The sequence below is a fragment of the Nocardia grenadensis NBRC 108939 genome (assembly GCF_001613445.1).
Taxonomy (GTDB): domain Bacteria; phylum Actinomycetota; class Actinomycetes; order Mycobacteriales; family Mycobacteriaceae; genus Nocardia; species Nocardia grenadensis.
Map to the genome: position 1 here is coordinate 57,672 of NZ_BDCJ01000004.1, position 57,671 is coordinate 115,342.

The following is a 57,671-nucleotide window of genomic DNA, read 5'->3' on the forward strand; positions in this document are numbered from 1 at the left end:
TGATAGCACCCACCGAGGTGAGCGCGATCGGCACTGCGGCCCGCGCATTCCGCCATCGGAATCCCTCCTCCGGCCGGGCCGATGCACCCTTCCCCGACGTGCGGCCGTTGCGCCACCGGCGCCCCAGCGCACCCAGGGTGATCAGCAATGTCGCTACCAGCATCCCGGCCTCCTCACACCCCGGCCGCCGGCACCCGGCGCCCACTCGGACCGAATCCGGCCCGCCCGGGTCCGGCACGCCCCGCTACCCGCGCGGCCGGCGAAGCCGCCTTCGGCGTACTGGCCGCCACGGTCGAGGACTGCGTGACCGCCGATGCACTACCGCCGGAGCGCGCCGAACCGACCACCCTCACACTCTGGGCGCTCGGACACGGTCTGGCGTCGTTGTGGCTCGACGGCCAGTTGGACAAGCGCGGCACCCTGTTCGGTACGACCGCAGCGGCCCTGGTCGATTCGGTGGTCGACGGCATTCCCGGATTCCTCGGCGCCGACCCCGGAGCACCGCCCGTCCCCCGCCGCAGTGACCCGGCCCGAGCCGGTCGACCGCGGTCCAACCGGCGGGATCCACAGCGACCGCGTCCTCGCCGCTTACCCGCCGCGTTGGCGGGTAAGCCCGGCATAGAGTGAAGTGGACCCGGGTCCGCACCGCGCGCGACCCGAGCCGACCAGGAGGATTGTTGTCGATGAACACCACGAAAGCCCGCACGGGCCTGCTGATCGCGGTCGCCGTGCTCACACTGGCCGGCTGTACCGAAATCGAACGGGCCATGAACAAGGGCGGCGATACCCCGTGCCGCGAGTACGTGGAGCAGGACCAGAAGACCCAGCGCGTCACCATCACCAAGGCGCTCGAGGAACAGCAGGGCGCGGAACCGAGCGGCACGAACGTGGATCTGTCCATGGCGGCGGTCAACGCGCTCTGCGGTGTGCAGGCCAACGCCGACACCCCGATCGAACGGGCCGATATCGCGGGAATCTTCATCCGCAAATGAGCTGGGCCGCATCGGTTTCCGAGATATCGGAGCGGGCCCGCCCGGGCGACCCTGCCGCATAGTCGTGCCGAGCCTACGAGCACAGAGGGTTATACCACAAGCGTTTTCGGACGAACAGGGACACCCGCTCGCCCCGGCGACTGCAATACGCAAGAATGTGTTCGCAAAAGTGCCGGCCGCGATGAGCCGGTATCTCGGACGGCGGGTGTATCGAATCCCCGGACCGTCCGATCCGGGGACGGCGACGATGCACAAGGGAGCGAGATGTTCTATCGGACCGATTCGTTAACGCCACCGCGGTGCCACGGCACGGCACGGAACTGCTGATGGCGTATCGCAGCGACCGGGTCGCAGTCACCGATCGGGCCCGCAACGCGTTACGCGAGTTGATCGAACAGCACGGGCCCATCCTGCTGTATCTCCCGCACCGCGATTCCACCGATCCACGACCGGATTGGCTACCGATACGCGATTTCCGCGCCGCCGAGGGCGATACTCTGTTCGGCCGCCTCGCCTGGCACACCGAACTGTGGATGAGCGCGGAGGCGTACACACGTTTCGAGCGCGAACATCTCACCGTGGACGTTCCCGCCGACGCCGGTCCGGCTCCGAGCGGTGACCCGGACGGCGGATCGCCGCCGGAGGAGGCCGCGATCTTCCTACTCCGCGCCCGCCGGCTCAGTGCCGCGGAAGCCGCCGCGCTCGACGGTCGAAAACGCGGCGGCCACGGCGGCGCGACCTGACCGCGCCTCAGCGGCCGGGCAGAAACCGCAGCGACCGGGCGAACGTCATCAGCACCCGCTGCCACAGGTCCCGGGGGACCAGTGGCGGCGGGTCGAGGTTCAGGAAGCGGGTCGAGACCACCGATTGCGGTTCGGTGTATTTGAGCAGTCCCTCGGGCCCGTGCCGACGGCCCACACCGGAGATCCCGGTCCCGCCCATCGGCGCCGCGGTCGTCCCCCAGGCCGGCGCGTATCCCTCGTTCACACAGACGGTGCCGGTCTTCAACAACCGCGCGATCCGCTCACCTTCGGCGAGACCGCCGGCCCAGACGCTCGCGTGCAACCCATATTCGGTGTCATCGGCCGCTGCCACCGCCTCGGCCACGGAATCGACCGGATAGATCGAGACCAACGGCCCGAAGGTTTCCTCGCGCGCGCAGACCATCTCCTCGGTGACCCCGGTGAGGACCGTCGGTTCGAAGAACAGTGGGCCGATATCGGGTCGCGCCTCACCTCCGACGCGTACTTCGGCGCCCTTGGCCACGGCGTCGGCGAGATGGTCGGTCACGGTGCGCAACTGTGTCGCGGAGATGAGCGAGCCGATATCCATCGAGTTGTCGTAGGCGGCACCGAGCCGTGCGGCCGATACGGCGGCCGTGAACTTCGCGGTGAACTCCTCGGCCACCGCGCGCTGTACGTAGATCCGTTCGATGGAGATGCACAACTGGCCGGCATTGGAGAAACACGCGCGGACGGCCGCCCGCGCCGCACGGTCGATATCGGCATCTTCGGTGACGATCATCGGATTCTTACCGCCCAGTTCGGCGGAGAACCCGATGAGCCGCGCGCCACATCGCTGGGCAAGCGTCCGCCCGGTGGCCGAGGAACCGGTGAACATCAGATAGTCACAGCAGTCCACCATCGCCTCGCCGACTACCGGGCCGGGGCCGGTGACCACCGCGAGTAGATCCCGGGGCAGCCCGGCACGGTAGAGCAGTTCGGCGCCGGCGAGCGCGGAGAACGGCGTCGAACTGTCGGGTTTGAGGACCACCGCGTTGCCCGCCAGCAGCGCCGGAATCGCATCGCCCAGGGAGAGCACCAGCGGATAATTCCAGGGCGCGATCACCGCGACGACCCCCTTGGGCCGGACATCGACGAAGGCGCGGTTCAGCACCGGGAAGGCACCGGGCACCCGCCGCTGATCCAGTAGTGCGGGCGCCACGCGCGCGAAATATCGCGCGGCGAACATCAGCCCCATGACCTCTTCCTGCGCCGCCCAGCGCGCCTTACCCGTCTCCGCCTGGATCACATCCATCAGCGCCGTCCGCTGCGCCACGACCAGGGACCGGTAGCGGTGAAGCACCCGGGCGCGTTCCCGCGCCGGGCGGGCCGCCCAGTGGGACTGCGCCACGCGGGCGCGGGCGACGGCCGCGGCGACATCCTCGGCCGTGCCGACCGGCACCGAGCCCAGCGATTTGCCGGTGAAGACCTCGTCGATCGTCCGAGGTGGGCGGGCTGCGGCAGCGTCGATCGCGACCAGAGTGCGCAACCGGTCGAAGACTTCGGGTTCCGGTACGGGCATCACGCCTCCTACCTGTCGGTATTCGCGAGGTGAAGACAAATCTACCCACCGTGTCCCGGTCGGCGGCGCCGCCGCCACGCCGCATATGCCGGGTTCGGTGTCAAAGTGAGTCCTGTTCAATGGGATTCGATGTGCAGGAAACCGGTCGAACGGTTAACTTGTGGCGATGTTCAGAGCGAGGCTCGGTGTCCGCGCCCGGATCCTGGCCATCGCGCTCATCCCGAGTCTGACCCTGTTGGTGGCCGGTGTGGGTGCGACGGGCTATCTGATCGACCAGGGACAACACAACCGGCAGGTGACCGAGGCGTTACGGGAGGTATCGGGTCCCACTCGCAATGTATACGAGGTGGTCCAGAACGAGCGCCGCCTCACGCTTGCACATCTCGCCGGAGATCCCACCGCGGCCGCCGCCCTCGCCGCCGTCCGGCCCGACACCGAACAGGCCCTCCGCGATCTGGTCGCCGGAGCGCAGCGGATCCGGGAACTGCAGCCGGCGGAGATCACCGACGATGTCGGCTCGTTCACCACGCTTACCCAGCAGCTCGGCAATATCCGCACCGCGGTCGACTCCCGCGCGGTGCCGACCGGTGACGCCTATACCTTCTACGTCCGCGTTCTCGACGCCTTCAACACCGGCGCCCAGCTGTCGCACACCTTCGAGCAGGACCCGGAAGCGGTCACCCAGCTGGGACTGGTGTCGCGCATCATGCACGCGCTGGAAGCGGCTTCGCGTAGCCACGCCCTGGCCGGCGCGGCGCTGCGCACCGGCAACCCGGTCGCGCTGCCCGACGAATTCGTCCAGCAGACGGGCTTCTACCACACCGAAACCGCCCTGCTGGCCACCCAGCTGGATCCGGAGATCGGCGAGCGGGTGCGCACCCTGATGGACAGTGCGGAATGGCGACTGCTGGCCCGCACCGAGAACACACTCATCGCCCGCAGCGTCGGCGGGGCCGAGGGCACCGCAGCCGCGCTCTCTCCCGGGCAGCTGACGGCCTGGCAGGCGGCAGCCGACCACGTCAACCAGGAGATGCTGGATCTCTGGGACGGCCAGAACCAGCTGATGCAGGAGTTGTCGCTGGACGCGGCGGCCCGCACCACCAATCAGTCACTGTTGATCGGCCTGGCGGTCCTGGTGGTGTCCGCGGCGGCGTTCGGGGTTTCGCTGGTCCTGGCCAATCGGTTCATCCACCGCCTGGTGCGGTTGCGCGACCATACGCTGGCCCTCGCCGACGAACGCCTGCCCGATATGCTCGAACGCCTGCGCGCCGGGGAGGACGTCGACGAAACCGCGGCCGCCGCGAAGCTCGACTTCGGCCGGGACGAACTCGGCGCGGTGGCCACTGCCTTCGAACACGCGCATGCCGTGGCGGTCAATGCCGCGATCACCGAGGCACGCACCCAGGAGGGTGTGAAGGCGATCTTCCTCAACATCGCCCACCGCAGCCAGATCGTGGTCCACAAACAACTGGAGATCCTCGACGACGCCGAACGGCGCGAAGAAGACCCGGCCATGCTGGACATCCTGTTCAAACTCGACCATCTGGCCACCCGGGAACGCCGCAACGCCGAGAACCTCACCATCCTCGGTGGCGGGAAACCGGGCCGCCAGTGGCGAGCCCCCGTACCGCTGGTAGACCTGGTACGCAGCGCGGTGGGGGAAACCCAGGACTACACCCGGGTACGGCTGGCCCGGCTCCCCGAACTCCGGATCGCCGGTAACGCCGTCGGCGACCTCATCCATCTGCTCGCCGAACTCGTCGACAACGCCACCTCGTTCTCCCCGCCGCAGTCGCGGGTGCAGGTCACCGGTTCGGTGATCGGCAAGGGTGTGGCCGTGGAGATCACCGATCAGGGCATGGGCATCTCGGCGGAGGATCGAGACCGCCTCAACGAACTCCTGGAGAACCCACCGAACTTCGAGGTCGCGTCCCTGCAGAAGGATTCGCGGCTGGGTATCTTCGTCGTCGCGCAGCTGGCGGCCCGCCACGGTGTCGCGGTGCGGCTGTGGGAATCCGAATACGGCGGTGTCCGGGCGGTGGTCATCGTGCCCGCGACGCTGCTGACCGATCCCGCCGAGGAGACCACACCGCTGACCGGGCTGCCCCGTGCCCCGGCTGCGGGGCCCGAGGCCGGCACGGAGACCCACACCGGCCCCCTCCCCGAGAGTTCCACCATCGCGACACTGCTCGCCGACCGGCCCCACCACACCGAGCAGGCCGCCGAGCAGGCCGGCGCCGCGGCGACCGGTACACCCGACACGGTGCCGGTCGCCCGCCCCGAAGCCACGGAGACCACCGCCGAACCGACCCTGCTGGCCGACGGTCGTCCGGCTTTACCCCGCCGTAGCAGGCAGGCTAAAGTCGCACCGCGACCGGAAGTTTCGGACGCCGATCGGACGGTCGCAACGGCGCGGCCACGCTCGGCCGAACAGGCCAGGGATCTGATGTCGGCGATCGAAAACGGCACCCGGCAGGGCCGCAAGCCATTGCCCGCCGCAGAAGCCGCCGCCGGGAACCCGACGGCGGATGGCGCATCCCCGGATGAACAGGAAGGCTAAGTGTCCACTTCCACACAAGGTGACCTGAACTGGCTGCTCGACGACCTGGTCGAGCGACTCGCGGGAGTCCGCCTCGCGGTCGTACTGTCCACCGACGGCATGCTGCTGGGCCACTCCTCGAAAATGGATCGCACCGAGGCCGAGCATTTCGCCGCGATGTCGTCCACCCTGCACGGCCTGGCCCGCAGCGCCGGCGCGCGATTCGACGGTGGTGCCGTACGGCAGGCGGTGATCGAACTCGATCGCGCCGTACTGTTCGTCACCTCGGCCGGTGACAACGCATGCATCGCCGTACAGGCCGCCGCGGACGCGAACCTCGGCATGGTGGCCTACGAGATGAACCTCACCGTCCAGCGGGTCGGCAGCCATCTGTCGACCGGCTCCCGCGGCGGGACCGGGGCCGAGCCTCGGTAACCGCGGAAACAGCAACGGCGCCATGACGGGTATGCGGGTATGACCGGGCCACGAGAACCCTGGTTCGACGACGACGCCGGACCTCTGGTGCGGCCGTACGCCATCACCAAGGGTCGCACTGTGGGCGCGGGACACGATCTGGATATGCTCACCGTCGTGGTCAAAGCTCGTGGTGCCCCGCCGTTGCGCCGGATCGAACCCGAGTACACCGATATCGTGCACCTGTGCACGGAAGCACAAACCGTGGCGGAGGTGGCAGCCGCCTTGAAACTGCCGCTGGCGGTGACCAAGATTCTCGTCGGAGATCTGATCGGTGACGGCCATCTGATCTTCCGGGCTCCAGTGCAGATGGAGTCCGGTCCCGGCGACTTCAACATATTGCGAGCGGTACTGGATGGAATCCGAAAAATTTGACCCTGCCCGGATGGACCCCGGGGCTCCGGCTCTTGCTGCGTCGGTGAAGGTCCTCATCGCCGGTGGCTTCGGCGTCGGCAAGACCACGATGGTGGCCTCGATCAGCGAGATCCCGCCGCTACGCACCGAGGAGATGATCACCGAACTCAGTACCGGCATCGATGATCTGTCCGGTGTCGAGTCCAAGACCACTACGACGGTGGCATTGGACTTCGGCCGGATCACCATCGACAAGGACCTGGTGCTCTACTTGTTCGGCACCCCGGGCCAGGATCGCTTCTGGTTCCTGTGGGACGAACTCGCTCGGGGCGCGCTGGGCGCGGTGGTCCTTGCGGATACCCGCCGGTTGGGGAATTCCTTCGCCGCCATCGACTATTTCGAGCGGCGCGGCCTGCCCTTCCTGATCGCGGTGAACTGTTTCGACGGGGCGCCGCGGTACACGATCGACGAGGTCCGCGACGCGCTCGATCTCGACCCGTCCATCCCGGTCATGCTGTGCGACGCGCGCGACCGCGTCTCGGCGAAGAATGTGCTGCTCAGTCTGATCGAGCATCTCATCGAACGGGCCACCCGCCCGAATCTCACCACCAAGTAGGCCGGCCCGGGCGGGACCACACCGGTTCCGCCCGCCGGGTCAGGCTGCCAGGTGGCCCGCCGCGTGAAGCTCATCGAACAGCAGCTGGTCCACCGGCGGCACCCGCGACCGGTCGCCGAAGCCGAACCACGCGAGTTCGGTGATCTCACTGCTCGCGGTGAGTGTTCCGCGATAGTCCGCCCGATAACAGCTCATCCGGACCCGCGCGCCGCCGTCGACCGCTTCGTAGACCCCCACCGGCTCGACCGTCTGCGGTACCAGCGCGACGGTGAGTTCCTCGGTGACCTCGCGCAGCAACGTCTGCTCGTCGGATTCGCCGGCTTCCCGTTTTCCGCCCGGAATATAGAACACGTCCTTACCGCGCGGACGTGCGCACAGTATCCGCCCGTCCACGATGAGGACCCAGGCGACCGTATCGATGAGTTCCCCGACCAGCTCGTCCGTCACCGGAGCATCCTATCTGGGCCAAGCTGCCACGCATCCCGTGGTCGCGGACGTACCATGCGAACGTGGCCGATGCGAATCCTCCCGCCGTGCTGCGGGTCCTGGTCTACAGCAACGACGCCGACACCCGGGGTCAGGTGATGCTGGCGCTCGGCCGCCGGCCGCATCCGGATCTACCGCCGCTGGAGTACCTCGAGGTGGCCACGGCCCCGGTGGTATTGGAGCGGATGGATGCCGGCGCGGCCGATCTCGCCGTCCTGGACGGGGAATCCGCGCCGGTGGGCGGGATGGGCCTGGCCAAACAGCTCAAGGACGAGATCCGCGGCTGCCCGCCGCTGGTCGTGCTCGCCGGGCGCGCCGACGATGCCTGGCTGGCGAACTGGTCACGGGCCGAAGCCGTCGCCACCCATCCGATCGACCCACTGCGGCTCACCGAGATCGTGGTCGATCTGTTGCGCCGGCGCCCGGCTGCCTGAGCGCTGATTAGGTTCATTCGCTCATAAATCTCAGTCGCGAATTCGATCAAAGCCATCTCCGAATCCGCGTTCGTCCTGCCACGACAGTTGTAGGCTGTGCTTTAGCTCACATGAGCGCGGGAGATGACATATAACCCGCGTCGACTGATCCTCCCCCACCCCTGTGTCGATTCCGGGGACGATCCGGCGGCGTGGGGAATACCCATCGACCGCCGACCCCGTTCGCGGAACCCGGTGGCACCACCGCGGGGTTCCAGTTCGCAAGGAGGGGAAGCGCAGTCGTGAACACCGAACTGCCGATACTGGTCCTCGGCGCGGTCGCCGCCGCCTTCGCGGTGATCTCGATCCTGATCGCCGGCCTCATCGGCCCCAAACGCTACAACCGCGCCAAGTTACAGGCCTACGAATGCGGTATCGAACCCACCCCGCATGCGACGGCCGGAGGCGCGGGAAATGTCACCGGCCAACGTTTTCCGGTGAAGTACTACCTCACCGCGATGCTGTTCATCATCTTCGATATCGAGATCGTGTTCCTCTACCCGTGGGCGGTCCATATCGATGCGCTCGGGGTGTTCGGACTGGCCGCGATGGCACTGTTCATCGTCAATGTCTCGGTCGCCTACGCCTACGAATGGCGGCGCGGCGGCCTCAGCTGGGACTGAGCCGCGAACCTCCGATCAGCCGCACCGCGCCCGGCGCGGGCCGATATCCAGGGAGTAGTCGGACATGGGTTTGGAAGAGAAACTGCCCAGTGGTTTCGTGCTCAGCACGGTCGAAGCCATGGCGGGATACATGCGCAAGGGGTCGGTGTGGCCGGCCACCTTCGGCCTGGCCTGCTGCGCGATCGAGATGATGGCCACCGGCGGTGGCAGATTCGATTCGGCGCGTTTCGGTATGGAGGTCTTCCGTGCCTCACCGCGGCAGGCCGATCTGATGATCGTGGCCGGGCGGGTGAGTCAGAAGATGGCGCCGGTACTCCGTCAGGTCTACGACCAGATGACCGAACCGAAATGGGTACTGGCGATGGGGGTGTGCGCCTCCTCCGGTGGCATGTTCAACAACTACGCCATCGTGCAGGGCGTGGATCATGTGGTCCCCGTCGATATCTACCTACCGGGCTGTCCGCCGCGGCCGGAGATGCTGCTCAATGCCATCCTCGCGTTGCACGAGAAAATCCAGGCGACCCCGATGGGGGTGAACCGGGACGAGGCGATCCGCGCCGCCGAGGCGGCGGCGCTGGCGGCCACCCCGACCATCCGGATGGAAGGGCTGCTGCGATGAGCACCGAGGGCCCGGGCTCCACCGACAGCCGCGCTGCGGAACCCGAACAGCCGACCGGCCCCGAGGACGAGGTCATCGGGGTGCGCCGGGGTATGTTCGGCATCTCCGGCAGCGGTGACACCTCCGGCTATGGGCGCCTTGTCCACCGGGTCGCGCTTCCGGGCGGCAGCGCACCGCCCTACGGGAGCTATTTCGACACCGTGGTCGACCTGCTGCGCGCGGCCCTGGCGTCCGGCCCCGCGTTCGATACCGCGATCGAGAAGGTCGTGGTGGACCGTGGCGAGCTCACCCTGCACGTCGACCGCGACCAGCTGGTCGCGGTGGCGCGGGTGCTGCGCGACGATCCCGGGCTGCGGTTCGAACTGTGCCTCGGGGTGAACGGGGTGCACTACCCGGACGAATCCGGCCGGGAACTCCGCGCGGTCTATCACCTGAATTCGATCACGCACGGCCGCCGGCTGCGGCTCGAGGTGTCCGCACCGGACACCGATCCACATATCCCGTCGCTGTACCGGGTGTATCCGACCTGCGACTGGCACGAACGGGAGACCTACGACTTCTTCGGCATCTTGTTCGACGGGCATCCCTCACTGACCCGCATCACCATGCCCGACGACTGGCGCGGTCACCCGCAGCGCAAGGACTACCCGCTGGGCGGGATACCGGTCGAGTACAAGGGCGCGCGCATACCGCCGCCCGATGAGCGGAGGGCATACAGCTGATGAGCGAGATCGATTACCGGCCCGGAGTATCCGGCGGGCCGGACAACGACGACTCCGGCACCGCCCCGACGGCGGCCGGCCGCAGTGGCGCGGACCCGGCCGAACAGGTACTGACGGTCGCCGGCCAGGACTGGGACGAGGTCGCCGATGCCCTGCGCGGCGCGGGTGAGGAACGCATCGTCGTCAATATGGGCCCGCAGCATCCGTCCACGCACGGGGTTTTGCGGCTCATCCTGGAGATCGAGGGTGAAACGGTCGTCGAGGCCCGGTGCGGTATCGGCTACCTGCACACCGGCATCGAGAAGAATCTCGAATTCCGCGCCTGGGCCCAGGGCGTCACCTTCGTCACCCGGATGGACTACCTGTCCCCCTTCTTCAACGAGACCGCCTTCTGCCTCGGGGTGGAGCGGCTGCTGGGTATCACCGACGACATCCCCGAGCGCGCCACCGTGATCCGGGTGCTGCTGATGGAGCTCAACCGCATCTCCTCGCATCTGGTGGCGCTGGCGACCGGGGGAATGGAACTGGGCGCGCTGACCCCGATGCTGTTCGGCTTCCGGGAACGCGAGCTGATCCTCGACGTCTTCGAGAACATCACCGGCCTGCGGATGAACCACGCGTACATCCGGCCCGGGGGTATCGCCCAGGACCTGCCCGGCGACGCGGTCGGCAAGGTGCGCGACCTGCTGGCGCTGATGCCGAAACGATTGCGGGATATGGAGCACCTGCTCACCCACAACCCGATCTTCAAGGCACGCACCCAGAACATCGGCTACCTCGATCTGACCGGTTGTATCGCGCTCGGCGTCACCGGCCCGGTCCTGCGCTCCACCGGTCTGCCGCACGATCTGCGCAAGGCCATGCCCTACTGCGGGTACGACACCTATGAATTCACCGTCCCCACCACCGACACCTGCGACTGCTACGGCCGCTACCTCATCCGGATCGAGGAGATGAAGCAGTCCCTGGCGATCGTCGAACAGTGCCTGGACCGCTTGCGGCCGGGACCGGTGATGGTGGCGGACAAGAAGATCGCCTGGCCCGCGGATCTGAAGCTGGGCGCGGACGGTCTGGGCAATTCGCCACAGCACATCGGCAAGATCATGGGAACGTCGATGGAGGGGCTCATCCACCACTTCAAGCTGGTCACCGAGGGCATCCGGGTGCCGCCGGGGCAGGTCTACGAGGCGGTGGAGTCGCCACGCGGCGAACTCGGTGTCCATATGGTCAGCGACGGCGGTACACGGCCCTACCGCGTGCACTATCGCGATCCCTCCTTCACCAACCTCCAGGCCGTGGCGGCGATGTGTGAGGGCGGCATGGTCGCCGATGTGATCGCGGCCGTCGCCAGTATCGATCCGGTGATGGGCGGTGTGGACCGATGAGGGGCGATATCGCCGCCACCGAACGGCTTCTGCCGGCTCGGAGGGAGCTCCCATGAGGCGAGACCTCCGCCCCCGCCGTGGACCGCACGCACCGGCTTCGAAGGAGAAGCGATGAGCGAGATCCTGTTGCGCCTGAGTGTTCGGCCGCAGCCCTACCCCGACGATGTCCGCGCCCGGCTCGAACCGGACGCGAAGGAGATCATCGCACGGTACCCGCAGCCCCGCTCGGCGCTGCTACCGCTACTCCACCTGGTGCAGTCGGAAGAGGGCTATGTCAGCAGTACCGGAATCGAGTTCTGCGCGGAGTTGCTCGGGCTCACCGGTGCCGAGGTGACCGCCGTCGCCACCTTCTACTCCATGTACCGGCGCACCCCCACCGGCGACTACCACGTGGGCGTCTGCACCAACACCCTGTGCGCGGTCCTCGGGGGCGATGCCATCCTCGCGGAACTGCGCGAACACCTGGGGATCGCGCACGGCGAGACCACCGACGACGGAGCGATCACCCTCGAGCACATCGAATGCAACGCGGCCTGCGATTACGCGCCGGTGATCATGGTGAACTGGGAGTTCTTCGACAACCAGACCCCGGGATCGGCCCGTGAACTGGTGGACGCACTCCGCGCGGGCCGTACTGTCACCCCGACCCGCGGCGCGCCGCTGTGTACCTTCCGGGACACCGCGCGGATACTCGCCGGATTTCCGGACACCCGGCCCGGCGTACTCGACGGAGAGCCGGGCGCCCCGACGCTCACCGGCCTGGAAACCGCGCGCGAGCAGGGTATGCGGGCCCCGGAGGTACCGGACGAAGAGGGTGCCCGATGACCCTGACGCCCGTCCTCAGCAAGTACTGGAATCTGCCGAATTCCTGGACCCTCGACACCTACCGGGCCCACCGGGGATACGAAGCGCTGCCGATCGCGCTCGGCATGACGCCGGACCAGGTGATCACCACGGTCAAGGACGCCGGGCTGCGCGGCCGCGGCGGGGCCGGGTTCCCGACCGGTATGAAATGGGGTTTCATACCGCAGGGCCCCGAACCCGACGGCTCGACGAAACCGCACTACCTGGTGGTGAACGCGGACGAGTCCGAACCGGGCACCTGCAAGGACATCCCGCTCATGCTCGCGGCGCCGCATTCGCTCATCGAGGGGGTGATCATCGCCGCCTATGCCATTCGCGCCGCGCACGCCTTCATCTATCTGCGCGGTGAGGTGGTGCCGGTACTGCGCCGGCTGCAGGCCGCGGTCGCCGACGCCTACGCCGCCGGGCTGCTGGGCCGCGATATCCTCGGCTCCGGCTACGATCTGGAGCTCACCGTGCATGCCGGCGCCGGCGCCTACATCTGCGGTGAGGAGACCGCCCTGCTGGATTCGCTGGAGGGCCGGCGCGGACAGCCCCGGTTACGCCCGCCGTTCCCGGCGGTCGCGGGTCTGTACGCCAGCCCGACCGTGGTGAACAATGTCGAATCCATCGCCAGTGTGCCGCCGATAATCCGCAACGGCCCCGCCTGGTTCCGCTCCATGGGCAGCGAGAAATCACCCGGTTTCACGCTGTACTCGCTGTCCGGGCATATCGCGAGGCCCGGCCAGTACGAGGCGCCGCTCGGCATCACGCTGCGCGAACTGCTCGGGTACGCGGGCGGGGTCCGCGCGGGGCGGGAGCTGAAGTTCTGGACGCCCGGCGGTTCCTCGACCCCGCTGTTCACCGCCGAACATCTCGATGTGCCCTTGGATTACGAGAATGTGATGGCGCAGGGATCGATGCTGGGTACCAAGGCACTGCAGATCTTCGACGACACCACCTGCGTGGTCCGTGCGGTACTGCGCTGGACCGAGTTCTACGCCCACGAATCCTGCGGTAAGTGCACCCCGTGCCGGGAGGGTACGTACTGGCTGGTCCAACTACTGACCCGGCTCGAATCGGGCCAGGGCACACCCACCGACCTGGACAAACTTCTGGATATCGCCGACAACATCAACGGCAAGTCCTTCTGCGCGCTCGGCGACGGCGCGGCCAGCCCCATCATGTCCTCGCTGAAGTACTTCCGCGACGAATACCTCGCGCATATGACACACGGCGGCTGCCCGTTCGATCCGGCCCGCACGACCGCCTGGGCCGGATCCGCGGCCGGAGAGGGGATCCGATGACCGCCACCGTCCGTTCCGATTCCGCCGATCTACAGCCGGCCGACCTGGTCACCGTCACGATCGACGGCATCACCGTCGCCGTCCCGGCCGGCACCCTGCTCATTCGCGCCGCCGAACTGATCGGTATCCAGATCCCCCGGTTCTGCGATCATCCGCTACTCGCCCCGGTCGGTGCCTGCCGGCAGTGCCTGGTGGAGGTCGAAGGTCAGCGAAAACCTGTGGCCTCCTGCACCATGACGGTCACCGAGGGCATGGTGGCGCACACCCAGCTCGATTCCGCGGCCGCGGAGAAAGCGCAGCAGGGTGTGATGGAACTGCTGCTGATCAACCATCCGCTCGACTGCCCGGTCTGCGACAAAGGTGGGGAGTGCCCGCTGCAGAATCAGGCCATGTCCACCGGACGGGCGGAGACCCGCTTCGACGGGGAGAAGCGCAAGTACCCGAAACCGATTCCACTGTCGACCGCGGTCCTGCTCGATCGTGAACGGTGCGTGCTGTGCGCGCGCTGTACCCGTTTCTCCCAGCAGATCGCCGGGGACCCGTTCATCGAGCTACTCGATCGCGGCGCGCTACAGCAGGTCGGGACCGCCGCGCACGAGCCGCTCGATTCGTACTTCTCCGGTAACACCGTGCAGATCTGCCCGGTCGGTGCCCTCACCGGTACCAGCTACCGGTTCCGGGCCCGCCCGTTCGACCTGGTTTCCAGCCCGAATGTCTGCGAGCACTGCGCCTCCGGTTGCGCCCAGCGCACCGACCACCGACGCGGAAAGGTCCTACGCCGACTGGCCGGCGACGATCCCGAGGTCAACGAGGAATGGAACTGCGACAAGGGACGCTGGGCATTCGCCTACACCGGTGAACGCGATCGGATCACCGACCCGCTGCTGCGCGGCGCCGACGGGGCGCTGACACCGTGCTCGTGGTCCGAGGCGCTCGCGGCCGCCGCGCGCGGTCTGCGCGCCGGCGTGGGTAACGCGGCGGTGCTGCCCGGCGGCCGGATCACCGAGGAGGAGGCGTACGCGTACGCCAAATTCGCGCGGACGGTACTGGGCACCAACAATATCGACTTCCGAGCCCGGGCCCAGACGGCGGAGGAAGCGGAATTCCTGGGCGCTTGGGTCGCCGGGCACACCGGCACCGTCACCTACGACAGTCTGGAGAAGGCACCGGTCGTGCTCCTGGCGGGGTTCGAACCGGAGGAGGAATCGCCCATCGTCTACCTGCGGCTGCGTAAAGCGGCCCGGACCGGCGGGGTGCCGGTGTTCTCGATCGCCGCCCACGCGTCGCGCGGGCTGGAACGGATGTCCGGCACTCTGGTCCCGGCGGTCCCCGGCAGCGAGGCCCGGATCCTCACCGAGCTGATCGAACCCGGCGCCGAACCCGGCCCGGCGCGGTTGCTGCGGGAACCCGGCGCGGTGATCCTGGTCGGCGAACGGCTGGCGACCGCCCCCGGTGCGCTGTCGGCGGCGATCCGGCTCGCCGCCGATACCGGCGCCGCGCTCGCCTGGGTGCCGCGGCGGGCCGGCGAACGCGGCGCGGTGGAGGCCGGCGCGCTACCCGGTCTGCTCCCGGGGGGCCGGCCCGTCACCGACCCCGACGCCCGGCAGCAGGTGGCCGAGATCTGGGGTGTCACCGATCTGCCCGATTCTCCCGGCCGGGATACCGCTTCGGTTCTCGACGGCACCGCGACGGTGGGCACGCTGGTGGTCGGCGGTATCGAACTCGCCGACCTGCCCGATCCCACCGCGGCGCGGGCCACCCTGCGGGCCGCCGATTTCGTGATCTCGCTGGAACAGCGGCACAGTGAAGTCACCGCATACGCCGACGTCGTGTTCCCGGTGGCCACGGCGATGGAGAAATCCGGCACATTCCGCACCTGGGAGGGCCGCCCACGTCCGTTCGCCGCGGCGCTGACCGCCAGCACGGTGCGCCGCACCGCCGCACCGCTGTCCGATCTGCGGGTGCTGCACAGTCTGGCGGCGGAAGTGGGAGTAACGCTCGGTCTTCCCGATACCGCCGCCGCACGGGCCGAACTCGACCGTCTCGGTCCCTGGACCGGCGCCACGGTCGCACCCCCCGGACGGCCGGCCGCGCCGCCCGTCCGCCCCGAACCCGGTACCGCGGTGCTGGCGAGCTGGCGGATGCTGCTGGACCGGGGCCGGATGCAGGACGGCGAAGCGAATCTGGCCGGTATCGCGCGCCTGCCGGTGGCCAGGTTGTCGGCGGCGACCGCGGCGGAGGCGGGGGCGGCCGAGGGTGATCCGATCACCGTCACCACCCCGCACGGCGCCGTGACTCTGCCGCTGGTCGTCACCGACATGCCGGACCGGGTGGTATGGCTTCCCATGAACTCACCCGGATGCTCGATCCACACCGATCTCGGCGCCCGACCGGGCGACGTCGTGACCCTACGACGCGCCGACCAGCGGACGGAGGTATCCGACCATGACTGATCTGTCCCTCTTCGGTCACGACCCGCTGTGGCTGGTCGCCGCAAAAGCCGTCGCCATTTTCGTATTCCTGCTGCTGACCGTGCTGTTCGGGGTGCTGATCGAACGCAAGGTCGTGGCCTGGATGCAGATGCGGGTCGGACCCAACCGCGTGGGCCCCAAGGGATTGCTGCAGAGCGCCGCCGACGGCGTGAAGATGGCGTTCAAGGAAGATATCGTCCCCGCGATCGTGGACAAACCCATCTTCGTGCTCGCGCCGATCATCTCGGTCGTCTCGGCCGTCCTGGCCTTCGCCGTGATCCCGTTCGGACCGGAGGTCTCGATCCTGGGGCAGCGAACCGCCCTGCAGCTCACCGATCTACACGTCGGTGTTCTCTATATCCTCGCGGTCACCTCGATCGGTGTGTACGGGATCGTGCTGGCCGGCTGGGCCTCGGGCTCCACCTATCCCCTGCTGGGCGGGCTACGCTCCACCGCGCAGGTGATCTCCTACGAGATCTCCATGGCGCTCTGCTTCGGGGCGGTGTTCCTGCTCGGTGGCACCATGGCGACCTCCGGCATCATCGCCGCCCAGCAGCCCACCTGGTATGTATTCCTGCTGTTGCCGTCGTTCCTCATCTACTGCATCTCCATGGTCGGGGAGACCAACCGGGCGCCGTTCGACCTGCCCGAGGCCGAGGGCGAGCTCGTCGGCGGGTTCCACACCGAGTACTCCTCGCTGAAGTTCGCGATGTTCATGCTCGCCGAGTACGTGAACATGGCGACGGTCTCGGCGCTGGCGACCACCATGTTCCTCGGCGGCTGGCGGGCCCCGTTCCCCGTCAACCTGTGGGAGGGCGCGAATTCGGGCTGGTGGCCGCTGCTGTGGTTCACCGCCAAGGTCTGGATGTTCCTGTTCGTGTTCATCTGGCTGCGCGGGACGCTGCCGCGGCTGCGCTACGACCAGTTCATGAGCCTGGGCTGGAAACTGCTCATCCCGACCTCGCTGGCCTGGGTGATGGTGGTGGCCACCGCGCGGGTTCTCGATCTCGAGGGATACCCCGTGCGCACCCCGATTCTGGTGATCGGTGGCCTGCTGCTCACCGGGCTCCTGATCGGGCTGTTCCTGCGGGCCGGAAACGCACCGGCCACCGCGCCCGAGTTCGGTCCCGAGGACGATCTACCGGTGGGGAGCGCTGTACCGGGTACCCCGGGGGGAAACCAGGTGTTCCTGGGATTCCCGACCCCGCCGTTGCCGGAGCGGACCTCGACCATCACCTCGTCCCCCGGGCTCTTCGAACCGCTGGCGGGTTTCGCGGTCACCGCGCTCACCATGTTCAAGAAGCCCAATACCGAGTTCTATCCCGAGGAGAAGGTCCCCACCGCGCCGCGCTACCACGGACGCCACCAGCTCAACCGGCATCCCGACGGCCTGGAGAAATGCATCGGCTGTGAGCTGTGCGCCTGGGCCTGCCCAGCGGACGCGATCTACGTCGAAGGCGCCGACAATACCGACGAGGAGCGCTTCTCCCCCGGTGAACGCTATGGGCGGGTATATCAGATCAACTATCTGCGCTGTATCGGTTGCGGCCTGTGCATCGAGGCATGCCCGACCCGGGCGCTGACGATGACCAACGAGTACGAACTCACCGACGACAACCGCGCCGATCTCATCTACGAGAAGGACCGGTTACTCGCCCCGCTGGAGCCGGAGATGCAGGCCCCGCCGCACGAGATGCAGCCGGGTAGCACGGAAGCCGACTACTACCTCGGCCGGGTGGGCCCCGTGACACAGCGGCCCACCGCCGAGACCGCGCCGGGAGGCAAGCGATGACCGGCACCGAAACAGCCCTGCTGGCCGCCGCCCCGCTGACCGCGGCCGGCACGGGTGAAACGGTCCAGTTCTGGATCCTCGCACCGCTGGCGGTGCTCGGCGCGCTCGGTATGGTCTTCGCGGCCAAGGCCGTGCACTCGGCGATCTGTCTGGCGGCCACCATGATCACGCTGGCGGTGTTCTACATCGCTCAGGACGCGCTGTTCCTCGGAGTCGTGCAGATCGTGGTGTACACCGGCGCGGTGATGATGCTGTTCCTGTTCGTCCTGATGCTGGTGGGCGTCGATTCGGCGGAATCGCTGCGGGAGACGCTGCGCGGGCAGCGGATCGCCGCCGGAGTGGTCGGCGTCGGCTTCGGGATCCTGCTGTGCACGGGTATCGCGCACGGCGTCCGCAATTCCGGTATCGAATTCCCCGCCACCGGTTTCCCCGGTCGTGACGTGATCGGCGCGTTGGCCGAACTGATCTTCGTCCGCTACGTCTGGGCCTTCGAACTCACCGGCGCCCTGTTGATCGCCGCCACCATCGGTGCCATGTTGCTGGCGCATCGGGAGAAGTTCGGTCCGAAACTCGGCCAGCGGGAACTGTCGCGCCGGCGGTTCCGCGACGCCGGGCACCGGCCCACCCCGCTGCCCACTCCCGGTGTCTACGCCCGGCACAACGCGGTGGACATCCCGGCGCGGCTCCCGGACGGATCCTTCGAGGAGCTGTCGGTGTCGACCATTCTGCGACACCGCCGCACCCAGGCACTCACCGATGCGGCGGTGCTCTCGGTCGGCTCCGCGTCCACCCCCGGACCCGACGACGCCCGCGCCACCCGCCCGGCCGACGAGGAAGGTATCCGGTGAATCCCGAGAACTATCTGTTCCTGTCCGCGCTACTGTTCACCATCGGCGCCGCGGGCGTGCTGCTGCGACGTAACGCGATCATCGTCTTCATGTGCATCGAGCTCATGCTCAATGCGGTGAACCTCGCGTTCGTCACCTTCGCGCGGATGCACGCGAATCTCGACGGCCAGGTCTTCGCCTTCTTCACCATGGTGGTCGCCGCGGCCGAGGTCGTGGTCGGTCTGGCCATCATCGTCACCATCTTCCGTGCCCGCCGCTCGACCTCGGTCGACGACGCCAACCTGCTGAAGTTCTGACGTGCTCGGGTCAAACACGGAGACGGTAGCGCAGCGTCACCACGCAGCGCTCCCGAACATGCCGAAAGGACCTGACATGTTCGGGTCAAGCGCGGAGGAGGCAGCGCAGCGTCACCACGCAGCGCTCCCGAACATGTCGAGAGGACACTGACGTGGATACCGCAACACTGTGGTTGCTGCCCGCCCTGCCGCTGGCCGGCGCCGCCGTACTGCTGCTGACCGGGCGTCGCTCCGACGCATGGGGTCATCTGCTCGCCACCATGACCGCACTGGCCTCGTTCGTGGTGGCGGTGCTCGCCTTCCTCGGGATGCTCGGCCGTTCCGGCGCCGATCGCGCGGTGGCACTGGATCTGTTCAGCTGGGTCCCGATAGCCGGGCTGCGCGTCGACTTCGCGCTCGCACTGGACCAGCTGTCCATCTGTTTCGCCCTGCTCATCACCGGCGTCGGCTCGCTCATCCACATCTACTCCGTCGGATACATGAGCCACGATCCCGGCCGCCGCCGGTTCTTCGCCTACCTGAACCTGTTCCTCGCGGCCATGCTGCTGCTGGTACTGGCGAACAACTACCTGGTGCTGTATCTGGGCTGGGAGGGCGTCGGTCTGGCCTCATATCTGCTGATCGGATTCTGGTACCACAAACCGACGGCGGCCACGGCCGCCAAGAAGGCATTCGTGGTCAACCGGGTCGGCGATATGGGCCTGGCGATCGCCATGATGATCATGTTCGCCACCTTCGGATCCCTCGATTTCGGTGCGGTGTTCGCCGCCGCCCCGGGGGCGAGCGACGCCATACTGACCGCCGTCGGCCTGTTCCTGCTGCTGGCCGCCTGCGGTAAATCCGCCCAGGTACCACTGCAATCGTGGCTCGGGGACGCCATGGAGGGCCCCACCCCGGTGTCGGCGCTCATCCATGCCGCCACCATGGTCACCGCGGGTGTGTACCTGATCGCCCGCTCGAATCCGCTCTACGATCTCGCGCCCACCGCCCGGGTCGCGGTGGTGGTGGTCGGTGCGGTGACCCTGTTGTTCGGCGCGATCATCGGTTGTGCCAAAGACGACATCAAGAAGGCGCTGGCCGCCTCCACCATGAGCCAGATCGGCTACATGGTGCTGGCCGTCGGCCTCGGTCCCGCGGGCTACGCGGTGGCCATCATGCATCTGCTGACCCACGGCTTCTTCAAGGCCGGCCTGTTCCTCGGAGCGGGTTCGGTCATGCACGCCATGAACGACGAAACCGATATGCGGCGCTACGGCGGGTTGCGCACCCTGCTGCCGATCACCTACATCACTTTCGGTCTCGGATATCTCGCCATCATCGGTGTGCCGCCGTTCGCCGGGTTCTTCTCCAAGGACCGCATCATCGAAGCGGCCTTCGCCGCCGAAGGCGCCGCCGGTCCGATCCTGGGCACCGTCACGCTGCTCGGCGCTGGACTCACCGCCTTCTATATGACGCGGGTGATGCTGCTGACCTTCTTCGGCGCACGCCGCTGGAAGCCCGATACCCACCCGCACGAATCCCCCGCCGTGATGACGGGTCCGATGATCCTGCTGGCACTCGGATCCATCGGCGCCGGAGCGGTTTTCGTCTGGGGATCCTCGCTGCAGAACTGGCTGGCACCGGTCGTCGGCGAGCACCACGGTGAACCGATGCTTCCGGTACCGGTGATCACCGGGCTCGCCCTCGCGGTGGTGGCGGTGGGCGTAGCGGTCGCCTACCGGCAGTACGGGCGCAGCGCGGTGCCCGACACCGCACCGCGGGAGGTGACCGCGCTGACCGTGGCCGCGCGCCGCGATCTCTACGGAGACACCGTCAACGAGGCCGCCTTCATGCGGCCCGGCCGCCACCTGACCCGCGCCCTGGTCTTCCTCGACAACCGCGGGATCGACGGGCTCGTCAACGGCACCGCCGCCGTCATCGGCGGTCTGTCCGCACGGGCCCGCCGGATCCAGACCGGTTTCGTCCGTTCGTATGCCCTGTCCATGTTCGCCGGCGCGGCCCTGGTGGCCGCAGCCCTGCTGGCCGTGAGGATCTGGTGAGCGCCGTGCCCTGGTTGTCCGTGCTCTGGCTGTTGCCCGTGGTGGGCGCGGCGGTCGTACTCTCGCTGCCGGCCGCGCAGCGACTACTGGCCCGCTGGGTCGGGCTGCTGTTCACCGTGGCCACGTTCGGTGTGGCGCTGGGGGTGGCAGCGGCCTTCCAACCCGGCGGCGAGCAGTTCCAGTTCGTCGAATCCCACACCTGGATACCGGCGTTCGGCGCCGGGTACACCCTCGGCGTGGACGGGATCGCGCTGGTCCTGGTGCTGCTCACGGCGGGTCTGGTCCCGCTGCTGGTCATCGCCGGCTGGCACGACGACCGCGAGGTCGGCACCGGGAAACGGGTGGCACACACCTATATCGCGCTCACCCTCCTGGTGGAGGCGATGGTGCTGGTGTCGTTCCTGTCCCTGGACATCCTGCTGTTCTACGTCTTCTTCGAGGCAATGCTGATCCCGATGTACTTCCTCATCGGCGGTTTCGGGCCACGTACCGACGATGCCCAGGTCCGGCAGCAGCGTTCCCGCGCCGCGGTCAAATTCCTCCTCTACAACCTCTTCGGCGGCCTGATCATGCTCGCCGCGGTGATCGGCCTCTATGTCCTCACCGTCCAGCAGGATCTCGGCGCGGACGGCGCCGGCACCTTCGACCTGCGCACGGTCGTCGCGGCCGCCAACTCCGGACAGCTCGGCGCCGGGCCGGCGGTGCTCAACGCCCTGTTCCTCGGTTTCATGTTCGCGTTCGCGGTCAAGGCGCCGCTGTGGCCGCTGCACACCTGGCTGCCGGACGCCGCCGTCTCGGCGACCCCGGCGAGCGCGGTGCTGATGATGGCGGTGGTCGACAAGGTCGGCACCTTCGGGATGCTGCGTTACTGTCTGCTGTTGTTCCCCACCGCGGTCGACACCTACGCGCCGCTGGTGATCACGCTGGCCGTGATCGGCATCCTCTACGGTGCGCTGCTGGCCATCGGCCAGACCGATGTGATGCGCCTTATCGCCTACACTTCCATCTCGCATTTCGGTTTCATCGTGCTCGGTATCTTCGCCATGACCAGTCAGGCCCAGACCGGCGCGACCCTCTACATGGTCAATCACGGCCTGTCCACGGCGGCGCTGTTCCTGGTGGCCGGTTTCCTGGTCTCGCGGCGCGGCAGCCGGCTGATCGCCGACTACGGCGGAGTGCAGAAAGTGGCGCCGGTACTGGCCGGCACGTTCTTCATCGCCGGTCTGGCCACCCTCTCCCTGCCCGGACTCGCCCCGTTCGTCAGCGAATTCCTGGTTCTGATCGGCACATTCAGCAGGTATCGGGTGGCCGCGGTGATCGCCGCCGCCGCGCTGGTCCTGGCGGCGATCTATGTGCTGTGGCTGTACCAGCGGATGATGACGGGGCCGGTACGCGAGGGCAGCGAACGTATCCGTGATTTGGTGCCGCGCGAACTCGTGGTCGTGGTGCCGTTACTCGGTGCCCTGATCTTCTTCGGCGTCTATCCGAAGCCGGTACTGGATTTCATCGACCCGGCGGTGACCCAGACCCTCACCACGGTCGGCAGTGTCGATCCCGCACCGCCGGTCCCGGCCCGGCCGGAGGCGGCGAACCCCGGAGGTGTGCATCATGAGCGCTGAGTTGTCCGCCGGCGCGGTCCTGGCCGCGACCGTACCGGCGCCGAGTATCGAATACCACGTGCTGGCGCCGATCCTCATCGTGTTCGGCGCGGCCGTGGTGGGTGTACTGGTGGACGCGTTCTTCCCGCGCCCGTGGCGGTATCCCGTACAGCTGGTCCTGACCTTGGCGGCCCTGGGGGCCGCCCTGGTCGCTGTACTTCTGCTGTCCGGGACCGCGACGACGGCCGCGGTCGGCGCGGTCGCGGTCGACGGGGTCACTCTTTTCCTGCAGGGCACTCTGCTGATCGTCGGCATCCTGTCGGTACTGTTCGTCGCCGAACGCGGGCCGCTGCCCCGGCCGCGCTCCGGTCCAGGGACCTGGAGCCGCGCCGCCGCGACCCCCGACTATGGAATGGACGCCTTCACCCCGCAGGCCTCCGCCGTCCCGGGCAGCGGGGCCGAGCGGTCGGCCGCGACCGCGGGCATCACACCCACCGAGGTCTTCCCGCTGCTGATGCTGGCGCTGGGCGGTCTGCTGCTGTTCCCGGCCGCCAACGATCTGCTCACCATGTTCGTCGCGCTCGAGGTGCTGTCTTTGCCGCTGTACCTGCTGTGCGGTCTGGCCCGGCGGCGCCGGCTGCTCTCCCAGGAAGCGGCGCTCAAGTACTTCCTGCTGGGCGCGTTCTCCTCGGCGTTCTTCCTGTACGGGGTCGCGTTGCTCTACGGCCAGACCGGCACGGTCCGGCTTGCCGGAATCGCCGACGCGCTCGCCGCCGAGACCGGCACGCCGACCCTGGCGCTGCTGGGTGTGGCCATGCTGGCCGTGGGTCTGCTGTTCAAGGTCGGCGCGGTGCCGTTCCAGGCATGGGTGCCCGATGTGTACCAGGGCGCACCGACGCCGATCACCGCGTTCATGGCGGCGGCGACCAAGATCGCCGCGCTGGGCGCCCTGCTGCGTGTGCTGTCCGTCGGTGTGGCGGATATCGCCGACGACTGGCGGCCGGTACTGGCGGCCGTCGCGGTGGCCACCATGGTGGTCGGCGCGATCCTGGCGATCACGCAGACCGATATGAAGCGGATGCTCGCCTACTCGTCCATCGCGCATACCGGGTTCCTGCTCACCGCGCTGGTCGCCGCCGACGCCCGCGGCATCGCCGCGACTCTGTTCTATCTGTTCGTCTACGGCCTGGGCACCCTGGGCGCCTTCGCGATCGTGAGCATGGTGCGCGACGCCGACGGGACGGAGGCGACGGCGCTGGCGCGCTGGGCCGGGCTGGGCCGCCGGGCCCCGTGGCTAGCCACCATGTTCGCGCTCCTGCTCCTGTCGTTCGCGGGTATCCCGATCACGGCGGGATTCGTCGCGAAGTTCGCGGTATTCCAGGCCGCGGCCGGCAGTGACGCCGGTCTGCTGGTGATCGTCGGTGTCCTGGCCAGTGCGGTCGCCGCGTTCTTCTATGTCCGGGTGATCGTGTTGATGTTCTTCACCGATCCGCCGGCCGACCCACCCGTGGTCGCCGGTCCACCCGCGGCGACCACGGTGGCGGGAATCGCGGCGCTGGCCACGCTGATCTTCGGCATCCTTCCGCAACCACTGCTGGATCTCGCCGGCCGTGCCGGGGAATTCGTGCGGTAGACCGAAGTCCTCCGCCTCCGGTTTCCGGATCGCCGCGCTCGGCCGGGAGGATCCTGCCGACCACGCGGCGACTTCGGCTCCGGGCGGATCCGGTCCAGCACCCGGCGGCAGCTCCCCACTGACGCGTGGCTCGCCGACCACAGACGGCGGTAGGCGACCGGCGCCGTCGCGGTATCGCATCGCGCAGCCCGCGCCGCCGCGGCATGTCGTATGAACCCGCGGTCAGACAGCGGCGCCGGCGGACGGGAGGGCCACGGTCTGCGGGGCACTGGCGCGGCAGACCGCGTGACTGCCCGAAACCACGGAGTCATATCACGTAGAGCCGCCGACCGCGGATCGAACCACAGGGTCACGATGGGCCGTACGCGGTGAATGACGGCGGAACTCGGGCGTGTACTTCGCCCAAGCGCGCGTTGTCCCCGATCCATATGTGGGCACGCGCACACCTTCTATTTGTTGATTAGCACAAGCAACAAACTTATAGTTGATTAGCGCAAGCAACTAATAAGGTCTGGAGCACGCATGGGAGTTCCCCCCGACACCGCACAGGGCATCCTCGACGAACTGTTCCTCATCAGTCGAGCGCTCCGCCGATCCCTCGCGCAACCCGAGGAAGGCCGGCTGCTGCCGGGCGGGATCAGCGTCCTGGTCAACCTGGAATCGGCCGGCCCGTGCCGGCAGGTCGACCTGGCCACCCAGATAGGTATCAGCGCCTCGGCCATGAGCCGGCACATCACCGAACTGGTCGCCGACGGTTACGTCCTGCGCAATACCGATCCCAGCGACGGACGAGCCATCCGCGTCGAGGTCTCCCCCGCCGGCCACGAACTACTGGCCCGGATCCGGGAATCACGGGTCCGGGGCCTGCAGGAGGTCTTGGCCGATTGGACCGTGGACGACGCCGAACACGCCCACCAGATCCTGCACATTCTCCGGAGCCGACTCATCGCCCGGGACAGTCGCGACGCCGCGACCGACAACCAGAAACTTCCGCACAGCTCATCGTCGGCGGATACGCAGCGCAGCGTCACCGAACAACACGAGCCGGAATCCAAAGAAAGTCAGGAAATAGATGTCTAGTCCAGTCGAGGCGGTGACGCGGCGGGACCCCTACGCGATGAGCCACCGTGAGGTCCTGGAATCGCTCACCGGGCTGCTGGCCGCACTGTTCACCGCGCTGCTCAGTACCACGATCGTGGCGACCGCGTTGCCCACGATCATCGGCGATCTACAGGCTTCGCAGACCGCCTACGCATGGGTGATCACCACCGCGCTGCTGGCCAACGCGGCGTCCACCCCGATCTGGGGCAAACTCGCCGACCTTTTCAACAAGAAGGTCCTGGTCCAGACGGCCATCGTCATCTTCGTGGCGGGCTCGGTCCTCGCCGGGTTCGCCCACGATGTGACGCTGTTGCTGACCGCCCGCGTCGTCCAGGGCATCGGGATGGGCGGGCTGACCGCGCTCGTCGTCGCCATCATCGGCAGTATCGTCGCACCGCGGGAACGCGGCCGGTACTCCGGTTATATGGGCGCGGTGATGGCGGTATCCATGTCGGGCGGACCCATTCTCGGAGGCGTCATCGTGGACAGCCCGCTCGGCTGGCGCTGGTGCTTCTTCGTCTGCGTACCGCTCGCGCTCATCGCACTGTTCCTGCTGCAGCGCACGCTCCGGCTGCCCACCGAGCGTAAGGACGATGTGTCCATCGACTGGCTCGGCGCCGTCCTGATGACCGCCGGTGTCTCGATTCTGCTGATCTGGGTCTCCTTCGCGGGGAAGGCCGGCTACTACGAGTGGTTCTCCCGGGAATCGCTGCTGTACGTGGCGGCGGGCGTGGCACTGCTCGCGGCGACCGCCTGGGTGGAGGCACGCGCGAAGTCGCCGATCGTGCCGCTGCGGATCGTCACCGAGCGCACCACCGGTCTGGCGATCATCGCCTCCGTCGCGGTGGGTATCGGCATGTTCGGTGCGACCACCTTCCTCGGCCAGTACTTCCAGACCTCGCGCGGTTATTCACCGACGATCGCCGGCATCCTGACCATCCCGATGGTCGCGGGCATGCTCGTCTCCTCGGTGGCCTCGGGCCAGCTGATCACCCGGTTCGGTAAGTGGAAGGGATTCGTCGTCGGCGGCGCCACACTGCTCGTATTCGGCTTCGCGCTGCTCTCCGCGCTCGACCACGAAACCAACCTATGGCTGGTCGGCGCGTACATCGCGGTGGTGGGCCTGGGCGTCGGCATGATGATGCAGAACCTGGTCCTGGCCGTACAGAACACCGTGAGTGTGCACGATATCGGCGCGGCCTCCAGCAACGTCGCCTTCTTCCGCACCTTCGGCGGCGCCATCGGGGTCTCGGTGCTGGGTTCGGTCCTGGCGACCCGGGTCGGCGAGTTGTCGGCCCAGGGATTCGCCCGGCTGGGTATCCAGACCTCCTCGGGTGGCGGCAGCAATCTCGATCTGGACAGCCTGCCCGCACCGGTCGCCACCATCGTGCGCACCTCCTACGGCGACGCGACCGGCCGGATCTTCCTGATCGCCGCGGTCGCGGCGGCGGTCGCGCTCCTGGCGACCACACTGTTGCCGAACCGCCCGCTGCGCCGCACGATCGATATCGATCCGGAGCTCGACCCGATGGGCTCCGGTGACGAGCCGGACCGGATCGACGAGGCAGAGTTCGGCGAATTCCCTCGCCGGGAACCCGCGCTGCAGAGCTGAGCGGGTAACGCGTCCACCGGACCCCGGGTATCGCAGTGATACCCGGGGTCCTCCGTATGTGCCGGCCGCCGGATCCCACACCGGCACCGCGGTTCTCCCCCGGCCGCGCCGGTGACCGATGCCCTACGACCGGGCGTAGTATCAAAGCGTGCCAGCCTCCGGACCGACCCCCGCGCACCTGCGCGGCGCGTTCGTGGGCGCGGCGTCGGCGACGGTGAGTATCGCCGCCCACGCGGCCGGTGGCGGTGTGGTCACGCTCGGATGCGCGGCGACCGTCCTGCTGTCGGCCGGGTGCGCGCTCGCCGGTGCGCTGGCGTTCTCGCTGCGCCCGGGACACGGACCGGTGTCACTGATGGCGCTGCTCGCGCTGGGGCAGACGATCGGCCACAGCGCGCTCGCCGTCGCCCCGGGGCACCACCACGGCGTGATACCGAATGCACCGATGCTGGCGGCGCATCTGCTGGCGATTCCGGTGGGCGCCGTACTCATCCATACCGCGGAACGTGCCGTCCGCTGGGCGGTCTCGCGGCTGCAGAAAGCACTGCGCGAGCACGCCTTCCACGGCTTCTCACTCCCGCGCGCCACAGCCGTCGCGGAATCGGATCAGCGAGCGGCCCGGCACCCACTCCTGTCCTCGGGGTCCGGGACCCGCGGACCGCCCCTGCTGCCCGCCTAGCATTTTCGCCCGCGGCTCCCCGATCCGTATCCGGATCCGGTGCCCGGGCGACCACGCGTCGACAAGCCCGTTCACCACTGCCCCGCACGACGCGGCACACCGGCCCGCGTCGGCGCCGGTGTGCGCCGACGACCGTCGTCGGTACCGGGCTGCGGCCGCGTCGGCACATCCCGTCCTCGATCGGAGTAGACCCATGCCATTTCGTCCTCCGGCGTCCCCTGCGGACGCCTCCCCCTTCCGTGTCCTGCGCGCGGTCGCCGCGGCGACCGCGGCGCCACTACTGATCCTCGGCTGCTCTTCGGCAGGCGACGTCCCGGCCACCGCCGCCGATTCGGTGACGATCAGCGACCAGTGGGCCAAGGCCGCCGACAGCGGCATGTCGGCCGCATTCGGTGAACTGCACAATGCCGGCGACCGGGAGGTCACGGTCGTCGCGGCGAGCAGTCCGGTCTCCGCCACAGTCGAATTGCACGAAGTGGCCACCGACAGCGGCGGAACACCGTTCATGCGCCCCAGGGCAGGCGGCTTCGTCATCCCGGCCCGCGGCGAACTGAGTCTGGTGCCGGGCGGGGAGCACATCATGTTCATCGGCCTGCACGGTGCCCTGCGCACCGGAACCGATGCCCCGATCACCCTGACCTTCTCGGACGGATCCGCCACCACCTTCACCGCGCAGGTGCGTGATTTCTCCGGTAACCAGGAGGACTACCGGCCCGACGGCGGGGCCCAACCGCCCGCGCACAGTGACTGAGCGCGCCCGGCCCGGGGTGGCCCGGCGCCGCTTCCTCGGCGGCAGCGCCGCCGGTGCGGTGGGACTCGGAGTGGGTGCGGCGGTATTCGCCGGGGCGCGCGGGTCCGGCGCCACAGGCCCGGCGACCGAACCGTTCCACGGCGCCCACCAGGCCGGAATCGCGACCACGCCGCAGGCCCACGCCACCTTCGTCGCCATGGATCTGCGTCCTGGGACCGCGCGCGACGATATCGTGGGCGCCCTGCGGATCTGGACCGACGACGCCGCCCGTCTCACCCAGGGTCGGCCCGCCCTGGCCGATACCGAACCGGAACTGGCCGCACGGCCCGCCCGGCTCACTGTCACGATCGGGCTGGGCGCCACGGTTTTCCAACGCTGTGGGCTCGAGGCGCGGCGCCCACCCTGGCTGGCGCCGTTACCGCCGTTTCCCATCGACCGGCTCGACCCCGGCTACTGCGGCGGGGACCTGCTGTTGCAGGTATGCGCCGAGGAGCAGACGACGGTGTCGCACGCGGTGCGGGTGCTGTGCCGGAGCGTGCGATCGCTGATGTCGGTGCGCTGGGTGCAGCGCGGCTTCCGGGACGGTCCGCCCGGTGGCACGCCCCGGAATCTGATGGGCCAGATCGACGGCACCGCGAATCTCACGTCCGGTCCCGATTTCGATCGGCTGGTGTGGGACGACGGGGCCGCGCACCCGTGGCTTGCCGGGGGGACCTCGCTCGTAGTGCGCCGGATAGCGATGACGTTGGACACCTGGGACGAGATCGACCCCGCCGCCCGGGAGTTCACCGTCGGCCGGACTCTCGGCACCGGCGCACCGCTGACCGGTACGGAGGAATTCGACGAACCGGATTTCACCGCGGTGGACGCGAACGGGATCGCGGTGATTCCACCGTCATCGCATATCGCCCGCGCCCATCACCGGCACGACGGTGAACGATTCCTCCGGCGCGCCTACAACTACGACGACGCCCCGGACCCGGCTGCGATCTCGAATTCCGGCCTGCTCTTCGCCGCCTACCAGCGCGATGTGCTGACCCAGTTCCTGCCCGTCCAGCAGCGGCTGGCCGAATTCGACGCACTCAACGTCTGGACGACTCCGATCGGCTCGGCGGTGTTCGCCGTGCCGCCCGGAGCCCGTGGCGCCGACGAGTACATCGGCCAGACCCTGTTCGAAACGTGAGCCGGTGGCCGATGCCGGTGCCGGACATCGGCATCGGCCATCCGGATCAGGTCCAGAGCACCGCGATCAGCACATTCACGATCGCCAGACCGCCCGCGGCATCCGGCATCCACGTGGGATCCTTGCCGCGCTTGACGTCGGCCCGGCTCATTTCGGCGAAGGCGGCCACCAGCACGGAGATCACCAGCTTGACCCCGATCTTCACCATGTTCAGATCTTTGTCCAGGGAGGTCAACGACTCCGCCAGGCCGACCAGCACCACCCCGGTGATGAGCTGCGCCCGGGCACCCCAGACCATCACCGCGTTCACGGTGGGCCGACCGGCGGCATATCCGCCGACCACCGCTGCCATACCGAGCAGATGGGTGACGACTACGACGTTGTAGACAATTTGTGACACGTTCACGTGCAAGATCCTGCCAAATACGGTGTCCGTGGGACATTCGGGCATCGGGCGGCCGACTATTGGGACGACATGGAAATGTCAGCGGTCTGGCCTGCGGATACGACAACCGTGTCAGGAACAGGCGACACGCGATGTCAGTAGCCGACGACGGGTTCTGCCGGACGGCATCGACGCACCAGCCTGCGGAACCGGCCGCGCTGGTGAACTGTCCGTCACGGGTCTACTGCTGGGAAATTGTGGCGTGTTCGCCGGTCGCACAGGCCCTGATGAGCCCGAAATCGGCTACGAGATCCGCCTGTCCCGTCAGGGGCAGGGGTTGGCCGGCGAAGCTGCTCAGGCTGTCCTCGACGAAGCACTGTCCAGCGGCATACCGCGGATCTGGGCAACCATCCGCCCACACAACACCGCCTCGCAACGCGTCGCGACCCGGATCGGCATGCAGCACCACAGCGTCGGTACAGACAGCAAAGGACGACTGCTCTACCTGGTATCACCCCCACACAGACGCCGGCCGGGTGAGCGTCCCAGCAGGATCAGGGATCATCGGATAATCTCTCATCCCCGACCGCCGGATCCGAACAGGCCGACCTCGGTGTCGAATCGATCGGGTAAGGGGTGGGGCAGCATTTCGGGTTGCGCCAGGCTGGTGATGGTTCCGACGATATCCGTTCCGATCCGTCCGAAGGCGGCGTCGAAGTAGGCGCGCAGATAGTCGCGCTGCAGGTCGATCGACCGGTCCGGGTCGATACCGCCAACGGTCCGGGTCACGGTGTCCGCGGGTAAAAGACCGGCCGCGGCGAGTTGCGGCAGAATCGCTTGCTGGTCGCAGAAGGACATGTGCTCGGTGCCTTCCATACGCAGCGGGATTTTCAGCCCGGTGTTGTTCGGCCAGCCCGGCTGCCAGCCCGGGTCATCCGACCACGGATAGTTCCCACTGGCCAGCATCAGCAGCGGCCGGTCGAGGCCGTCGGTAGCGACCGAGCCGAGGATGGGGCCGTCGAGGTTGGCTCCGGCGCGGATCCGGGGATCGTCGTGGATCGCCTGGGCGGTAGTCGATCCGCCGAGTGAATGGCCGAACATCCCGACCTTCGACAGATCCAGGCGGGCGGCCAGTGCAGGCGGAAGTACCTGTTGAGAGTCGGGGCCGCCGGCGGCTTCGGCGAACCGGTCCAGCACGAACCGGGTATCGGCGACCCGGGTCGGTAACAGGAGGTCGCGCAGCACTTCCTGCGGAGAGTCCAGCGCCACCTCGGTCACTGTTTCCCGGCCGTCGGGGAAGTGGACCGAGAACGCTTCGTGGGTGTGGTTGATGGCCACCACCGCGTAGCCGTGGCCGGCGAGATCCTCGGCTTGGGCGGTACTCCAGCCGGTGGTGTCGGTCATTCCCGGGGATTTCAGCAGGATCGGAAACCGGCCGTGACCGGTCAGGGCGGGCGCGTCCTGGTGGCTGTGGCTGGGCGCGAGAATCCAGCTTCCCTCGGGTACTCCGAGTTCGTCGAGATAGGCGTTCTGCGCCTGTCGGCCGCCGGACGGCATCCATGGCGCCGCCGGCGCTCCGCGATCCACGGCGGCGGGGTACCAGATTTGGACCATCAACTCCCGCCGCTGATCCGGATGCCACGGGTCAGCGCGGCCGGAATCGACCAGATGCACTTCGGTGACACCCACCGAATACGGCCCGGTCGGGGCAGGAAGCCTGAGCGCCACCGCCGCGGCCGGCGGCGCCGGGTCGGTATACGCCACACCGGCATTACCTGTGACGGCCGCCAGTACGACAGCCAACACGAGCCCGAATCGTCGTAACTTCATGCGCGTCAACGCAACCCCCAAACCACGCTACTGTTGGCCGGAACCCTACAAGATCGGCCAGCGCCCTCACAGCGTAGTGGCGTGAGTCTTCATGAATGGGCGGTTGCTGGACGAAACCGCTGCGGTAATCATCGCGGACCAGCAATGATTACCGCAGGGTTTGTCCGAGAACGCCACCAGACGCCGGCGATATCGATCGTCCACGGGCACCGGCGCCGAACGAGCGAGCATCCACTACCGGCCGAGTCGCCCGGTGATCCACTTGGGGGGGCCGAGCACACAACCTCGGCCGGAAACCCGCCGCGGTGACCGGTCGACCAGGGACGCGGCCGGCCGGGTGCCCGTCCGGCCGGCACCGTAACCGAGACGAGTTGGGCGGCGTGCGATCCAAGGCTCCGCCGCGATCGCGCGACGCTGTCGAACTGGTGTCGCCCGACTCGAGCAACGCCGGGCCGTCCTCCCCCACCTCGGCAGAGAACAGGATCGGATCCGGGCGCGCCGTTACGACTCCAGGCGCACCGCGTAACGCACGGCCGGACGCCCGGCGCCACTGCCGACGGTGCCGACCGGTTGCGCCAGACCCGACCGTTCGAGCTGTTTCAATGTCCGGCGCGCCGAACGGCGTTCGATGCCCAGGGCGGTGGCGATATCCGCCGCGGTGACCTCGCCGCCGGGGTGGGCGGCGACGGCGGCCTCGAGTTTGACCAGTGTCGCCCGGGACAGCCCGGCCCGGTGGGCGGCGACGTGCAGGCTCACCGGTTCCTCGGCCCGGGTGGGATCGGACTCGGTCTCGGTGATCACGAAGTCGCGGCCGGAACCCACCGATACGATCGCGGTGAACGGGCCCGCGGTACGGCATCGTTCGACCGCCCGCCGGGCCAGTGCCTCGGCGTCGGCGGCGGATCGGCCCACACCGAGCCCGATCCGCACCCAGTGGTGCCGTTGCGCGAGTTGTTCGAGCAGCGGCATGACCGTCCAGTCGCAGGTGTGCTGGGCCAGCACACCACGGGTGCTGACCAGTACATAGCTTGCCGGGCCGACCGGGAACAGGCTGCCGGCCAGCGCGCGGATATCGACGGCGAGCCGGTCGTCCGGCTCGGGTAGTTCGATCACGCCGAGGACGACCTGGGCATCGGAGGAGATCCGGCCCGCGAGTTCCATGGTCACCGTTTCGAGCGCGGTGCGCACGGAGGCGATCGCGGGGGCCAGGCGGATCGTGTAGACGTCGTCGCGAATCAGGTCGTACACCGACCGGACACAGGTGATGGCGACCGCGCCCGGCCGGGTGCGGGCGTGGTCGCGATGGAACTGCGCGAAGCGCCGCACATCGGTACCCCGGCGATACTCGGCGGTGGCGATATCGGCGGTGGCGATCCCGACATGGGACAGGCTCTCGACCACCAGCGGGCGGGCCAGCGTATCGATGGAGATACGGGCCGGATCGTGCCCGGCCGACATCAGCTCCACCAGGGCGCCGTAGAGAGTCGCTCCGGTGTAGTCGATATAGGCGGCCGGTTCGGTGAGCACCCCGGCGGCGTGGGCGAGTGTGTAGGGGATGACACCGGTGAACAGCAGGGCGTCCACGTCGGGGCGGGCCGAGATCACCTCCACCGCCTGCGCCTCGTTGCGGTAGGTCAGCGGTACGACGCGATGATCGGTGAATTCCAGTGCGGCAACACGTTTGACCAGGGAAACCAGATCCGACGGTCCGACCACGCCGATCCGGTAGGCGTGCTCAGCATTCGACGACATTGACGGCGAGGCCCCCCATCGATGTTTCCTTGTACTTGGACTGCATGTCCGCTCCAGTTTCGCGCATTGTCTCGATGACAGTGTCCAGGCTGACCCGATGTGTACCGTCACCGGCCAGGGCGATCCGCGCGGCATTGATGGCCTGGACGGCCCCGACCGCGTTGCGTTCGATACACGGGATCTGGACGAATCCGCCGACCGGATCGCAGGTGAGTCCGAGATTGTGTTCCATCGCGATCTCGGCGGCGTTCTCGACCTGAGCCGGCGTACCGCCGAGCACCTCACACAGGGCGCCGGCGGCCATGGAGCACGCCGACCCGACCTCCCCCTGACAGCCGACCTCGGCGCCGGAGATCGAGGCATTCCCCTTGTACAGCGCACCGATCGCCGCAGCGGTCAGCAGGAAACGCCGGATCCCCGCCGCATCGGCGCCCGGGTCGAAGCGGTCGTAGTAGTGCAGTACCGCGGGGACGATACCGGCCGCGCCGTTGGTGGGGGCGGTGACGACGCGGCCCCCGGCGGCGTTCTCCTCGTTCACGGCCATGGCATAGGCGTTCACCCAGTCCAGTCGGTGCAGGGGGTCGGCACCGGCGCCGGATGTGGCGAGCCGGCGGGCCAGGTCCGGGGCGCGGCGGCGGACGGCCATCGGCCCGGGGAGCCGCCCCTCGGTGCGCAGGCCCGCGGCCACACAGTCGCGCATGGCCGACCAGATGCGGTCCAGGCCCGCGACGATATCGGCGTCCGGCCGCAGCGCTCGTTCGTTGGCCAGCACGAGAGCGCTGACGGGCAGGCCGGTTTCGGCCGTGCGGGCGAACAGTTCGGCACCGGACCGGAACGGGTGGGGCACCACGACCTCGTCCGGCGACTCGGGCGGGGCCGCGGCATCGGTGACGAATCCACCCCCGATCGAGAAGTAGGTCCGCTCGCGTCGGGTGCCGTCGACGAGGTCGGCGGTGAATATCACGGCATTGGGATGGCCGGGGTGCCGGATCGAACCGTCGAGTACCAGATCCGCCTCGGTGAACGGGATCGTATGCCCGCCGGGCAGGCCGAGCAGGCCGGTCGCGGTGACCGCCGCGTGCAGCCGGGCCGGTTGCCAGGGGTCGACGGTTTCCGGATCGGCGCCGTGGAGGCCGGCGATCACCGCGGAATCCGATCCGTGCCCGCGGCCGGTCGCGCCGAGGGAACCGCACAGCAGGACGCGGACCCGGCGGATTCGCGTCAGGTCCGTGGTCGTCCCGAGTCCGGCGACGAACATACCCGCGGCCCGCATGGGGCCCACGGTGTGTGAACTCGACGGCCCGATACCGATCGAGAACAGGTCGAACACGCTCACGGTCACGGTCCGGCGACTCCTTCCTATTGCACTTTCCCCCACAGTCGCCCATTATTACGGTCCTGACCGAAATAGTCCATCCGAAGAAGGGCCGATTGATGTTCGCGGATGAGAAGGAGCTCGAGCGGGAGCTCGGCCGGCCGGGTGCGGGGCTGGTCGCGGAAGCCGCCACATGGGAGGGCGATGTGATCGTCCTGGGTGCGGGCGGAAAAATAGGAACCGGTGTCGCCACCATGGCACGTCGCGCCTTGGACGAGGCGGGACGCAAGGAGGTGCGGGTGCTGGCCGCGTCGCGCTGGACCGATGAGGGGTCCAGGGCGCGTATCGAAGCGACCGGAATAGATACGGTCACGACCGATTTATCGGATCCGGCGGCGGTGGACGCGCTTCCGGACGCGAGCAACGTGGTCTTCCTGGTGGGCGCGAAATTCGGGACCTCCACCAATACCGACGAAGCCTGGATGACCAACACCGTGCTGCCCGCCTATGTCGCGCGCCGGTACGCACACTCCCGGATCACCGCGCTGTCGACCGGCAATGTCTATCCGCTGAGCTCTCCGATGACGGGTGGTCCGGTGGAAACCGACGAAACCGGACCGGTCGGCGAGTACGCCATCACGTGCCGCGGCCGGGAACAGGTCTTCACCCATGGCGCCCGCACCCGGGGCACCCGTGTCGCGCTGGTCCGGCTGAACTACGCGTGCGAACCGCGCTACGGCGTGGTCTCCGATATCGCGCGCCGGGTACACGCGGGTGAGCCGGTCGACCTGTCGATCGGCGCCGTGAACGTGGTGTGGCAGCGCTACACCAACGAAGTCGTCCTGCGCACTCTCGGTCACGCCGACACGAGCCCCTTCCTGCTCAACCTGACCGGTCCGGAAACCGCTTCGGTGCGCGGTATCGCCACCCGGCTCGGCGAAGAACTCGGCGTCACACCGGTCTTCACCGGCGTGGAAGGAGAGACGAGCCTGCTCAGCAATGCCACCAGATGCCACACCCTCTTCGGCTATCCCGACCGCACCCTGGGCGAACTGATCCGGATGCAGGCCGCCTGGATCGGGGCGGGCGGACAGCTGTGGAACAAGCCCACCAAATTCGAGCGACGCGACGGGAAGTTCTGATGCGCGGACAGTTATCCGCGGCCGAGCACGCGTTGCTGCACCGGGGCACCGTCATCCCGGCGCACCCGCTCGCTCTCGACAGCACCCGCCACCTCGACGAACGTCGTCAGCGCGCGCTCACCCGCTACTACGTCGACGCGGGTGCCGGTGGGATCGCGGTCGGCGTACATACCACGCAGTTCGAGATCCGCCGCCCCGAGATCGGTCTGCTCCGGCCCGTCCTGGAACTCGCGGCGGCCGAACTCGACGCGCGAGCCGCCGACCGCCCCTTCCTGCGCATCGCCGGTGTCGCCGGACCCACCGGCCAGGCCGTGGCCGAGGCGGAACTGGCCCGTGCACTCGGGTACGGCGCGGTACTCGTCTCCCCCGGCGGCCTCGCCGACCGGGACCTCGAGTATCTGCTCGACCGCTCCGCCGCGGTCGGCGAGGTCCTGCCGGTGATCGGGTTCTATCTCCAGGAAGCGGTGGGCGGCCGCTACCTGCCGCGGGAGTACTGGCGGCGACTGGCCGACCAGGATTCCACCATTGCGGTGAAGGCGGCCCCGTTCGACCGCTACCGCACTCTCGAATTGGTTCAGGGCATCGTCGACTCCGGGCGCGGTGATCAGGTCGCGCTCTACACCGGCAACGACGACAATATCGTCGCCGACCTGCTGACCCCCTACGAGCTGCCCGGTCCGGACGGGCCGGTGTCCCGGCGTTTCGTCGGTGGTCTGCTCGGTCACTGGGCGGTGTGGACCCGGGCCGCGGTACAACTGCACGAACTCGTCGCGCGGGCCTGGGCGGGCGACGCGCAGGCGCGCACCCGGGCGCTGTCGCTGGCGGCGGCGGTCACCGACGCCAATGCCGCGGTGTTCGATGTGCGCAACGACTTCGCCGGGGTGATCGCGGGGGTACACGAAGTGCTCCGGCGCCAGGGACTGCTCGCGGGCACCTGGTGTCTCGACCCCGACGAAGGCCTTTCCGACGGCCAGGCCGCCGAACTCACCCGAATCTCCGACGCGTACGAATGGTTGCGCGCCGAGGACGGCTTCATCGCCGCCGGATCAGAAGGATGGATGTCATGAGATCGACCGCAGTCGAGGCGCCCGCGTTACCGGGTGCCGAGAAGGGCAGCCGGGCGAAGAAGGCGGTGTTCGGGGCCTGGCTCGGCTTCTACGTCGACCTCTTCGATATCTATCTCCCGGTGATCGTGCTCGCCCCGGCCTCGGTGTACTTCCAGGCCACCGGGGTATCGGCGGGGACCACCGCCCTCATCAACGGGTCGGTGTTCGCCGCGACCCTGATCGGCCGACCACTGGGCGCGATGCTGTTCGGACATCTGGCCGATAAATTCGGGCGGCGCCGGATCACTGTCGTCTCGGTAACCGGTTTCGGTGTGACCACCATGGCGATCGGCCTGCTGCCCGGCTATCAGCAGATCGGCATCCTCGCCGTGATCCTACTGATCGCGCTGCGCTTCATCGACGGAGTGTTCCTCGGCGGTGAATACACCTCCGCCACCCCGACCGCGCTGGAACAGAGCGCGAAAGAACGCCGCGGCCTCAACGGGGCGATCATCTCCACCGGCTTCCCGCTTGCCTACTGTTCGATCGCGCTGATCACCCTCGGTCTCCTGCAGATCATGCCGGCCCAGGGTATCGACTCCGCCTACGTGCAGTGGGGCTGGCGGATCCCCTTCTTCGTGGGCGCGGTGCTGTCGGTCGGTTTCGCGATCTGGTACGCGCGCAATGTCGAGGACAGCGACGAGTGGCAGCAGTCGGAGAAGGTGAAGACCCCGCTGCTGGAACTGTTCAAGGGCCGGTCCGGCCGCGACTTCCTGCAGGTGTTCGTCCTTACCACCGGCCTGTGGTTCACCAGCTATATGCTCACCACCGTCCTGCCCGGCCTGATGAAGAGCGAAGCCGAACTCAGTCCCAATGCCACTACGCTGGCGCTCGTCATCGCGAACGCGATCGTGGTGGCGGTGTACATGGGCAGCGGTCTGCTCTCGCAGAAGGTGGGCCGGCGACCGATGCTCATCGCGGGTGGGTTGCTGTGCCTGTTCGTCGCACCCGTGCCCTACACCTTCATCGCCTCCGGGACCGTGCACAGTTTCGGCACGGTCCTGCTGCTGCTGATCTCGGTGACGGTCCTGATCAGTGTGCCGTGGGGCTGTCTGACCACCTACCTCACCGAGCGGTTCACTCTCGGCGTCCGGGCTTCGGGGTACGGTCTCGGTTATTCGCTCGGCATGGTGATTCCCGCCTTCTACGCCTATATCCAGAGCGGGCTGTCGGCCTTCATGCCGTTGCCGTACACGGCGGTGGCGCTGCTGTGTTTCGGTGGACTCCTGACCGTCGTGGGTGCCGTGCTCAGTCCGGAGACGCGGGACGTCGATATGAAGTGAGGGAGATCGTATGCGCATCGGTTTCGCCGGAGTGGCCCATTCACATCCTTTCAGCGACGCGCGCAACGCGCGGACGCTCGGGGTGGACGAGCTGGCCGTCTGGGATCCCGACGACCACTCCCGGCGCGCGGACTTCGCCCGGGAATGGCAGGCGACCGCGCACGAGAGCCTGGCAGATCTCCTGGACCGGAAACCGGATGTCGTGATCGTGACGCCGCGGCCACACCGGATCGCCCCGGTGGTGGCGGCGGTGCTCGACCGCGGAATCGCCTGCTTTCTCAACAAGGTTCCGGCGGCCGATATGGCCGGACTGGCCGCGCTGGACGCGGCGGTCGGCGCCCGGTCCGGCCGGTTCTGCACCGGCTCGGTGCTCAGATTCGCCCCCGGAATCCGGGCGCTGGCCGCGGAACTCGCCGGCCAGGAACCGATTGCCGCGCATGTTTCGGTGCGGCACGGCATCGGCGCGTTCACCACCGCCGCCCGCCGCTGGCAGGACGATCCGGCCGACGGGGGCGGTACCGCCGTATCGATGGGATTGCACGCGTGGGAAATGCTCGACTCGGTCCTGGAACGGGAGGTCACACCGTTGGGCGGGGTGACCTCCCGTATCCCGGGCAGCGTCACGATCTCGGAGAACACCGCCGCGCTGCACGCCGTCGCGGCCGGAGGGATCCCGGTGAGCGTGGATATCGTCGGGGCGGGCACCGGGGAGTGGTACGAGGTGGTGGTACACACCGAGGCCGGGATCCGGCGGGTAGCGCTCGACCATCCGGACGGTCTCGGCTACCTCGATTGTCTGCAGGCGGTACTGGCCATGGCCGAGGGCGCGCCGCCGCCGGTGCCATGGGCGCGGAGCCGGGCGGTGGTGCGGACCACGCTCAGGGCGGCTCAGTTGGCGCGAACCGGCAACTGAACGGTCGTGAGCGCCCGGTGGACGCTCAGGACCTGCTCCCGCTCATCGTCCGGGAGTGCCGGCGCGTAGGGATCGGTGAGCAATTCGCCCGGCAGCGATCCCTCGGCTCCGGCGATCCAGGCCATACGCTGCACGTATCCATCCATCGGCTCCCGGAATGTCGTCGCCGCGAGGGTATCGAGACGCCGGGTGGCCGCCAGGAACGCGGGCAGATCGTTGCCGGTGAAGGTATCGAGTACCGCGCGCGTGATACCCGCCGCGGCCGCGGCGATCCCGACGAGCGCGGCCTCGGCACCCCAGGTGAGCGAGGCGCCGAACATCCGGTCTTCGCCGGTGACGGCGAGTTTGCCGTGCTCACGGACCAGCGCGATCCGGTCCTGGCAGGCGATCGCGTCGGACAGCCGGGCCAGTTTCACCGCGGCCACCGCCGGATGGGTGACGACGGCGGCGAAAACATCGTCGGGATACGGCGCGGTGTAGAGGTCGAACCCGATCAGCGGCAACCCGCCTGCTTCCCACAGCCGGTCGAGGTGGCGCCGCACCGCCCCGGCGTCACCCGGTGCCGGGAACACCAGCACTGCTTCGGCACCGGCCGCCGCCGCCACCCGGACCTCCTCGGCGGTCACCGCACCGGCGACGGTCGCGGCGCCCGCCCGGCGGGCCGCGCCGATCAGTTCCGTACGCACTCCGGCGGGCAGATATGGGCCGCGACCGGTGTGCGCGGCGATCGCCAGCCCGTCGGCTCCGGCGGTGACGAGCGCACGGAAATAGTTCTCCGCGAACTCCGGCCGTGCCCGGCCCGCGGAATCGAAAGGTGTGGCGGGTGCCGCGTACAGGCGACCACGTGCCCCGGCGGCCCAGTCGCGTGCTTGTCCGAACCACTCCATGCCGCCAACCCTATCCATACCGGACCGATCGTCCCCGAACAGGAGTGACCGATGACCGTTTCGATTGCCGATGCGATCCTGTTGCGTCGCGAGTTGCACCGCAACCCGGAGGTTGGGCTCGACCTGCCGTGGACCCGGGCGCGCATCCTGCGCGCGCTGGACGGACTCGGCCTCGAGGTGTCCACCGGGACCGCCACCACGTCGGTCACGGCGGTCCTGCGTGGCGGCGCGGTGCGCGGCGGCCCGGCTCCGGTGGTCCTGATCCGGTCGGATATGGACGCGCTCCCGGTCACCGAGTCGACCGGGTTGGACTATGCCGCCGGCAACGGCTCCATGCATGCCTGCGGGCACGACCTGCACATGGCCATGCTGGTGGGTGCCGCGCACCGGCTCACCGCCCGGCGCGCCGAACTGGCCGGGGACGTGGTTTTCGTCTTCCAGCCCGGCGAGGAGAACTGGGGCGGGGCGCTGACGATGCTGGCGGAAGGCGTACTGGACGCGGCGGGCCGACCGGTGGATGCCGCGCTGGGCCTGCACGTGTTCTCCTACGATCTACCGCACGGAGTTTTCGGAATGCGCCGCGGGCCGATGATGTCGGGTTCGACTACGTTCACCGTCTCGTTCACGGGTAGCGGTGGGCACGGTTCGGCACCGCAGACCGCCCGGGACCCGATCGTCGCCGCCGCGGCTTTCGTTTCCGCGCTCCAGACGGCGATCACCCGCACGTTCGGGATGCTGACCCCCGTGGTTGCCACGGTCGGCCAGATCAGTGTTGGTCACAGCGGGAATGTCATCCCGGATACCGCGCAGCTCAGCGGTACGGCCCGCGCGTTCACCGCGGCGGATTCGGCCCGGTTGCGGACCCTCGTCACCCGGGTGGCCGACGGTGTGGCCGCCACCCACGGAGTCGAGGCGGACACCGAACTGACCGAGGTCGCGATCCCGACCGTCAGCGCCGATACCGAGGCCGATTTCGCGATCGCCGCGGCCCGGCGGCTGTTCGGAGATTCCGCGGTCGAGGTGATGGAACATCCGTGCACGGCCTCCGAGGATTTCTCGTGGTTCCTCGACCGCGTACCCGGGGCGTTCGTCCTGCTCGGCGCCTGCCCACCCGGCCGTGACCCCGCATCGGCACCGTCGAACCATTCACCGTTCGCCGTATTCGACGATGCCGTGATCGAACGCGGGATCCGCTTCGAAACCGAATGGGCGATCACCCGGTTGGACGCGCTCGCCCCGGTTCGCCCGGCCGCGGCCGCGCGTAGCGTCCGGCGGGGCCAACCGGTCGCCGACCGCTGAGATACCCGGCGCGCGCAGGCAGCAGTGCGGCCCCGGCGTACCGGAACGGACCCGCGGACAGGTGGTCGGCGCACCCGGCGAATCGCCCCTCCGCCGGCGCGGCGGGACCGGCGAACTGGAGCCGCTCGGACTCTATTGGCCGGTGCCGCACGGATCTATGCTTCAGAAGTGGCCGTTGTCGGCGTCGTCAAGCGACTGCTGGTAGGGCCCGCGTTACGTACCGAACGCGAGCGGGGGCAATTGCTGCCCAAGTGGCTGGCCCTTCCGGTGTTCTGCTCGGATCCGATCTCGTCGGTGGCCTACGCCACCGAGCAGATCCTGCTGATAGTCGGTCTCGGCGGCGTCACCTACCTGGGATTGGCCGCACCCGTCTCGGTGGCGGTCGGGGTACTGCTGGCGGTGGTCGTGCTCTCCTACCGGCAGACGTGCCATGCCTATCCCGGTGGCGGCGGGGCGTTCGTGGTCAGCATGGACAACCTCGGGGAGAAGGCCGCGCTGACCGCTGCCGCGGCCCTGCTGGTCGACTACGTGATGACCGTGACCGTGTCCGTGGTGGCCGGGGTTCTCGCCATCACCTCACGGTTTCCGGCTCTGCAGCCGTATGCGGTCGAGCTCGCGGCCGGTGGTGTGATCGTGCTGGCCGTGGCCAACCTCCGCGGGGTGAAGGAGAGCGGGAAGGCGTTCGCCGCTCCGACCTATGCATTCATTGTGCTGGTCTTCCTGCTGCTCGCCACCGCGGCCGCCCGGGACGTGTTCGGCGTCGGGATCCCCCTCGCGTCGGGGGCCGGTGAGCAGCTGGTCGCGCGCGAACCGACCGGCGGATACCTGACCGTTTTGTTGGCGCTGCGGGCATTCGCGTCGGGCTGCACCGCCCTGACCGGTGTCGAAGCGATCAGCAACGGCATTCCGTCCTTCCGCCCACCCAGGGCCCGCAATGCGGCCACCACGTTGACGATCATGGGTGCGCTGGCCATCGCCATGTTCACCGGGCTCACCGCTCTGGCATTGAAAATGCATGCCCGGGCCTATCCCGACGGCTTCCCGTCGGTGATCAGCCAGCTCGGTGCCGGAATATGGGGAGCGAATTCGATAGCGTTCCTGCTCTTCCAGCTCTCGACCGCGGCAATTCTGATCCTTGCCGCCAATACCGCATTCAACGGTTTCCCGGTCCTGGCCTCGATCCTGGCACGGAACCGGTACCTGCCACGGCAGCTGCACCACCGCGGTGACCGGCTCGTCTATTCCAACGGTGTGCTCCTGCTCGCGGGCTTCGCGGTCGTGCTGATCATCGGTTTCGACGCCAATATCGACAAATTGATCCAGCTCTACATCGTCGGGGTGTTCACCTCGTTCACACTGAGCCAGACCGGTATGGTCCGCCGCTGGCAACGCCTCCGCGCGCAGACCTCCGAGCCGGTGACCCGCACCCGTATGCGCCGGTCACAACTGATCAATCTCACCGGCGCGGTGACCACCGGACTGGTCCTGATCATCGTTATCCGCTACAAGTTCGCCGGCGGCGCCTACCTGGCGATCATCGCCATGGTGGTGCTGTACGCGATGATGAAGGCGATCAATGTCCACTACCGCCGGGTCGGTGCGACGATGTCGGTGCCCGAGCACGCCGAACTCGTCCAGCCCAGCCGCAATCATGCGATCGTGCTGGTCTCCCAGGTCAACCGACCCACCGTATTCGCCCTCGGGTACGCCAAGCTCACCCGTCCGGACCGGATCACCGCACTGTCGGTCGCCATCGACGAACCCGAAGCCCGGCGGCTCCGCGACAAATGGGAGCGGCAACACTTCGACATCCCGTTGACGATCGTCGAATCCCCCTATCGGGAGATCACCCGGCCGATCCTCGGCTATATCCGCCGACTACGCCGCGGTTACCCGCGCGATGTCGTGACCGTCGTGATCCCCGAGCACGTCGCCGGACACTGGTGGGAACAACTACTGCACAACCAGAGCGCACTGCGCCTGAAGACCCGGTTGCATTTCGAACCCGGGGTCGTCGTCGCCAGCGTGCCCTACCAGCTGCGGCCCGCCCTCGGCCCGGAGCCGGCTGCGGACACCGAACCCGGACAGCAACCGGATATCCGGGCAGCGACGCCGGTGACGAGCCGCAGCCGTACCGGTACCGATCCGACGGTAGGGTCGAAGCGTGACGATCGGTGAGGGGGAACCACATGCCCGGCCCGACCCGCCCGGCCCATCCGCCACCGCGGAACACCTCCGCCGGGCCGTTTGGTCGGCGAATGCCGAATCCGCGCGCGCCACACGCGTCGCGCACGAGGCGGGGTTCGGGTTGAGCCGGGACTCGATCGAGCTGATCGAGTTGCGACGCCGAGTCCTTTCTATCGCCGACACGCTCGACCGCGGCGACAGCACGCACATAATCGAGCACCCCGCGAGTGCGGCCGGAGCGTCATCGCACCGGCACGGTTCACTCCACGGCACCGCGGAACCCGGTCACGGACCGACGTTCCGGTCCGTGCCACGTCTGGACACCGCAGCGGTGAGAACCGCGGATCCGGTACCGATCCCCGCGTCCACGACTCCTCTCGGCGGGCACCATACCGGGGGTCGTACCGAAAGGAAAGGAACCGGCAGGGGCGTCGCTCTCGCCGAGGGCGGCAATGTCTCGCTGTACGAACAGGCTCCGAACCTGACCGCGGTCGCGGTCGGGCTGGGCTGGGATGTGCGCGCCACCGCCGGCACGGACTTCGATCTCGACGCCAGTGCCCTGGCCACGGGTCCAGATCGAAAAGTACTCTCCGACCGGCATTTCGTCTTCTACAACAACCTGCGCTCCCCCGAGGGCAGCATCGAGCACACCGGCGACAACCGCACCGGTGAAGGCGAGGGAGACGACGAAGTGATCAATGTCGACCTCGCGGCCACACCACCGACGATCACCAATATCCTCTTCCCCGTCTCCATCCACGACGCCCACGCCCGGCAACAGTCGTTCGGCCAGGTACGCAACGCGTTCATTCGAATCGTCGACCGCGCCACCGGCGCCGAACTCGCCCGCTACGATCTGACCGAGGACGCCTGCTGCGAGACCGCGATGGTCTTCGGTGAGCTCTACCGCCACGGCGACGAGTGGAGGTTCCGTGCCAGCGGGCGAGGTTACGCGTCCGGACTGGCCGGGATAGCCCGCGACCACGGCGTCGATATCTGAGTCGCGGTCGCGATGATCATCCGGAGGTTGCGGCCGGCGATGGTGATGGCGTGGCCGCGGTCGCCGGTCGGGGTCTCGGTGATCGAGAACGGTTCGTCACGTGACTGCCTCGGCGATCTAACTTCCTACTCGTGACCCGCACGCAGACCTTTCCGCACCTCCTCGCTCCCGGGACCATCGGTCCGATGACCCTGACCAACCGCGTGGTCATGCCGGCGATGGATATGAACCTCTGCGACGACGGCGAGATAGAGCAGGGCGATATCGACCATTTCGCCGCCCGCGCGGCCGGCGGGACCGGGCTGATCATCACCGGCGCCTGCGCTGTCGCCTATCCGATCGGGTGCGCGAGCACCAAGGAACCCGGTCTCTCCGAGGACCGCTTCGTCCCCGGGCTGCGAGAGCTGGCCGACGCCGTCCACGCCGCGGGCAGCAAACTATGCGTGCAGATGACACACCACGGCAAAATCGCGCGTATCGACACCGTCCAGGGCCGGCCGCTGCTGGTCCCGTCGGCGCCGGGCGCGCCCGCCGATCTGTCCGCACTGGCGGACAACACCCCCGATGAGCTGCAGAAGATGGGGGCCGTCACCGGTGGCAGGCATGCCACATATCATGAGGCGACGAAGGACGATATCGACTGGTTGGTGCGCTGCTTCGCCGCGGCCGCCGCCCGGGTGCGCGACGCCGGTGCGGACGCGGTCGAGATCCACGTCGCGCACGGCTATGTGCTCGGCGGCTTCCTGAGCCGGGCGGACAACAGGCGCACCGACGAATACGGCGGATCCCTGGAGAACCGGGCGCGAGCGGCGGTGGAGGTGATCCGCGCGGTCGCGGCGGAGGTCGGCGATTCCCTCGCGATCCTGGTGCGCGTCGCCGGGCGTGAATTCGGCGAGGACGGCGCGCTGACCACCGAGGAGGCCGTGGCGGCCGCGGTGCTGTTCGAGGCGGCCGGCGCCGACGCCCTCCACATCACCGGATGGGGGCGCAACCCGTTCTCCAATTTCACCGACGGCCCCCTGCCCGATGAGGTCGGCGCCTATACCGAACTGGCGGCCGAGGTGAAGAAGGCCGTGCGTATTCCGGTGATCGCCGTCGGCCGGATACTCCCGGAGGTCGGTGAGAAGGCGATCGCGGAAGGCGCGGCCGACTTCGTCGCGATGGGGCGCCAGCTACTCGCCGACCCGGAACTGGTGAACAAGCTGCGCGCGGGAAGTCCACAACAGATTCGCCCCTGCATCAATTGCTATGTGTGCGTGCAGGAGAACTTCTGGGACGACACTCCCCTGTGCGCGGTGAATCCCGCGCTGGGCAGTGAATCGCTGCTTCCGCTGGTGCGCGCCGATGCCCGCAAGCATGTCGTTGTCGTCGGCGCGGGTCCGGGCGGACTCGAGGCCGCCCGGGTGGCCGCCGAACGCGGGCACCGGGTCACGGTGCTGGACAAGTCGGATCGGCTCGGCGGCACCCTCTGGTTCTCCGGCCTCACCACACCCGACAACCAGCGACTGCTGAAGTGGCTCACCGTTCAGGTCGACCGTCCGGATATCGATATCCGCCTGAACTCCGAAGCCACCGTATCGTCGATCCGGGCGCTGAACCCGGACGCGGTGGTCGTCGCCACCGGAGCGGTGCGCGGGCGTCCGGCGGTGCCCGGTAGCGAGCTACCGCACGTGCACACCGGCGACACCCTGCGCGCCCTGCTGACCGGTTCCGGGGACGTCGCGCGGGTATCGGCACTGCTGCGGGTCATCGCCACACTGGGCAAACTCTTCGGTATCACCAAGAGCCCGACCGCGATCCGCGCCGTCACCCGCAGGTATCTGCCGATCGGCAAGAACGTCGTCGTGATCGGTGGGTCCCTGGTAGGACTGGAACTCGCGGAATTCCTGGCCGAACGTGGGCGTAACGTGACGTTGCTCGAGGAAGGCCGGCAACTCGGCGTGCCGATGGCGATGCCGCGGCGGTGGACTGCCGTTCGCCACGCAAGTGCGGCGGGCGTGCGACTGCACCGCGGTGCCACGATGCTGCGGATCACCGAATCGGACGTCGAGTTTCGTATCGGGGACCGGGTGCAGACCACACCGGCGGATATGGTGGTCGTCGCCTCCGAGGTTTCGGCGCGAGCACCGCTGGCCGAGGCGCTGGCGGGGACGGTTCCCGAAATCCATGTGGTGGGGGACGCCGCGAAGGTCGATTACATCCAGGGCGCGATTCATTCCGCGTGGGATGTCGCGACCGAGTTGTGAGTTCTGGCGACTCGTTTCACCAGAAACAGCGCGCGCCGAAAGGGTGATTACACGCTGTTCTCACAACCGTTCGGCCAATTCTGTCATCGGCCCGAAAATTGGCCGTTTCGCGCTCCGACGCGGGCCGCCGCAGGACGATGAAGTCATGCGCTGCGACGGGCCGGCGGAGCGCATGACTTCATCGGCGATCATCGGCCCAGCCACGTCGAGAGCCTCGAAAACCTCTCGTCACCGGCTTATTCGGCGATGGCGATGTCATCGGCCGGAAGCATCGCCGTCACCGCTGATCAACCGGCCGTCCGACGACTCCCGCACAACGAGACCACATCCCTGCTGTGCTGTGCGTCACTCTAGCCTGTGCCGACGTGGCGGATTTTCCCTCCGTTTCACGAACGCTCTCTGGAGGAATTCCATGACGACATTCCCTGACCCGGTGGCCCCGGTCGGTCCGGCCCCCACATCCGGACGCTTCGCCAGGAAACGTTCCACGGGGACGATCATCACCATTCTGGTACTCGTCGAGATAATCAGCGCATTCGAATCGTCGATGGTCTTCGCCGCGATCCCGACACTCATCCGGGATTTCGGCAGTGATGCCGGTACGGTCGGCTGGACGGTCACCGCGTTCCTTCTGGTGGCGGCGGCCGCGGCGGCCGTATGCGGTCGTCTCGGTGATATGTACGGTCGCGAGCGGGTTCTCGTCGTGATCCTCGCGGCCACGGTGGTCGGTTCCCTGATCAGCGCGCTCGGCGACAGTATCGGCGCCATCATCCTCGGCCGCGCCGTCCAAGGCTTGGCCGGCGCCATCCTCCCCCTGTGTGTCGGGCTGGCCCGTGAACATCTGTCGAAGACGAAGATTCCGGTTGCCGTGGCCGTCATCTCCGGAACGGCTATCGCCGCGGGTGCCGCCGCGGCCTATATAGCCGGCCTGATGATCGACTACGCCAGCTGGCATATGATCTTCGTCGTCGCGGCGGTGTACGCCGCCTGCATGCTCGCCCTGGTGCTGTTCGTGCTGCCCTGGCGGCCCCCCACCGGGGCGACGCAGAAGATCGATTATCTGGGCGCCCTGGTCTTCGCACCGGCCATCGCGGCAATCCTGCTGGGTATCAACAAGGTCAGCGCTTGGGGCTGGACCGACGGCAAAACCCTCGGCCTGATCCTCGGCGGATCTGTCGCCCTGCTGCTGTGGGTACGCTGGGAACTCCGGGTGGCGGATCCGATCGTCGATGTCCGGATACTCACCGATCGCCCCCTCGCCTTGACGATGCTCGCCACCGTGACGCTGGCCGCGGGCCCCTTCGGTATCGGCAATATGGTCAACGCGCTGATCCTGCAATCCCCGCAGGACGCACCGTTCGGCATCGGTATGTCACCCTCCGACGCCGGTCTACTGACCTTCGCCGGCGCGATGTTCGGTTTCGCCTTCACCCCGCTCAGCGGCCGACTCACCCGCACCGTGGGATCCCGGATATCGCTGCTGATCGGCGGCCTGATCTATGCGGCGGGTTGCGTACTCACCTACTTCTCCCACCATTCGATGCTGGGGATGTTCGTTGTGCTGGTGTGTGTCTCGGTCGGGGCCTCGTTCGCGTACACCGCCCTGCAGAACCTCATCGTCGAGACCGTGGCCGTGGAGAACACCAGTGAAGTCGCGGGGCTCAATGCCGTCGTTCGCACCGCCGGACAGGGCATCGGTACCTCCGTCGCCGGTGCGGTGCTGGCGGCGACCGCCGTCGCCGGGGTCAACACCGCGTTCGGTCTCGACGCCGTCGTCACGATCATGCTCGTCGGCACGGTACTCACCGTCGCTCTCTCGCTACTGATCCGACGCGGCACCGTCTACACCACCTCCACCGGGACATAACCGATCCGGCGTCGCGCCCGGGGCCGTGTCACAGCGGCTCGGCCCCGGGCCGCCGGCTCGTCGAGGTGTGGACCGGCAGTGGCCCTTTCCACCCGGTCGGCGGAAAGGGCCACTGCGGATTCCCGAGGGTTCGGCCGAGGCTGAACGGGGCTCCGTACAGGGGGGTTTTCGAATAGTGGTCGCCGATGATCTCGATCACCGTGTACGACCGGCCGCCGAAGTGGTTGCGATCACCCGCGCACGCCTCTCGTCCGGGCTCCACCGATGGACCGCGATCCCGGCCATCGAGACCACGATGCCGGAATGCCCGAGGCGACGGCGAATATGAGCGGATCGGTTCCTGACACCGTCTACTAGAGGAGCGCTGTGAAACTGCAGAACAAGGTTGCGATCGTCACCGGCGGAGCCGGCGGGATCGGCCGCGCGATCACCACCGTGTTCATCCGACAGGGAGCGAATGTCCTCTTCGCCGATATCGACCGGGACCGCGGTGCCGCGCTCGAGGCCGAACTCGGCGCGCGGTCACGGTTCCTGCCCATCGATATTTCGCAGCCCACCGCCGCGGCCGCGATCCGCGATGCCGCGATCTCCGCTTTCGGTGCTGTCGACATCCTGATCAACAATGCGCACGCGTCCCGGCAGGCCCTGCTGGTGGACACCACAGCCGAAATGTTCGACCTGTCGTTTCGTACCGGCTTCTTCCCTACCGTGCAGCTCATGCAGGCCTGCTACGAGGAGTTGAAGAAGTCGAGAGGTGTGGTCGTCAACTTCGCTTCCGGATCGGGGCTCGACGGGATGCCGAAGCAGACCTCGTATGTGGCGGCCAAGGAGGCGATCCGCGGCGTGAGCCGGGTCGCGGCCAACGAATGGGCGCCCGACGGTATCCGGGTGAACGTGGTCTGCCCCTTCGCCGCGACCGAAGGAGTGACCGCCTGGGGCGCGCAACATCCGGATCAGGCGGCCGCGGCCGTATCGAAAGTACCGCTGGCACGAATCGGGGACCCCGAAAACGATATCGCCCCGATCGTCGTCTTCCTGGCCTCGGAAGAGTCCCGGTACATGACCGGACAGACCGTGATGGCCGACGGTGGCATGATCCAGCTGCGCTGATCGGGCGGCCGGCCCCGCACGGACCGGGTCAGACGAGATTGTCTTCCACCGGTAGCCCCAGTGCGCCCCGGCCGTACAGGGCGAGAGCGCGTTCGGGCTCGTTGGCGACGTGCGCACTACCGGCGTGCGCGTCCCGCCAGGCCCGCTCGATCGGGTTCCCGCGGTGCAGTGAATTGCCCCCGGCCGTCTTGAACAGGAGATCGATTGCCTCCAGGCAGCGTTCGCCGGCCCGCACCTGATCGCGGCGTGACCGCAGGCGCATCCACGTCGGCAGCTCCGCACCGGCGCGGGCCAGGTCCCACAGATCGCCGAGGTTGCGCTCCAGCTGGAGGGTGGCCGCATCGACCTCCGACGCGGCTCGGGCCACAGCCACCTGGGCGAACGGGTCTTCGGCGAAATGGCCACCGCCGAGGCTGAGCCGTACTCGTTCCCGCATCTCGCCCAGATACGATCCGTAGCAGCCGGCGACAATACCCACGATCGGGACCGTGACGGCGTAGGTGAAGATCGTGGCGAACGGCAACCGATAGAGCGGACCCGTGTTGACCTTCTGACCCGGTCCGCGCAGCTGGGCGGTCTCGTAGTTGCGCACGACCCGATGCTCCGGAACGAACGCTCTGTCCACCGTGATCGCCTTGCTCGCCGTACCGCGCATTCCCACCACGTCCCAGACATCCCGAATGCTGTAGTCCCGCTCCGGAACCAGCGCGGTCATGAAGTCGACCGGCCGGCCTTCGGCTCCGAAGAGCAACCCCCCGAGCAACGCCCACGACGGGTGGTCGCAACCCGACGAGAACTTCCAGTGGCCGGTGAGCTCGTACCCGCCGTCCACCGCCACCAGCTGCCCCGTCGGCGCGTACGCCGAGGACACCGGCACCGAGCTGTCGGCACCCCAGACCTCGTCCTGGGCACGCTGGTCGAACAGCGCCAGATGCCACAGATGCGCACCCAGCACCGCCGTCAGCCATCCGGTGGAACCACACGCCCCGGAGACTTCGCGCACGATCCGGTAGAACTCCACCGGATCGCCCTCGGCCCCGCCGTAGCGTCCGGGCTGCAACATCGCCAGGACACCCGTGCTCCGCAATTCATCGATGGTCCGGCGGGGGACGTGTCCCGATTCGTCGACCTGCCGCGCCCGCGCGGCGAACACCGGTAACAGCTCGCGCACCGCGTGCCGGACATGATCGGTCATCGGGAACTCCTGAGGATTCGGCCGGTCGCGGCGATGGTATGTGGAGGTGCCCGCCGGGATGCCCGGCCAGGTCTCGTCCAGCGGGACCCGGCAGGTCGGTACCGCGGTCCGGTCATCATCTCCGCGAAGAGTCCGGACGAACCGGGGGCGATCGGCGGTCCGGAGTCCGCGGTAGGCGCCGCGCGCCCTAGAGCCACTGTCCGGATTGAACCGCCAACAAGCGGTCGAGCGCCTCGGCGGACCAGCTGGTTTCCGGCTGTGGCACAGGTTTACGGCCGCGGCGTGGCGCACCGGATTCGGGATACAGGGTCCGCGACACCTCCCGGGCCGCGTGGGCGACCAGTGGGGCGACCCGCTCGAGCTGTGCGGTGCCGGCGTCACCGCACAGCGAGATGCCGGCCGCGGGGCCGTCGAGCCCGCGGACCGCCACACCGACACATGAGATGCCACGCACCGATTCACCGCGTTCGAACGCCACACCGTTGCGCTGACGGATTCGATCGAGTTCCTGATGCAGGGTCACCAGATCGGCGATGGTGCGTTCGGTGCACCGGTTCAACCGACGCCGATAGAGGGCGTCGACATTTTCCGGGTCCATCCAGGCCAGCATCGATTTACCACCCGCAGTGGAGTAGGCCGGGCCACGGCCACCCACCCGCGACGGGAGAGAAGCCGCGAACCGGCCGCCGACCTTGTCCAGGTAGACGGTCTCGCCACCGTCGAGCACCGAGAGATGCACCACCATCGCGGTACGCATATGCAGCTCGTGTAGCAGCGGCGCGGCGGCGGCACGGACCTGGGCATGGCCGCCGCTGCCGCCACCGAGTCCGAGTGCCCGCCGTCCGAGCCGGTATCCGAACGAGGTGTGTTCGACCCAGTGCGAGCGGACGAGTTGATCGAGGATCCGGTGCACGGTCGAGCGCGGCAGCAGGGTCCGGGATACGACTTCTTCGAGTGGCAAGCGCGCCGTAGGGCTGTCGAACGCGTCGAGGATCAGCGTCATACGTTCCACCATCGACGGCGGCAGATCATGCCGCGGATTCTGTATCGGAGACACCGAACCCGTATCAACGATCGTCATCGAGCCTCCAACCAACCCGGCCTCTGCGTTGAGCAGGCAGAAAAACTGAAATGAATTCTAATTATAGCGGCGACTCAGGCCACCGGAAAGATCCACATGGGCGCGGGCCCTGGACGCTACACAGGGCGACTCACCTAGGGTTGGTCGATGGCTGATCGTTCGGTGGATGCGGCGAAGCGCGACCAAAGCGCCTCGCCGCCGACCACGCGCGTGATCGACATCATGGATTTCCTGGTGCGGCACCGGGGTGTGCAGCCGGGCCTGTCCGAAGTGGCGCGGCGCTGCGGGATCAGCAAGCCGACCTGCCTGGGGATTCTCACCGAACTCACCGCTCGCGGCTACCTCCGCTGCGACCCCGACACGAAGACCTATCGGCTGGGTCCGGCGATGGTCACCGCGGGCCGGGCGGCGCAACGCGATTTCGCGCCGGAGCCGGCGGTGTCCGAGCGGCTGGCGTCGCTCAGCCGCCGGTTCGACGCTCTGTGCGTCGCCTCGAGTCGAGTGGGCGACGAATTCATGGTGCTCGAGGTCGCGGCACCGCCGGGGCCGCGTCCACCCGTCGACGTGGGACAGATCTTCCCGGTCGCCCTGCCGACCGCGCTGATGTACTTGCTGTGGCAATCCGACGAAGCACTCGAACAGCTGGTACGGGCGGAGCATACGTGGATGGCCGGGGTCGACCTCGGCGATCTCCGGCGCATGGCGGTCGAATGCCACACCGTCGGGTACCTCGTCGAGCGCCTGTCACCCACACTCGAACGGGTCTACCGGATACTGGGAAGCACCACTGCCCGTGACCTCTCCCCCGATCTGCGCGGCCTGATCACCGAACTATTGGCGGGCATGGGACGCCGCCGTGTACTGCTGCACGACGAATTGCAGGCCGGCGGCGCGGATTCGACTCATCGGGTCGGGGTCATCGCGGCACCCACCTTCGACAGGTCGGGCGATCAAGAGTTACTGCTGGTCATCAATCTGCAGACCGATCTCACGGTAGCCGAGATCACCGAACGCGGGTCCGCTCTGAAAGCCGCGGCGGACACGCTCACCATCGAACTCGGCGGCCGCAACCCCCACGGGTAGACCTCATCGCCGCAGCCGAATCATGAATCGCGGAACATGCGGTGGTTCGCCGGACCGCCGCCGCGGACGGCCGACGGGCTCTCGTCGCGCAGCCCTCTCGCCCGACCGGCACCGGGCGACAACCGACCTCCCGCAGTGGAACGCACCGTCCGCAGGGTGATCGACGATCGGAGGTTGACCGGCGCACTCGACCGCTGTACCGTGACCGCCAACACAATCTACCGACGCGGTCGAATATTCGACCGGGATCCGATGCCGGAAAGTGTGGTCGGATGTTGGACGGTTTCACCGATCGCACCGGTTCGACCGCCGACGGCGCGAATCGCCGCGCGGCAGCTGCCCGGACCAGCGGCTGCCCAACGATCTCGGTACCGCACCCCGCCGGCCGGTACGGACAGGTCCGAATCCACCCGGTGATCCCGTCCCGAGGACACGATCACCCGCCGAGGACGGCCCAGTTCCCGGCGCTTATCCCGTCAGGATTCCGATTCCGGAGGTCAATCTTGTTCATTCACCGCTCGATCCCGCGGCTGTCCACAGCGACCGTCGTAGTCGTCAGCGCGGTGCTGATCATCGTCGCCGGCGGCGGAGTCGGCGTCGCCCCGGCCGGCCCTCCGGTTCCCGGCGGGACGCTGCTCGGCGCCCGACCACTGACCACCGTGGCGGCGCTACCGAGTGCCGCGAGAACGGATCTGATCACCTACACCTCCCACGACGCGCACGGCCGGCCGATCGTCGTGACGGGTACCGTCGCCGTACCCCGGTCGGCCCCGCCCTCCGACGGATGGCCGGTGATCAGTTGGGCGCACGGAACAACGGGGTATGCCGATCCCTGCGCGCCCTCACGGGATACCGACAACGGTCCGGCCCACGACTACATCGGTCCGGTGACCCAGGTTCTCGACACCTGGATCCAGCGTGGATACGTCGTTGTCCAAACCGACTACCAGGGCCTGGGAACCCCCGGCGGACATCCGTACATCAACGGGGTCAGCGAAGCGAACACTGTGACCGATATCGTGCAGGCGGCTCGCTCGCTCAACGATTCGATCGGCACGGACTGGGTCGCCGCCGGGCACAGTCAGGGCGGCCAGGCCGCGCTGTTCACCGCCCAGTACGCCGCGGCCCGGCAACCGGAGCTCTCGCTGAAAGGTGCCGTCGCCATCGCGCCGGGTGGTATCGGCCTCAGCCGGATGGTCGAATTCGTCGACAGCGGCCGGCCCGGCGCCACGGCCGCCGCGGCATTCCTGCCGCTCATCGTGCTGGGCGCGCACGTCGCCCAACCGGCTATCGACCCGGACAAGCTGTTCACACCGGCCGCCCGGCCGATGCTGCAGGCGGCGCGCACCGGTTGTGTGGCGCAGATCCGCGAAGTTCCGCCGATACCGGCCACCGAGATCTTCGCACCCGATGCCGACTTCGGCCCCCTGACCCGGTATCTGGAAGAACAAGACCCGTCGGTCACCGTTCCCGAGGTGCCGGTGCTGATCGCCCAGGGCAGCGCGGACACGCTGGTGACCGAGCCGAGTACGGACGCACTCGTCGACGCGCTGTGCGGCAAGGGGACGACGGTCGACTACCGGGTCTACGACGGCCAGGACCACCGCGCGACTGTCCCCGGCTCACTGGCCGACGCGCAGCGGTTCGCGGCCGCGGCGCTTTCGGGAGAGCCCGCCACCGACATCTGTGCGGCCGGATGATCGCAGAGTCCACTTCGACCACCGGTCCCGGCGGATATCCGGGAAACGGTCTCCATGCCGGACCGGCGTTCGCACCGGCCGTCCGTGCTCACGGGCAGGCGGAACTCCGTCGGCAGCTACCCCGGGTGCCGCGTACACGGAAAGGCGCCGACGGCGAGCGCCCGGAACATCGCATCGGTTCGTCGACTAAATTGTGAGCGGCGCGGATTCGGGAAACTCCACCGGCAGTGCGGTCAGCGCACGCTGGAAAGGCCCGGGGCGCCAGGTGAGTTCCTCGGCCGGCACGGCGAGGCGCAGTTCGGGCAGAGCGTCGAGCAGTTGATCGATGGCCTCCTGCGCCACCAGGTAGGCCACCTCTTTCGCCGGGCACATATGCGCTCCGATACTCCAGGCGAGATGGGCACGGTTGTCGGTATACACCCCGGTATCGATGGCCGGATCATTGTTGCACGCGGCGAGGCTGATCATCACCGGCTGATGGGCAGGCAGCCAGACGCCGTCGATCAGCACCGGCTGCCGGGGGAAGGAGACCGCGTAATTCGCCACCGGCGGGTCGGTGAACAGCACCTCGTCCACGGCGTCCCGGGTCGACAGGCTCCCGCCGAGGATGCCGCCGGCGAAACGCTCATCGGTGAGAATCAGCCGCAGCGAATTGACGATCAGGTTCTGCAGCGGTTCGATTCCCGCTCCGAAGAAGCTGTAAACGTTGTGCAGCATCTCCTCGTCGTCGAGGTTCGCCGAGTCGTGCACCATCCGGGTGACGATGTCCTGACCGGGTTCGGACTTCTTGAGGCCCACCAGATCGGCCATGGCCTGTTCCAGCATGGCGTTGCCTTCGGCGGCGGCCGCTGTCGATCCCTCGATCATTGTCGCCATTCCGGCCGCCGCGCGTTGACTGATTTCGGCCGGACAGCCCAGTATGTCGTTGAGGAGCGCGAAGGTCAGCGGGAACGCGTACTGCTCGATGAGTTCCGCCGAACCGGTGGTGCAGAAGGCGTTGATGAGCGGCACGGCGATCTTTTCCACTCGGCTGTGCAGCGAGTAGAGATCGACCCCGTTCACCCCGCCGACGGTTGCCTGCCGGTAACGGGCGTGCACGGAGCCGGAGTTACGGACTGCCGACGGGCGCCATTCCAGTAGGGGGAGCACGGGGCAATCGCGCGGGATATCTCGCTGCCAGATACGGGAATCCGCCGGGAAGTGCTCAGGATCGTTGAGGATGCGCACAGCAGTGTGATAGCCGACCACGAGTGTCGCCGGGACGCCGGGAGCCAACTCGACCGGCACCAACGCACCGTATCGGCGGCGCATTTCGCGATAGGCGCGGTGCGGCTCCTGGGCGATCTCCTCGGCGTAGAACGGAACCCGAGGCCCGTCAGTGCTCTGTGGTGATCCGTGGACGAGTGGAAGTGTGGCGGACTGAGCATCGGGCGTCGGTGAAAACAACTGTGTCACTCCATATGGGCGGGCGGATGTGGCGCCCGGAAGCACCTCTGCCGACGCCACCGGAACGCCCGAGGCGAGACTACTCGAGGAAGACGCCCGATCCGAACCGACCGCCCGGCATTGATCACCGCCGTATTCGATCTGCAACGCACGGTTTCGTCTTCGCCCGCAGGTGATTCCACAGGTATGCCGCACGTACTCCGGCGACTTACCGGCCACCGCCGTGGAGATCCATGCATTCCTCTCCGGATCGGTCGATTCGACCGTGAATACCGGGAGTTGCGTGGTGTCGATCGGCGGCCCATGAGCGATGGTCGGCGCCGCCGGATCATGCACCATACCGTGGCACAGGAGGCCTGTTTTATCACCGCCACCCGGGCATCGGATCACGGTGAGTCGCCGACCGGGTGGCTCTCGTACCTTTGCGCACGGTATTCGAGCCATCCAGCCGGTAGCGAGATCATCCCTATCCACCGGATCATCCATATTCAGCGGGGTTCCAGGAACGGGTCGGCCTGTTGGTGAAGATGAACCGCAATGCCTTGATCATGATGTCACCTCCTTCCCGGGGCTCGGTCGGGCGCGGACGGGGTGTGCGGGGATACGCCGCAGGGTGAACGGCCTGGGGATCGCGGCGTTGGTCACGATCGGGCGGGTGTCACCGCCGCCGATAACGCGCAGACAGGCGTTCTCGGTGAGTATGGTGGCCGCATCGGTGACCAGATCGTGGGCGACCGCGGCGCCGGCGCAGGTGAAGGGGCCGGAACTGAAGGGTACGAAGGGGCCGTGGCCGTCCGGTCGAATCCAGCGGTCCGGTTGGAAGGTCTCCGGTCCGGCCCAGTGCTCTCTGTCGTGGTGGAGCAGGTAGGGGCTGACGGACAGCAGGTCGCCGGCCCGGAAGCCCATCCCCCCGAACTCGGCGGGATACGGGACAGAACGGCTGACCATCCAGGAGACCGGCCGGTGCCGCAGCGCCTCACGGACCACCCGGTCGACGGGCCGGAGGTCGACCGCATGGCGGGTACTCCGGCGCCGGGGGATCGGCCACGGTGCCGACAATCATCCTCGACCGCCGACGGCCCGGTCCCGATGCGCCGGGACACACGC

Annotated in this window: 51 protein-coding genes and 2 pseudogenes (2 of these 53 cut by a window edge); 39 read left to right on the forward strand and 14 right to left on the reverse strand. The window is 68.0% G+C overall.

Annotated elements, in window-relative coordinates; genetic code table 11:
* A protein-coding gene (locus NGR01S_RS05255; RefSeq protein ID WP_063035051.1) for a hypothetical protein crosses the window boundary here: on the reverse strand, positions 1-163 show its 5' portion. 29 nt of this gene lie to the left of the window's left edge; the window shows 163 of its 192 coding nt (coding positions 1-163); the start codon lies at positions 161-163; the stop codon falls past the left edge of the window.
* Here NGR01S_RS05255 and NGR01S_RS05260 point away from each other — a divergent pair.
* The 3 genes from NGR01S_RS05260 (at position 148) to NGR01S_RS05270 (ending at position 1,735) form a co-directional block, all read left to right on the forward strand.
* On the forward strand, positions 148-627 hold the full coding sequence (locus NGR01S_RS05260; RefSeq protein ID WP_063035052.1) for a TetR-like C-terminal domain-containing protein: 480 nt from the start codon (positions 148-150) through the stop codon (positions 625-627). The genes NGR01S_RS05255 and NGR01S_RS05260 overlap by 16 nt on opposite strands.
* A gap of 56 nt (positions 628-683) precedes the next feature.
* Positions 684-992, forward strand: a complete 309-nt coding sequence (locus tag NGR01S_RS05265) for a hypothetical protein (RefSeq protein ID WP_063035053.1) — start codon at positions 684-686, stop codon at positions 990-992.
* 326 nt (positions 993-1,318) lie between these two features.
* On the forward strand, positions 1,319-1,735 hold the full coding sequence (locus NGR01S_RS05270; protein WP_157107134.1) for a DUF779 domain-containing protein: 417 nt from the start codon (positions 1,319-1,321) through the stop codon (positions 1,733-1,735).
* A 7-nt stretch (positions 1,736-1,742) separates the two neighbouring features.
* Here NGR01S_RS05270 and NGR01S_RS05275 read toward each other — a convergent pair whose 3' ends face one another.
* Positions 1,743-3,296 carry a succinic semialdehyde dehydrogenase gene (locus tag NGR01S_RS05275; protein WP_063035055.1) on the reverse strand — a complete coding sequence of 518 codons (1,554 nt, stop codon included), beginning with the start codon at positions 3,294-3,296 and terminating at the stop codon, positions 1,743-1,745.
* A 166-nt stretch (positions 3,297-3,462) separates the two neighbouring features.
* On the opposite strand from NGR01S_RS05275, the gene NGR01S_RS05280 reads away from it, so the two are divergent.
* From NGR01S_RS05280 to NGR01S_RS05295, 4 genes are read left to right on the forward strand one after another with little or no spacing between them, the layout of a single operon-like run.
* The gene (locus NGR01S_RS05280; RefSeq protein ID WP_063035170.1) at positions 3,463-5,856 is read left to right on the forward strand and encodes a sensor histidine kinase; all 2,394 of its coding nucleotides are present in this window, start codon (positions 3,463-3,465) and stop codon (positions 5,854-5,856) included.
* Positions 5,857-6,270 (forward strand): roadblock/LC7 domain-containing protein, encoded by a 414-nt coding sequence (locus tag NGR01S_RS05285; RefSeq protein WP_063035056.1) that lies wholly within the window; start codon positions 5,857-5,859, stop codon positions 6,268-6,270.
* A 39-nt stretch (positions 6,271-6,309) separates the two neighbouring features.
* The gene (locus NGR01S_RS05290) at positions 6,310-6,684 is read left to right on the forward strand and encodes a DUF742 domain-containing protein (protein WP_063035057.1); all 375 of its coding nucleotides are present in this window, start codon (positions 6,310-6,312) and stop codon (positions 6,682-6,684) included.
* A 10-nt stretch (positions 6,685-6,694) separates the two neighbouring features.
* Positions 6,695-7,279: a GTP-binding protein gene (locus NGR01S_RS05295; RefSeq protein ID WP_036512093.1), complete on the forward strand. Its 585-nt coding sequence runs from the start codon at positions 6,695-6,697 to the stop codon at positions 7,277-7,279.
* 39 nt (positions 7,280-7,318) lie between these two features.
* Here the strand turns inward: NGR01S_RS05295 and NGR01S_RS05300 are convergent, their stop codons facing one another.
* Positions 7,319-7,726 carry an NUDIX hydrolase gene (locus NGR01S_RS05300; RefSeq protein ID WP_084480399.1) on the reverse strand — a complete coding sequence of 136 codons (408 nt, stop codon included), beginning with the start codon at positions 7,724-7,726 and terminating at the stop codon, positions 7,319-7,321.
* Between the two features lie 62 nt (positions 7,727-7,788).
* On the opposite strand from NGR01S_RS05300, the gene NGR01S_RS05305 reads away from it, so the two are divergent.
* The 19 genes from NGR01S_RS05305 (at position 7,789) to NGR01S_RS05395 (ending at position 29,737) form a co-directional block, all read left to right on the forward strand.
* Positions 7,789-8,199, forward strand: coding sequence for an Rv3143 family two-component system response regulator (locus NGR01S_RS05305; RefSeq protein ID WP_063035058.1), 411 nt, complete (start codon positions 7,789-7,791; stop codon positions 8,197-8,199).
* A gap of 281 nt (positions 8,200-8,480) precedes the next feature.
* A complete protein-coding gene (locus tag NGR01S_RS05310; RefSeq protein WP_063035059.1) occupies positions 8,481-8,861 on the forward strand; it encodes an NADH-quinone oxidoreductase subunit A in 381 nt (126 codons plus the stop codon).
* Between the two features lie 64 nt (positions 8,862-8,925).
* Positions 8,926-9,480, forward strand: a complete 555-nt coding sequence (locus tag NGR01S_RS05315) for a NuoB/complex I 20 kDa subunit family protein (protein WP_039824617.1) — start codon at positions 8,926-8,928, stop codon at positions 9,478-9,480.
* On the forward strand, positions 9,477-10,202 hold the full coding sequence (locus NGR01S_RS05320; RefSeq protein ID WP_063035060.1) for an NADH-quinone oxidoreductase subunit C: 726 nt from the start codon (positions 9,477-9,479) through the stop codon (positions 10,200-10,202). Before NGR01S_RS05315 ends, NGR01S_RS05320 begins: the two co-directional genes overlap by 4 nt.
* A complete protein-coding gene (locus NGR01S_RS05325) occupies positions 10,202-11,587 on the forward strand; it encodes an NADH-quinone oxidoreductase subunit D (RefSeq protein ID WP_084480400.1) in 1,386 nt (461 codons plus the stop codon). The genes NGR01S_RS05320 and NGR01S_RS05325 overlap by 1 nt, the downstream gene beginning before the upstream one ends.
* A gap of 111 nt (positions 11,588-11,698) precedes the next feature.
* The gene (gene nuoE / locus NGR01S_RS05330; protein WP_063035061.1) at positions 11,699-12,412 is read left to right on the forward strand and encodes an NADH-quinone oxidoreductase subunit NuoE; all 714 of its coding nucleotides are present in this window, start codon (positions 11,699-11,701) and stop codon (positions 12,410-12,412) included.
* Entirely contained in the window at positions 12,409-13,737 is a 1,329-nt protein-coding gene (nuoF, locus tag NGR01S_RS05335; RefSeq protein ID WP_063035062.1) for an NADH-quinone oxidoreductase subunit NuoF, read from the forward strand. The genes nuoE and nuoF overlap by 4 nt, the downstream gene beginning before the upstream one ends.
* A complete protein-coding gene (locus NGR01S_RS05340) occupies positions 13,734-16,190 on the forward strand; it encodes an NADH-quinone oxidoreductase subunit G (RefSeq protein WP_063035063.1) in 2,457 nt (818 codons plus the stop codon). The genes nuoF and NGR01S_RS05340 overlap by 4 nt, the downstream gene beginning before the upstream one ends.
* Positions 16,183-18,000, forward strand: a complete 1,818-nt coding sequence (gene nuoH / locus NGR01S_RS05345; protein ID WP_063035064.1) for an NADH-quinone oxidoreductase subunit NuoH — start codon at positions 16,183-16,185, stop codon at positions 17,998-18,000. Before NGR01S_RS05340 ends, nuoH begins: the two co-directional genes overlap by 8 nt.
* Positions 17,997-18,848, forward strand: a complete 852-nt coding sequence (locus NGR01S_RS05350) for an NADH-quinone oxidoreductase subunit J (RefSeq protein WP_063035065.1) — start codon at positions 17,997-17,999, stop codon at positions 18,846-18,848. Before nuoH ends, NGR01S_RS05350 begins: the two co-directional genes overlap by 4 nt.
* Positions 18,845-19,144, forward strand: a complete 300-nt coding sequence (nuoK, locus tag NGR01S_RS05355; RefSeq protein ID WP_030519458.1) for an NADH-quinone oxidoreductase subunit NuoK — start codon at positions 18,845-18,847, stop codon at positions 19,142-19,144. The genes NGR01S_RS05350 and nuoK overlap by 4 nt, the downstream gene beginning before the upstream one ends.
* Positions 19,145-19,296: 152 nt before the next feature.
* Positions 19,297-21,183 (forward strand): NADH-quinone oxidoreductase subunit L, encoded by a 1,887-nt coding sequence (nuoL, locus tag NGR01S_RS05360; protein WP_063035066.1) that lies wholly within the window; start codon positions 19,297-19,299, stop codon positions 21,181-21,183.
* Positions 21,180-22,802, forward strand: coding sequence for an NADH-quinone oxidoreductase subunit M (locus tag NGR01S_RS05365; protein ID WP_063035067.1), 1,623 nt, complete (start codon positions 21,180-21,182; stop codon positions 22,800-22,802). The genes nuoL and NGR01S_RS05365 overlap by 4 nt, the downstream gene beginning before the upstream one ends.
* Positions 22,792-24,414, forward strand: coding sequence for an NADH-quinone oxidoreductase subunit NuoN (nuoN, locus tag NGR01S_RS05370; protein WP_063035173.1), 1,623 nt, complete (start codon positions 22,792-22,794; stop codon positions 24,412-24,414). The genes NGR01S_RS05365 and nuoN overlap by 11 nt, the downstream gene beginning before the upstream one ends.
* Positions 24,415-24,936: 522 nt before the next feature.
* Entirely contained in the window at positions 24,937-25,494 is a 558-nt protein-coding gene (locus tag NGR01S_RS05375; RefSeq protein WP_063035068.1) for a MarR family winged helix-turn-helix transcriptional regulator, read from the forward strand.
* Positions 25,487-27,127, forward strand: a complete 1,641-nt coding sequence (locus tag NGR01S_RS05380; protein ID WP_245664443.1) for an MDR family MFS transporter — start codon at positions 25,487-25,489, stop codon at positions 27,125-27,127. The genes NGR01S_RS05375 and NGR01S_RS05380 overlap by 8 nt, the downstream gene beginning before the upstream one ends.
* 148 nt (positions 27,128-27,275) lie before the next feature.
* A complete protein-coding gene (locus tag NGR01S_RS05385; protein ID WP_245664444.1) occupies positions 27,276-27,803 on the forward strand; it encodes a hypothetical protein in 528 nt (175 codons plus the stop codon).
* 244 nt (positions 27,804-28,047) lie between these two features.
* Positions 28,048-28,554: a copper chaperone PCu(A)C gene (locus NGR01S_RS05390; protein WP_063035175.1), complete on the forward strand. Its 507-nt coding sequence runs from the start codon at positions 28,048-28,050 to the stop codon at positions 28,552-28,554.
* Positions 28,547-29,737: a Dyp-type peroxidase gene (locus tag NGR01S_RS05395; protein WP_063035070.1), complete on the forward strand. Its 1,191-nt coding sequence runs from the start codon at positions 28,547-28,549 to the stop codon at positions 29,735-29,737. Before NGR01S_RS05390 ends, NGR01S_RS05395 begins: the two co-directional genes overlap by 8 nt.
* 46 nt (positions 29,738-29,783) lie before the next feature.
* Here NGR01S_RS05395 and NGR01S_RS05400 read toward each other — a convergent pair whose 3' ends face one another.
* A complete protein-coding gene (locus NGR01S_RS05400) occupies positions 29,784-30,089 on the reverse strand; it encodes a hypothetical protein (protein ID WP_174551666.1) in 306 nt (101 codons plus the stop codon).
* A gap of 295 nt (positions 30,090-30,384) precedes the next feature.
* Between NGR01S_RS05400 and NGR01S_RS33125 the strand changes: the two are divergent.
* Positions 30,385-30,525, forward strand: a pseudogene (locus NGR01S_RS33125) (hypothetical protein); the annotation flags it as partial.
* A gap of 173 nt (positions 30,526-30,698) precedes the next feature.
* Here the strand turns inward: NGR01S_RS33125 and NGR01S_RS05410 are convergent.
* The 3 genes from NGR01S_RS05410 to NGR01S_RS05420 form a co-directional block, all read right to left on the reverse strand.
* Positions 30,699-31,952: an alpha/beta hydrolase family protein gene (locus NGR01S_RS05410; RefSeq protein ID WP_084480402.1), complete on the reverse strand. Its 1,254-nt coding sequence runs from the start codon at positions 31,950-31,952 to the stop codon at positions 30,699-30,701.
* Between the two features lie 501 nt (positions 31,953-32,453).
* Positions 32,454-33,704 carry a response regulator gene (locus NGR01S_RS05415; protein WP_063035074.1) on the reverse strand — a complete coding sequence of 417 codons (1,251 nt, stop codon included), beginning with the start codon at positions 33,702-33,704 and terminating at the stop codon, positions 32,454-32,456.
* Entirely contained in the window at positions 33,688-35,046 is a 1,359-nt protein-coding gene (locus tag NGR01S_RS05420) for an L-serine ammonia-lyase (RefSeq protein ID WP_063035075.1), read from the reverse strand. Before NGR01S_RS05420 ends, NGR01S_RS05415 begins: the two co-directional genes overlap by 17 nt.
* 89 nt (positions 35,047-35,135) lie before the next feature.
* Between NGR01S_RS05420 and NGR01S_RS05425 the strand changes: the two genes are divergently transcribed.
* The 4 genes from NGR01S_RS05425 to NGR01S_RS05440 are packed head-to-tail and all read left to right on the forward strand — an operon-like array spanning position 35,136 to position 39,463.
* The gene (locus NGR01S_RS05425; protein WP_218020734.1) at positions 35,136-36,161 is read left to right on the forward strand and encodes an NAD-dependent epimerase/dehydratase family protein; all 1,026 of its coding nucleotides are present in this window, start codon (positions 35,136-35,138) and stop codon (positions 36,159-36,161) included.
* Positions 36,161-37,228, forward strand: a complete 1,068-nt coding sequence (locus tag NGR01S_RS05430) for a dihydrodipicolinate synthase family protein (protein WP_063035077.1) — start codon at positions 36,161-36,163, stop codon at positions 37,226-37,228. The genes NGR01S_RS05425 and NGR01S_RS05430 overlap by 1 nt, the downstream gene beginning before the upstream one ends.
* Positions 37,225-38,550, forward strand: coding sequence for an MFS transporter (locus NGR01S_RS05435; RefSeq protein WP_063035078.1), 1,326 nt, complete (start codon positions 37,225-37,227; stop codon positions 38,548-38,550). Before NGR01S_RS05430 ends, NGR01S_RS05435 begins: the two co-directional genes overlap by 4 nt.
* 10 nt (positions 38,551-38,560) lie before the next feature.
* Positions 38,561-39,463: a Gfo/Idh/MocA family protein gene (locus NGR01S_RS05440; protein WP_063035079.1), complete on the forward strand. Its 903-nt coding sequence runs from the start codon at positions 38,561-38,563 to the stop codon at positions 39,461-39,463.
* On the opposite strand, the gene NGR01S_RS05445 is transcribed toward NGR01S_RS05440, so the two are convergent.
* Positions 39,439-40,350 carry a dihydrodipicolinate synthase family protein gene (locus NGR01S_RS05445; RefSeq protein WP_063035080.1) on the reverse strand — a complete coding sequence of 304 codons (912 nt, stop codon included), beginning with the start codon at positions 40,348-40,350 and terminating at the stop codon, positions 39,439-39,441. The two genes, NGR01S_RS05440 and NGR01S_RS05445, sit on opposite strands and share 25 nt — an antisense overlap.
* Before the next feature lie 51 nt (positions 40,351-40,401).
* Here NGR01S_RS05445 and NGR01S_RS05450 point away from each other — a divergent pair, with 51 nt between their 5' ends.
* From NGR01S_RS05450 to NGR01S_RS05470, 5 genes are all read left to right on the forward strand, one after another.
* A complete protein-coding gene (locus tag NGR01S_RS05450; protein WP_063035081.1) occupies positions 40,402-41,649 on the forward strand; it encodes a M20 metallopeptidase family protein in 1,248 nt (415 codons plus the stop codon).
* Between the two features lie 168 nt (positions 41,650-41,817).
* Positions 41,818-43,827, forward strand: a complete 2,010-nt coding sequence (locus NGR01S_RS05455) for an APC family permease (protein WP_063035082.1) — start codon at positions 41,818-41,820, stop codon at positions 43,825-43,827.
* Between the two features lie 316 nt (positions 43,828-44,143).
* Positions 44,144-44,836, forward strand: coding sequence for a TerD family protein (locus NGR01S_RS05460; RefSeq protein WP_281179713.1), 693 nt, complete (start codon positions 44,144-44,146; stop codon positions 44,834-44,836).
* Between the two features lie 131 nt (positions 44,837-44,967).
* Positions 44,968-47,082, forward strand: a complete 2,115-nt coding sequence (locus NGR01S_RS05465; protein ID WP_157107136.1) for an oxidoreductase — start codon at positions 44,968-44,970, stop codon at positions 47,080-47,082.
* A gap of 412 nt (positions 47,083-47,494) precedes the next feature.
* The gene (locus NGR01S_RS05470; RefSeq protein ID WP_084480403.1) at positions 47,495-48,949 is read left to right on the forward strand and encodes an MFS transporter; all 1,455 of its coding nucleotides are present in this window, start codon (positions 47,495-47,497) and stop codon (positions 48,947-48,949) included.
* Between the two features lie 133 nt (positions 48,950-49,082).
* Here the strand turns inward: NGR01S_RS05470 and NGR01S_RS32295 are convergent.
* A pseudogene (locus NGR01S_RS32295) lies at positions 49,083-49,163 on the reverse strand (MspA family porin); the annotation flags it as partial.
* A gap of 152 nt (positions 49,164-49,315) precedes the next feature.
* Between NGR01S_RS32295 and NGR01S_RS05480 the strand changes: the two are divergent.
* Entirely contained in the window at positions 49,316-50,059 is a 744-nt protein-coding gene (locus NGR01S_RS05480; protein ID WP_063035085.1) for an SDR family NAD(P)-dependent oxidoreductase, read from the forward strand.
* A 28-nt stretch (positions 50,060-50,087) separates the two neighbouring features.
* Here NGR01S_RS05480 and hsaA read toward each other — a convergent pair whose 3' ends face one another.
* A complete protein-coding gene (hsaA, locus tag NGR01S_RS05485) occupies positions 50,088-51,254 on the reverse strand; it encodes a 3-hydroxy-9,10-secoandrosta-1,3,5(10)-triene-9,17-dione monooxygenase oxygenase subunit (RefSeq protein WP_063035086.1) in 1,167 nt (388 codons plus the stop codon).
* 187 nt (positions 51,255-51,441) lie between these two features.
* Positions 51,442-52,335, reverse strand: coding sequence for an IclR family transcriptional regulator (locus NGR01S_RS05490; protein ID WP_063035087.1), 894 nt, complete (start codon positions 52,333-52,335; stop codon positions 51,442-51,444).
* Positions 52,336-52,482: 147 nt separating this feature from the next.
* Here NGR01S_RS05490 and NGR01S_RS05495 point away from each other — a divergent pair, with 147 nt between their 5' ends.
* Together NGR01S_RS05495 and NGR01S_RS05505 are read left to right on the forward strand one after the other, a co-directional pair.
* A complete protein-coding gene (locus NGR01S_RS05495) occupies positions 52,483-53,418 on the forward strand; it encodes a helix-turn-helix domain-containing protein (RefSeq protein ID WP_063035088.1) in 936 nt (311 codons plus the stop codon).
* A 521-nt stretch (positions 53,419-53,939) separates the two neighbouring features.
* On the forward strand, positions 53,940-55,118 hold the full coding sequence (locus tag NGR01S_RS05505) for an alpha/beta hydrolase family protein (protein WP_063035178.1): 1,179 nt from the start codon (positions 53,940-53,942) through the stop codon (positions 55,116-55,118).
* A gap of 186 nt (positions 55,119-55,304) precedes the next feature.
* On the opposite strand, the gene NGR01S_RS05510 is transcribed toward NGR01S_RS05505, so the two are convergent.
* The 3 genes from NGR01S_RS05510 to NGR01S_RS33130 form a co-directional block, all read right to left on the reverse strand.
* A complete protein-coding gene (locus NGR01S_RS05510; protein ID WP_444979983.1) occupies positions 55,305-56,405 on the reverse strand; it encodes a cytochrome P450 family protein in 1,101 nt (366 codons plus the stop codon).
* Positions 56,406-57,110: 705 nt separating this feature from the next.
* Positions 57,111-57,623, reverse strand: a complete 513-nt coding sequence (locus NGR01S_RS05515; RefSeq protein WP_063035090.1) for a cytochrome P450 — start codon at positions 57,621-57,623, stop codon at positions 57,111-57,113.
* Positions 57,624-57,671 carry the 3' end of a GNAT family N-acetyltransferase gene (locus NGR01S_RS33130; protein WP_373861389.1) on the reverse strand. It continues 414 nt past the right edge of the window, so the window shows 48 of its 462 coding nt (coding positions 415-462); its start codon lies off the right edge, out of view; it ends in the stop codon at positions 57,624-57,626.

Bases quoted from the DNA above. Each gene is read 5' to 3' on its own strand.
- NGR01S_RS05260 (WP_063035052.1), top strand. From the start codon at position 148: ATGTCGCTACCAGCATCCCGGCCTCCTCACACCCCGGCCGCCGGCACC.
- NGR01S_RS05265 (WP_063035053.1), top strand. From the start codon at position 684: ATGAACACCACGAAAGCCCGCACGGGCCTGCTGATCGCGGTCGCCGTG.
- NGR01S_RS05270 (WP_157107134.1), top strand. From the start codon at position 1,319: ATGGCGTATCGCAGCGACCGGGTCGCAGTCACCGATCGGGCCCGCAAC.
- NGR01S_RS05275 (WP_063035055.1), bottom strand. From the start codon at position 3,296: ATGCCCGTACCGGAACCCGAAGTCTTCGACCGGTTGCGCACTCTGGTC.
- NGR01S_RS05280 (WP_063035170.1), top strand. From the start codon at position 3,463: ATGTTCAGAGCGAGGCTCGGTGTCCGCGCCCGGATCCTGGCCATCGCG.
- NGR01S_RS05290 (WP_063035057.1), top strand. From the start codon at position 6,310: ATGACCGGGCCACGAGAACCCTGGTTCGACGACGACGCCGGACCTCTG.
- NGR01S_RS05295 (WP_036512093.1), top strand. From the start codon at position 6,695: ATGGACCCCGGGGCTCCGGCTCTTGCTGCGTCGGTGAAGGTCCTCATC.
- NGR01S_RS05315 (WP_039824617.1), top strand. From the start codon at position 8,926: ATGGGTTTGGAAGAGAAACTGCCCAGTGGTTTCGTGCTCAGCACGGTC.
- NGR01S_RS05320 (WP_063035060.1), top strand. From the start codon at position 9,477: ATGAGCACCGAGGGCCCGGGCTCCACCGACAGCCGCGCTGCGGAACCC.
- NGR01S_RS05325 (WP_084480400.1), top strand. From the start codon at position 10,202: ATGAGCGAGATCGATTACCGGCCCGGAGTATCCGGCGGGCCGGACAAC.
- nuoE (WP_063035061.1), top strand. From the start codon at position 11,699: ATGAGCGAGATCCTGTTGCGCCTGAGTGTTCGGCCGCAGCCCTACCCC.
- nuoF (WP_063035062.1), top strand. From the start codon at position 12,409: ATGACCCTGACGCCCGTCCTCAGCAAGTACTGGAATCTGCCGAATTCC.
- NGR01S_RS05340 (WP_063035063.1), top strand. From the start codon at position 13,734: ATGACCGCCACCGTCCGTTCCGATTCCGCCGATCTACAGCCGGCCGAC.
- nuoH (WP_063035064.1), top strand. From the start codon at position 16,183: ATGACTGATCTGTCCCTCTTCGGTCACGACCCGCTGTGGCTGGTCGCC.
- NGR01S_RS05350 (WP_063035065.1), top strand. From the start codon at position 17,997: ATGACCGGCACCGAAACAGCCCTGCTGGCCGCCGCCCCGCTGACCGCG.
- nuoN (WP_063035173.1), top strand. From the start codon at position 22,792: ATGAGCGCTGAGTTGTCCGCCGGCGCGGTCCTGGCCGCGACCGTACCG.
- NGR01S_RS05375 (WP_063035068.1), top strand. From the start codon at position 24,937: ATGGGAGTTCCCCCCGACACCGCACAGGGCATCCTCGACGAACTGTTC.
- NGR01S_RS05380 (WP_245664443.1), top strand. From the start codon at position 25,487: ATGTCTAGTCCAGTCGAGGCGGTGACGCGGCGGGACCCCTACGCGATG.
- NGR01S_RS05400 (WP_174551666.1), bottom strand. From the start codon at position 30,089: ATGGCAGCGGTGGTCGGCGGATATGCCGCCGGTCGGCCCACCGTGAAC.
- NGR01S_RS05410 (WP_084480402.1), bottom strand. From the start codon at position 31,952: ATGAAGTTACGACGATTCGGGCTCGTGTTGGCTGTCGTACTGGCGGCC.
- NGR01S_RS05415 (WP_063035074.1), bottom strand. From the start codon at position 33,704: ATGTCGTCGAATGCTGAGCACGCCTACCGGATCGGCGTGGTCGGACCG.
- NGR01S_RS05430 (WP_063035077.1), top strand. From the start codon at position 36,161: ATGCGCGGACAGTTATCCGCGGCCGAGCACGCGTTGCTGCACCGGGGC.
- NGR01S_RS05435 (WP_063035078.1), top strand. From the start codon at position 37,225: ATGAGATCGACCGCAGTCGAGGCGCCCGCGTTACCGGGTGCCGAGAAG.
- NGR01S_RS05440 (WP_063035079.1), top strand. From the start codon at position 38,561: ATGCGCATCGGTTTCGCCGGAGTGGCCCATTCACATCCTTTCAGCGAC.
- NGR01S_RS05445 (WP_063035080.1), bottom strand. From the start codon at position 40,350: ATGGAGTGGTTCGGACAAGCACGCGACTGGGCCGCCGGGGCACGTGGT.
- NGR01S_RS05450 (WP_063035081.1), top strand. From the start codon at position 40,402: ATGACCGTTTCGATTGCCGATGCGATCCTGTTGCGTCGCGAGTTGCAC.
- NGR01S_RS05470 (WP_084480403.1), top strand. From the start codon at position 47,495: ATGACGACATTCCCTGACCCGGTGGCCCCGGTCGGTCCGGCCCCCACA.
- hsaA (WP_063035086.1), bottom strand. From the start codon at position 51,254: ATGACCGATCATGTCCGGCACGCGGTGCGCGAGCTGTTACCGGTGTTC.
- NGR01S_RS05490 (WP_063035087.1), bottom strand. From the start codon at position 52,335: ATGACGATCGTTGATACGGGTTCGGTGTCTCCGATACAGAATCCGCGG.
- NGR01S_RS05495 (WP_063035088.1), top strand. From the start codon at position 52,483: ATGGCTGATCGTTCGGTGGATGCGGCGAAGCGCGACCAAAGCGCCTCG.